General features: G+C 72.9%; 39 protein-coding genes, 1 other RNA gene and 1 pseudogene. 22 read left to right on the forward strand and 19 right to left on the reverse strand.

The window, feature by feature from the left end:
- Positions 1–61: 61 nt before the first annotated feature.
- Genes I8N68_RS29165 through I8N68_RS29175 form a run of 3 tightly spaced genes read right to left on the reverse strand, consistent with a single transcriptional unit; the run spans position 62 to position 1,552 of the window.
- Positions 62–214: a hypothetical protein gene (locus tag I8N68_RS29165; RefSeq protein ID WP_200215929.1), complete on the reverse strand. Its 153-nt coding sequence runs from the start codon at positions 212–214 to the stop codon at positions 62–64.
- Positions 215–236: 22 nt separating this feature from the next.
- On the reverse strand, positions 237–1,106 hold the full coding sequence (locus I8N68_RS29170; RefSeq protein ID WP_200215931.1) for a tetratricopeptide repeat protein: 870 nt from the start codon (positions 1,104–1,106) through the stop codon (positions 237–239).
- Positions 1,103–1,552, reverse strand: a complete 450-nt coding sequence (locus I8N68_RS29175) for a hypothetical protein (RefSeq protein WP_200215933.1) — start codon at positions 1,550–1,552, stop codon at positions 1,103–1,105. The genes I8N68_RS29170 and I8N68_RS29175 overlap by 4 nt, the downstream gene beginning before the upstream one ends.
- A 170-nt stretch (positions 1,553–1,722) precedes the next feature.
- Here I8N68_RS29175 and efeU point away from each other — a divergent pair, with 170 nt between their 5' ends.
- From efeU to efeB, 3 genes are read left to right on the forward strand one after another with little or no spacing between them, the layout of a single operon-like run.
- On the forward strand, positions 1,723–2,706 hold the full coding sequence (gene efeU / locus I8N68_RS29180; RefSeq protein WP_234040811.1) for an iron uptake transporter permease EfeU: 984 nt from the start codon (positions 1,723–1,725) through the stop codon (positions 2,704–2,706).
- 30 nt (positions 2,707–2,736) lie between these two features.
- Positions 2,737–3,870, forward strand: coding sequence for an iron uptake system protein EfeO (gene efeO / locus I8N68_RS29185; protein ID WP_200215935.1), 1,134 nt, complete (start codon positions 2,737–2,739; stop codon positions 3,868–3,870).
- Positions 3,871–3,893: 23 nt separating this feature from the next.
- Positions 3,894–5,216 (forward strand): iron uptake transporter deferrochelatase/peroxidase subunit, encoded by a 1,323-nt coding sequence (gene efeB / locus I8N68_RS29190; protein ID WP_200215937.1) that lies wholly within the window; start codon positions 3,894–3,896, stop codon positions 5,214–5,216.
- Between the two features lie 22 nt (positions 5,217–5,238).
- On the opposite strand, the gene I8N68_RS29195 is transcribed toward efeB, so the two are convergent.
- Positions 5,239–6,261 (reverse strand): RDD family protein, encoded by a 1,023-nt coding sequence (locus I8N68_RS29195; RefSeq protein ID WP_307813020.1) that lies wholly within the window; start codon positions 6,259–6,261, stop codon positions 5,239–5,241.
- Between the two features lie 299 nt (positions 6,262–6,560).
- On the opposite strand from I8N68_RS29195, the gene tnpB reads away from it, so the two are divergent.
- Complete coding sequence (gene tnpB / locus I8N68_RS29200; RefSeq protein ID WP_307813021.1) at positions 6,561–8,078, forward strand: IS607 family element RNA-guided endonuclease TnpB; 1,518 nt, start codon at positions 6,561–6,563, stop codon at positions 8,076–8,078.
- A 17-nt stretch (positions 8,079–8,095) separates the two neighbouring features.
- Positions 8,096–9,097: a stage II sporulation protein M gene (locus I8N68_RS29205; protein ID WP_200215939.1), complete on the forward strand. Its 1,002-nt coding sequence runs from the start codon at positions 8,096–8,098 to the stop codon at positions 9,095–9,097.
- On the opposite strand, the gene I8N68_RS29210 is transcribed toward I8N68_RS29205, so the two are convergent.
- Genes I8N68_RS29210 through I8N68_RS29230 form a run of 5 tightly spaced genes read right to left on the reverse strand, consistent with a single transcriptional unit; the run spans position 9,064 to position 14,246 of the window.
- Positions 9,064–10,374, reverse strand: coding sequence for a DUF58 domain-containing protein (locus tag I8N68_RS29210; RefSeq protein ID WP_200215941.1), 1,311 nt, complete (start codon positions 10,372–10,374; stop codon positions 9,064–9,066). The genes I8N68_RS29205 and I8N68_RS29210 overlap by 34 nt on opposite strands.
- A complete protein-coding gene (locus I8N68_RS29215; protein ID WP_200215943.1) occupies positions 10,371–11,360 on the reverse strand; it encodes an AAA family ATPase in 990 nt (329 codons plus the stop codon). Before I8N68_RS29215 ends, I8N68_RS29210 begins: the two co-directional genes overlap by 4 nt.
- Positions 11,357–12,742 carry a DUF4350 domain-containing protein gene (locus tag I8N68_RS29220; RefSeq protein ID WP_200215945.1) on the reverse strand — a complete coding sequence of 462 codons (1,386 nt, stop codon included), beginning with the start codon at positions 12,740–12,742 and terminating at the stop codon, positions 11,357–11,359. The genes I8N68_RS29215 and I8N68_RS29220 overlap by 4 nt, the downstream gene beginning before the upstream one ends.
- Complete coding sequence (locus I8N68_RS29225) at positions 12,739–13,398, reverse strand: DUF4129 domain-containing protein (protein WP_200215947.1); 660 nt, start codon at positions 13,396–13,398, stop codon at positions 12,739–12,741. The genes I8N68_RS29220 and I8N68_RS29225 overlap by 4 nt, the downstream gene beginning before the upstream one ends.
- Entirely contained in the window at positions 13,395–14,246 is an 852-nt protein-coding gene (locus tag I8N68_RS29230) for a hypothetical protein (protein ID WP_200215949.1), read from the reverse strand. The genes I8N68_RS29225 and I8N68_RS29230 overlap by 4 nt, the downstream gene beginning before the upstream one ends.
- A gap of 213 nt (positions 14,247–14,459) precedes the next feature.
- Here I8N68_RS29230 and mtrA point away from each other — a divergent pair, with 213 nt between their 5' ends.
- From mtrA to hpf, 5 genes are all read left to right on the forward strand, one after another.
- Complete coding sequence (gene mtrA, locus I8N68_RS29235) at positions 14,460–15,149, forward strand: MtrAB system response regulator MtrA (protein ID WP_200215951.1); 690 nt, start codon at positions 14,460–14,462, stop codon at positions 15,147–15,149.
- 15 nt (positions 15,150–15,164) lie between these two features.
- Entirely contained in the window at positions 15,165–16,910 is a 1,746-nt protein-coding gene (gene mtrB, locus I8N68_RS29240; protein WP_372433897.1) for an MtrAB system histidine kinase MtrB, read from the forward strand.
- Positions 16,907–18,697: an LpqB family beta-propeller domain-containing protein gene (locus tag I8N68_RS29245; RefSeq protein WP_200215953.1), complete on the forward strand. Its 1,791-nt coding sequence runs from the start codon at positions 16,907–16,909 to the stop codon at positions 18,695–18,697. The genes mtrB and I8N68_RS29245 overlap by 4 nt, the downstream gene beginning before the upstream one ends.
- 7 nt (positions 18,698–18,704) lie before the next feature.
- The gene (locus tag I8N68_RS29250; protein WP_200215955.1) at positions 18,705–19,415 is read left to right on the forward strand and encodes a ComF family protein; all 711 of its coding nucleotides are present in this window, start codon (positions 18,705–18,707) and stop codon (positions 19,413–19,415) included.
- A gap of 250 nt (positions 19,416–19,665) precedes the next feature.
- Positions 19,666–20,316 (forward strand): ribosome hibernation-promoting factor, HPF/YfiA family, encoded by a 651-nt coding sequence (gene hpf / locus I8N68_RS29255; protein WP_200215957.1) that lies wholly within the window; start codon positions 19,666–19,668, stop codon positions 20,314–20,316.
- Positions 20,317–20,390: 74 nt separating this feature from the next.
- Here the strand turns inward: hpf and I8N68_RS29260 are convergent, their stop codons facing one another.
- Both I8N68_RS29260 and I8N68_RS29265 read right to left on the reverse strand, forming a co-directional pair.
- Positions 20,391–21,506, reverse strand: a complete 1,116-nt coding sequence (locus tag I8N68_RS29260) for a GNAT family N-acetyltransferase (RefSeq protein WP_200215959.1) — start codon at positions 21,504–21,506, stop codon at positions 20,391–20,393.
- On the reverse strand, positions 21,503–22,681 hold the full coding sequence (locus I8N68_RS29265; RefSeq protein ID WP_234040812.1) for a GNAT family N-acetyltransferase: 1,179 nt from the start codon (positions 22,679–22,681) through the stop codon (positions 21,503–21,505). The genes I8N68_RS29260 and I8N68_RS29265 overlap by 4 nt, the downstream gene beginning before the upstream one ends.
- Positions 22,682–22,842: 161 nt before the next feature.
- Between I8N68_RS29265 and secA the strand changes: the two genes are divergently transcribed.
- Positions 22,843–25,761 (forward strand): preprotein translocase subunit SecA, encoded by a 2,919-nt coding sequence (gene secA / locus I8N68_RS29270; protein ID WP_200215963.1) that lies wholly within the window; start codon positions 22,843–22,845, stop codon positions 25,759–25,761.
- A gap of 150 nt (positions 25,762–25,911) precedes the next feature.
- On the opposite strand, the pseudogene I8N68_RS29275 reads toward secA, so the two are convergent.
- Both I8N68_RS29275 and I8N68_RS29280 read right to left on the reverse strand, forming a co-directional pair.
- Positions 25,912–26,507: pseudogene (locus I8N68_RS29275) on the reverse strand (Rv3235 family protein).
- Positions 26,508–26,594: 87 nt separating this feature from the next.
- Positions 26,595–26,822 (reverse strand): helix-turn-helix transcriptional regulator, encoded by a 228-nt coding sequence (locus I8N68_RS29280; RefSeq protein WP_200215965.1) that lies wholly within the window; start codon positions 26,820–26,822, stop codon positions 26,595–26,597.
- A 220-nt stretch (positions 26,823–27,042) separates the two neighbouring features.
- Between I8N68_RS29280 and I8N68_RS29285 the strand changes: the two genes are divergently transcribed.
- Positions 27,043–27,552 (forward strand): DUF6912 family protein, encoded by a 510-nt coding sequence (locus tag I8N68_RS29285; protein ID WP_200215968.1) that lies wholly within the window; start codon positions 27,043–27,045, stop codon positions 27,550–27,552.
- Between the two features lie 33 nt (positions 27,553–27,585).
- Here I8N68_RS29285 and I8N68_RS29290 read toward each other — a convergent pair whose 3' ends face one another.
- Positions 27,586–28,605, reverse strand: coding sequence for a hypothetical protein (locus I8N68_RS29290; protein WP_200215969.1), 1,020 nt, complete (start codon positions 28,603–28,605; stop codon positions 27,586–27,588).
- Between the two features lie 446 nt (positions 28,606–29,051).
- Here I8N68_RS29290 and pruA point away from each other — a divergent pair, with 446 nt between their 5' ends.
- The 7 genes from pruA to ssrA all read left to right on the forward strand — a co-directional run bounded on the left by pruA (position 29,052) and on the right by ssrA (position 35,417).
- Entirely contained in the window at positions 29,052–30,680 is a 1,629-nt protein-coding gene (pruA, locus tag I8N68_RS29295) for an L-glutamate gamma-semialdehyde dehydrogenase (protein WP_200215971.1), read from the forward strand.
- Positions 30,681–30,870: 190 nt separating this feature from the next.
- On the forward strand, positions 30,871–31,386 hold the full coding sequence (locus tag I8N68_RS29300; RefSeq protein WP_200215973.1) for a PadR family transcriptional regulator: 516 nt from the start codon (positions 30,871–30,873) through the stop codon (positions 31,384–31,386).
- A gap of 66 nt (positions 31,387–31,452) precedes the next feature.
- The gene (gene prfB, locus I8N68_RS29305) at positions 31,453–32,574 is read left to right on the forward strand and encodes a peptide chain release factor 2 (RefSeq protein WP_200215975.1); all 1,122 of its coding nucleotides are present in this window, start codon (positions 31,453–31,455) and stop codon (positions 32,572–32,574) included.
- Between the two features lie 119 nt (positions 32,575–32,693).
- Positions 32,694–33,374 carry a cell division ATP-binding protein FtsE gene (ftsE, locus tag I8N68_RS29310; protein ID WP_109802316.1) on the forward strand — a complete coding sequence of 227 codons (681 nt, stop codon included), beginning with the start codon at positions 32,694–32,696 and terminating at the stop codon, positions 33,372–33,374.
- A gap of 71 nt (positions 33,375–33,445) precedes the next feature.
- Positions 33,446–34,321, forward strand: coding sequence for a permease-like cell division protein FtsX (gene ftsX / locus I8N68_RS29315; protein ID WP_200215977.1), 876 nt, complete (start codon positions 33,446–33,448; stop codon positions 34,319–34,321).
- A gap of 135 nt (positions 34,322–34,456) precedes the next feature.
- A complete protein-coding gene (smpB, locus tag I8N68_RS29320) occupies positions 34,457–34,936 on the forward strand; it encodes an SsrA-binding protein SmpB (RefSeq protein WP_109802327.1) in 480 nt (159 codons plus the stop codon).
- Between the two features lie 105 nt (positions 34,937–35,041).
- Positions 35,042–35,417, forward strand: a transfer-messenger RNA (tmRNA) gene (gene ssrA / locus I8N68_RS29325).
- Positions 35,418–35,558: 141 nt separating this feature from the next.
- On the opposite strand, the gene I8N68_RS29330 is transcribed toward ssrA, so the two are convergent.
- Genes I8N68_RS29330 through I8N68_RS29340 form a run of 3 tightly spaced genes read right to left on the reverse strand, consistent with a single transcriptional unit; the run spans position 35,559 to position 41,516 of the window.
- A complete protein-coding gene (locus I8N68_RS29330; RefSeq protein WP_200215979.1) occupies positions 35,559–36,755 on the reverse strand; it encodes a hypothetical protein in 1,197 nt (398 codons plus the stop codon).
- A 24-nt stretch (positions 36,756–36,779) separates the two neighbouring features.
- Positions 36,780–39,653, reverse strand: coding sequence for an ATP-binding protein (locus I8N68_RS29335; RefSeq protein WP_200215982.1), 2,874 nt, complete (start codon positions 39,651–39,653; stop codon positions 36,780–36,782).
- Positions 39,654–39,662: 9 nt separating this feature from the next.
- Positions 39,663–41,516: a hypothetical protein gene (locus I8N68_RS29340; protein WP_200215985.1), complete on the reverse strand. Its 1,854-nt coding sequence runs from the start codon at positions 41,514–41,516 to the stop codon at positions 39,663–39,665.
- 434 nt (positions 41,517–41,950) lie between these two features.
- Between I8N68_RS29340 and I8N68_RS29345 the strand changes: the two genes are divergently transcribed.
- Both I8N68_RS29345 and I8N68_RS29350 read left to right on the forward strand, forming a co-directional pair.
- Positions 41,951–42,418, forward strand: coding sequence for a hypothetical protein (locus I8N68_RS29345; RefSeq protein WP_200215987.1), 468 nt, complete (start codon positions 41,951–41,953; stop codon positions 42,416–42,418).
- Positions 42,419–42,871: 453 nt separating this feature from the next.
- Positions 42,872–43,861, forward strand: a complete 990-nt coding sequence (locus I8N68_RS29350; protein WP_200215989.1) for a hypothetical protein — start codon at positions 42,872–42,874, stop codon at positions 43,859–43,861.
- A 43-nt stretch (positions 43,862–43,904) separates the two neighbouring features.
- Here the strand turns inward: I8N68_RS29350 and mdlC are convergent, their stop codons facing one another.
- The gene (mdlC, locus tag I8N68_RS29355) at positions 43,905–45,500 is read right to left on the reverse strand and encodes a benzoylformate decarboxylase (RefSeq protein WP_200215991.1); all 1,596 of its coding nucleotides are present in this window, start codon (positions 45,498–45,500) and stop codon (positions 43,905–43,907) included.
- Between the two features lie 122 nt (positions 45,501–45,622).
- The gene (locus tag I8N68_RS29360; protein WP_200215999.1) at positions 45,623–46,426 is read right to left on the reverse strand and encodes an S-methyl-5'-thioadenosine phosphorylase; all 804 of its coding nucleotides are present in this window, start codon (positions 46,424–46,426) and stop codon (positions 45,623–45,625) included.
- Positions 46,427–46,566: 140 nt separating this feature from the next.
- Here I8N68_RS29360 and I8N68_RS29365 point away from each other — a divergent pair, with 140 nt between their 5' ends.
- Positions 46,567–47,163, forward strand: a complete 597-nt coding sequence (locus I8N68_RS29365) for a YqgE/AlgH family protein (protein WP_372433898.1) — start codon at positions 46,567–46,569, stop codon at positions 47,161–47,163.
- Positions 47,164–47,264 lie beyond the last annotated feature (101 nt).

Consider the following 47,264-nt stretch of genomic DNA (forward strand, 5'->3'; position numbering starts at 1 on the left):
GGGAGCCGGGAGCCGGGAGCCGGGAGCCGGGAGCCGGGTCGGCCCCGGGGTGGGGGCCGGGTCAGCTCGGGCCGCGGCGGGTGGGACGGATCCAGGTCCAGACGCACCAGGCGAGCCAGGTCAGCGACACGGCGGTGGCCAGCGGACGCATCCGTAGGGCGCTGAGCAGCATCACCAGGGCCAGGACACCGAGCCAGGGCAGCAGGCCCTTCACGGCCGCCGCCCCGCGCGGCCGGTCACGGCCGCCACCGGCCGCGTACCAGGCGGCGGACCAGGGGCGGGGCGATCCAGGACCAGAGGCTGTAGAGCAGCCAGGCGAGCGCCACGACGAGCGCGGCGACGTAGAGCTTGGCCAGGTTGAGCACGGCGATGCTGCCCACCGCGATCAGCCACATGCGGATGCCCAGCCGGTAGAGCGGGCGCAGCGGGAGCAGCAGCGGATGGGTGTACACCCGGGTCTCCCAGGCCGCCTCGGCGTAGTCCGGGTCGTCCGGGTCGTGCGCGACCGCCCGGCCGAAGGAGCGGTGCGCGTCGCCGATCCGGCCGCGCTCCACGGCGATCCCGCCGTGCATGGCCAGCGCCGCCGGGTGCTCCGGGTAGCGGCCGAGGAACTCCCGGGTCACCCGCTCGGCCGCCCGGTCGTCGCCGCGGGCGTACGCGAGCTGGACTCGGCTGGCGTAGACGGCCGGGTCCTCGGGCGCCAGCTCGGCGGCACGGGCGAGCAGGCGGCTCGCCTTGTCGGTCTGGCCGACCGTGACGCAGAGGTCGGCGTACTGGCAGAGCAGCCAGGGGTCCTGCGGTTCGAGCGCCAGCGCGTCGAGCAGCGCCCGCTCGGCCGGGGCGAAGGCGCCCTGACTCCGGAGCGCCAGGCCCAGCCGGCCGAGCAGTTCGGCGTCCGGACCGACCTCGGCCAGCCCCTGCCGGGCCACCTCGGCCACCTCGTCCCAGCGGTCCAGCGTGCTGAGCGCCACCGCCCGCAGCCGGTACACGTGCGGGTCGGTGGCCACCGAGCCGGGTAGCCGGGCGAGCTCCTCCAGCGCCTGCTCGGGCCGGTTCATCTCGAGCAGGCCGACCACCCGGGCGAGCTGGTCCGCCGGCGCCGTCACGGGACCGCCGCCGCGAGCACGATGAGGACCGCCTCGACGATGCCGAGGCCCAGCGCCGCCGCGATCCCGGGCAGCACCAGCGAGGCCGCCTGGCCGCCGCGCATCTCGTACGTGCGGAACCGGCCCTTCTGGGTAAGGTTGGCGACCGCCCAGACCAGTACGCCGGACAGGGCCCCGACCAGCCGGGCCGGCCCGGAGGTGTGGCCGTCGAGCAGCACCACGGTGATGGCCAGCCGGGCGACCAGGGCGGCAAGTCCGGTGCCGACGATCGCCAGGACGGCCCCGACGGGCAGTCTGAGCCGGCGGGCGTTGACCAGGGCCAGCACGGTGGCCGCGAGTGCCCCGCCGAAGACGGCGGGATAGACCAGCGAGCCAGGCCGCCAGGGCGGGCGTCGCTCGGCGTACGCGGCGGGGGTGATGGTGGGGGTGAAGAGGTCGTCAGCCACGGTCGTCCTGTCTGAGGGGCTGGGCCGGATCCTGCCACAGCCGGTCATCCGTTGGATGCCCCGTGGACAGGGTGACGTTGCCATGAACGACTTGACGGCGGGTCGGATCAGTAGGAAGGTATGGCTGCCCTAAGTTAACTGAGGCGTGCCTAAGTGATCACGGAGTACCGATGTTCGCCACGTACCTGATCGGCCTGCGGGAAGGCCTGGAAGCGACCCTGGTGGTCAGCATCCTGGTCGCGTTCCTGGTCAAGTCGCAGCGCCGGGACCGGTTGCCGCAGGTCTGGGTCGGCGTCGGCCTGGCCGTGGTGCTGTCGGTCTTCTTCGGCTGGCTGATCGAGTACACCTCGACCTCGCTGCTGGCCCGCTCCGAGGACCGCGAGCTGTTCGAGGCGGTCACCTCGGTCGCCGCCGTGGTCTTCGTGACCTGGATGATCTTCTGGATGCGCCGGGCAGCCCGGACGATCGCCGGTGAGCTGCGGGGCAAGCTCACCGACGCGCTGGCGGTCGGCTCCCTCGCGGTGGCCGGCATGTCCTTCCTCGCCGTGATCCGGGAAGGGCTGGAAACGGCGTTGATCTTCTACTCCGCCGCCCAGAGCGCCGCCGGCGGCGCCGGGCGTGGACCGCTGCTCGCGCTGCTCGGCGGCATCGCCACCGCCGTGGTGATCGGCTTCCTGCTCTACCGCAGCGCGCTGCGGATCAACCTGAGCAAGTTCTTCACCTGGACCGGCGCGCTGCTCATCCTGGTCGCGGCCGGCATCCTCAAGTACGGCGTGCACGACTTCCAGGAGGCCGGCGTGCTGCCCGGCCTGAACAACCTGGCCTTCGACATCTCCTCGGTGCTCGACCCCAGCACCTGGTACGCGGCGCTGCTCGGCGGCATGTTCAACATCACCGCCACCCCGAGCGTGCTCGAGATGGTCGCCTGGGTCGCCTACGCGGTGCCGGTGCTGGTGCTCTTCCTGCGCAAGCCGGCCACTCCGGCCAAGCCCGCCGCCACCCCGGCCAAGCCCGCCGCCACCCCGGCCGAGCCCGCCCCGGCGGAGTCCGCCACCGCCCCCGCCGAGCCGGGCGCGCCCGCCACGCTGGCCGAGGCCCCGGCGGCAGCCGGTGAGCCCACCGACGTTCCGCCCTCCGCGCGCCAGCGCGCCTGATCCGTACCGCTCCGAGGAGAGACAGTCCTGATGCGTACCACCCGCTTCGTCATGCTCGCCGCCACCGGCGTCCTGGCCGTGACCGGCGTGACCGCCTGCGGCGCCGACACCGACACCAAGACCGCCAAGGCCGGCAACGCGGTGAAGGTCAAGGCCACCGACACCGTCTGCGAGGTGGACGTCACCGAGCTGAACGCCGGCCAGGCCACCTTCTCGGTGACCAACAACGGCAGCAAGGTCAACGAGTTCTACGTCTACGCCCCGGGTGACCGGGTGATGGGCGAGGTGGAGAACATCGCCCCCGGGCTCAGCCGCGAGCTGCGCGTCGAGCTGCCCCCCGGGACGTACGAGACGGCCTGCAAGCCCGGGATGAGCGGCCGGGGCATCCGCGGCGCGCTGAAGGTCAGTGGCAGCGCCGCGACCGTCGCCCCGGACGCCGCGCTCAGCCAGGCCACCGCCAGCTACCAGCGCTACGTGCAGAGCCAGACCGGCGCGCTGCTGACCAAGACCGAGGAGTTCGTGGCCGCGGTCAAGGCCGGCGACGTGGCCAAGGCCAAGGCGCTGTTCCCGGTGGCCCGCACCTACTGGGAGCGGATCGAGCCGGTCGCGGAGATCTTCGGCGACCTCGACCCGAAGATCGACGGCCGCGAGGAGGTCGTCGAGGAGGGCATGCCGTTCACCGGCTTCCACCGGATCGAGAAGGATCTCTGGGCCACCGGTGACATCAGCAAGGACGGCCCGATCGCCGACCAGCTGCTCACCGACGTCAAGGAGATCGTGGCCAAGGCGAACGCCGAGAAGCTCAACCCGCTCCAGCTGGCCAACGGCGCCAAGGAACTTCTCGACGAGGTGGCCAGCGGCAAGATCACCGGCGAGGAGGACCGCTACTCGCACACCGACCTGTGGGACTTCAGCGCGAACCTGGAGGGCTCGAAGGCGGCCATCGCCGCGCTGCGCCCCGCGCTGGAGCAGCGCTCGCCCGAGCTGGTCAAGCAGCTCGACACCGAGTTTGCCAACGTCGAGGCCACGCTCGGCAAGCACCGCGCGGACGACGGCTGGAAGCTGCACACCGCGCTCAGCAAGACCGAGCTGAAGGAACTGTCGGACAGCATCAACGCCCTGGCCGAGCCGATCAGCAAGGTCGCCGCGGTCGTCGCCCGGTGACGACCAACCCCGGAGGTGCAGCGATGAGCGAGCAGAACACCACCGACGAGACGCCGTCCGCCGACGCGCCGCGCGGGACGACCCTGTCCCGGCGCCGGGCCATCACCCTGGCCGGCGTCGGGGTCGCCGGAGTTGCCGGCGTCGCCGTCGGCGCGGGCGCGCTGGTCCGCGACTCGGACCGCGCGGGGGCAAACGAGGGCGTCGCCGCCGGTGCGGTGCCGTTCCACGGCGAGCACCAGGCCGGCATCACCACCCCGGCCCAGGACCGGCTGCACTTCGTCGCGTTCGACGTGATCACCAAGGATCGGGCGAAGCTCGTCGCGCTGCTCCAGGAATGGACGGCCGCCGCCGCCCGGATGACCGCCGGGAAGGACGCCGGGGTGATCGGCGCGGTGGGCGGCATGCCGGAGGCCCCGCCGGACGACACCGGCGAGGCGCTCGGGCTGCCCCCGTCGCAGCTCACCCTCACCATCGGCTTCGGCCCGACGCTCTTCCGCGACGCCCAGGGGCGGGACCGGTTCGGCATCGCCGACCGGCGGCCGGCCGCGCTGGCCGACCTGCCGCACTTCGCCGGCGACGCGCTGCGGCCGGAGATCTCCGGCGGGGACATCTGCGTCCAGGCCTGCGCCAACGACCCGCAGGTGGCGGTGCACGCCATCCGCAACCTGGCCCGGATCGGCATGGGCGTGGTCAGCGTCCGCTGGTCGCAGCTCGGCTTCGGGCGTACCTCGTCGACCTCCCGGGCCCAGGACACGCCGCGCAACCTGTTCGGCTTCAAGGACGGCACCGCCAACCTCAAGGCCGAGGACGCCGGCCTGCTCCGGGAGCAGCTCTGGGCGCAGCCGGGCGACGGGCAGGACTGGATGACCGGCGGGTCCTATCTGGTCACCCGCAAGATCCGCATGCTCATCGAGACCTGGGACCGCACCCCGCTGGCCGAGCAGCAACAGATCGTCGGCCGGACCAAGGGCCGCGGCGCGCCGCTGGGCAAGGGCGACGAGTTCGAGGAGCCGGACTTCGCCACGAAGGGCGACGACGGGGAGCCGGTGATCGCCGAGACCGCGCACGTGCGGCTCGCCCACCCGGCCCAGAACGACGGCGCCCGGCTGCTGCGCCGTGGCTACAACTTCGTGGACGGCTCGGACGGGCTGGGCCGGCTCGACGCCGGGCTCTTCTTCATCGCCTACCAGCGCGACCCGCGCAAGCAGTTCGTGCCGATCCAGACCCGGCTGTCCCGGCACGACGCGATGAACGAGTACCTGCGGCACGTCTCCAGCGCCGTGTTCGCCTGCCCGCCGGGTGTCCGCGACGCCGCCGACCACTGGGGACGGGCGCTCTTCGGCTGACCCGGCCGCCCGCGCCGGCGGATCAGCCGGCCGGGCGCTCGGCGTCGACCGGGGCGGGCTGCCCGCGTACCGGATCGGGCTGGGTGGGGACGGCCAGTGCCGGCGCGGCGGGCCGCAGCACGGACGGGCTCGCCGCCGGGCCGATCGAGGCCGGCGGCGGCGCCGCGACCGCGACCGGCGGCGCGGCCAGCTCGGGCCAGAGGGCGGCGGTGAGCCCCCGGGTACGACGCAGCCGGTCCACCGACCGGCGGTGCCGCTCGGCCAGCACGGCGGCCAGGTAGACGGATTCCGGCGCGGCCCACGGCGGCGGCGGGGAGATCACCGCCGCGATCTCCGCCCAGAGCGCCTGGCCCAGCCGCGCCCGCTCCGGCTCCACCAACTGGTGCACGCGGCCCAGGTACTGCCGGGCGGCCAGGGCCAGCCCGTCGTCCAGCCGGGTCAGGTCCAGGGTGTGCGCCCAGCCGACCAGCGCCGGAACGGCCAGCGGGACCGGCCGCCACACCCCGGCGCCCCGCGTGTGCACCACCATCGTGCCGGCCACCAGGTCACCCAGGCGCCGCCCGCGCGGGTCGGCCAGCATCACCGTCACGCTCGCCACCCAGCTCAGCAGCGGCAGCACCAACCCCGGCCACTCCACCGCGACGCCCACCAGGGCCCGGGTCAGCGACTGGCCGACCCCGACCGGTCCGCCGTCGGCCCGGACCACCCGCAGTCCCACGGCGAGCTTGCCGACCGTCCGGCCGCCGGCGAACCGTTCCATCAACACCGGGTAGCCGACGAGCACGACGACCAGCAGCACCGTCTGCAGCGCGCCGGCCAGGGCGGCGTCCACCACGTGGGTCGGCAGGACGAGCATCAGCACCGAGAGCCCGGCCAGCAGCGTCAGCGCCACGACCACCTGGGCCATCAGGTCGATCAGCAGGGCGAGCACCCGGGAGCCGAGCCGGGCCGCCCGGACGTCGAGCTCCACCGCCTCGCCGCTGACCAGGCCCGCGTCGGCCCAGCGGTCCGCGGCCCGCGCCGGTGCGGCAGGTTGCGCTCTCACCCGGACAGTGAACACTATGGGCGCCGGACCGGTTCAAGTGCGACTCGTTAAATACGAGATGGGATCCGTGTGGTGAGCTTGAAGCAGTGGACCGAGTGGGGGTGTGTTCATCACGTCACCGCGTACCGGTGGTTCCGGGAGGGGAAGCTGCCGGCGGCCGCGCGCCGGGTGCGCCGGCGGATCCTCATCGATCCCGTCCCCACGGACCAGGCCGGCGTTGGCCGGGCAGCTGTTGTGTATGGGCGGGTGCCGTCCGCCGGCCACCACGGTGACCAGGACCGGCGTCGGCGGGCCAGGACGTGGACTACCGGGCAGAACCTTGGCGTGACCTGGGTGGTTACCGAGGTCGGTTCGTCGCTCTACGGCCGCCTCGGTGCGGCGAACCGCGCAGGCCGCATGGTCAAAGCCGCCATCGCCGAGGCTGTTCGGGGGTGAAGACGGTCCAGGCGTACCGGTTTGCGCTCGATCTGACTCCGACGCAGGAGCGGGCGGTGCTGGCGCATGCGGGGGCGGCACGGGTGGCGCACAATTGGACGCTGGCCCGGGTGAAGGCGGTCATGGATCAGCGGGCCGCCGAACGTTCCTACGGAGTTGCCGACGCCGACCTGACTCCCGCGCTCGGCTGGTCCCTGCCGGCGCTGCGTAAGGCCTGGAACGAGGCGAAGTCGCAGGTGGCGCCGTGGTGGGGCGAGTGTTCGAAGGAGGCGTTCAACACCGGCCTGGATGCCCTGGCCAGGGCGTTGAAGAACTGGTCCGACTCGCGGTGCGGTAAACGCGCCGGGCGGCCGGTCGGGTTCCCCCGGTTCAAGTCACGCCGCCGGTCGACACCGTCGGTGCGGTTCACCACCGGAACAATCCGCGTCGAACCCGATCGCAAGCATGTCGTCCTTCCTCGGTTGGGTCGGCTCAAGTTGCACGAGTCCGCCCGCAAGCTGGCCCGCCGTTTGGACGCCGGCACCGCCCGGATCCTGTCCGCGACGGTGCGTCGTGACGGTGGCCGGTGGCACGTCGCGTTCTGCGTCAAGGTCGAACGCGCCGAGCGCAGCCCGGGCCGCCCGGCTGCCGAGGTGGGCGTGGATCTCGGCATCAAACACCTCGCGGTGCTCTCGACTGGTGAACCCGTACCCAACCCCCGTCACCTCGACACCTCCGCCAGGCGAATGCGCAGGCTGGCCCAGCGCATGTCGCGGCGGATCGGCCCGGACCGGCGGACCGGCCGCCGCCCATCCAAGCGGTGGGAGGCGGCTCGCGGCCAGGTGGCTCGCGCGCACGCCCGGGTGGCGAACCTGCGCCGCGACGGACTGCACAAGCTCACCACCCGACTGGCCGGCGAGTACGGCACGATCGTGGTGGAGGATCTGAACGTGGCGGGGATGCTGCGCAACCGGCGGCTGGCCCGGCGCATCGCCGATGCCGGCTTCGCCGAACTACGCCGGCAACTGGCCTACAAGACCGCATGGAACGGCGGCCGACTCGTGGTGGCCGACCGCTGGTACCCGTCCTCGAAGACCTGCTCGGGCTGTGGCGCGGTGAAAGCCAAGCTGGCCCTAGTCGAGCGCACCTACAACTGCCCCACCTGCGGCCTGACCTTGGACCGGGACCTCAACGCCGCACGCAACCTGGCCGCGCTCGCGCATAAGGCCACAGACGCCCGGAGTGGCCGGGAGTCTTCAAACGGACGTGGAGCCGACCGTAAGACCCGCCTCAGCGGGCCGGTGGCCGTGAAGCGTCAACCCGGCACCGCCTCGGCGGGTCAGGCCGGGACCGTCCCACCGCAAGGCGGGACTTCCAATCATCGACTCACCAAAGTCCACTGAGAGGAAACGGAGGACGAGTGGATCTTGACGCGTACGTGGCGGAGCACGGCGCCGAGTGGCGGCGGCTGGAAGTGCTCTCCGGCCGGCGCCGGCTGGACGCCGCCGAGATCGACGAGCTGGTGGCGCTATACCAGCGGGCGGCCACCCACCTCTCGGTGCTGCGCAGCCGCTCACCCGACCCGGCGCTGGTCAACCGCCTCTCCCACCTGGTGCTGGCGGCCCGCGCCCGGATCACCGGCCGGCCCCGACCGTCCTGGGCGGCGGTACGCCGGTTCCTCCTCGCCGACCTGCCGGCCGCCCTCTACCGGGCCTGGCCCTGGTGGTGCGGGGTGGCCACCGCGTTCAGCGCGCTCAGCGGCTTCCTCATCTGGTTCGTGGCCGGGCACCCCGACACGGCCGCCGCGTTCATCGGCGAGGACGCCGCCGCCGACCTGGTCGACTCCGGCTTCGCCGGCTACTACACCGAGTTCGCCGCGCCCACCTTCGCCTTCCACCTGTGGACGCACAACGCCTGGATCGCCGCCCAGTGCCTCGCCTCCGGGGTACTCGTGGTGCCGGTGTTCTACCTGCTCTGGCAGAACGCGCTCAACATCGGCGTGGTGGGCGGGGTGATGGTCTCCTACGGCCGGGCGGACGTCTTCTTCGGCCTGATCACCCCGCACGGATTGCTGGAGCTGACCGGGATCTTCGTCGCCGCCGGGGTCGGCCTGCGCACCGGCTGGGCCTGGATCGCGCCGCCGGCCCACCTGAGCCGCGGCCGGGCGGTCGCCGCGGCGGGCCGGTCCGCCATCGTGGTCGCCGTCGGCCTGGTCGGCCTCTTCGCCGTCTCCGCGCTGCTGGAGGCGTTCGTGACGCCGGCGCCCGTGCCGGTCGCCGTCCGCGTGGCGACCGGCGCCGCGGTCTGGCTGGCCTTCCTGGCGTACGCGCTGCTGCTCGGCCGGTACGCGGCCACCCGCCCCGCGCCGGCACCCGCCGAGGGGGCGGCTCAGAGTTGGCCGAGCGCCTTGAGCCGCAGGTAGGTGTCGGCGACCGTCGGGGCGAGGCGGTCGGCGGGCGCGTCGACCACGGCCACCCCGTGCCGGGCCAGCGCGGCGCGGACCCGGTCCCGTTCGGCCAGCGCCCGCCAGGCCGCCGCGGCGGCGTAGGCGTCGTCCGGGCCGGTCGGCGGGGTGACGGTGAGGCCGGTCAGCACCGGGTCGTGGGTCGCGGCGATCACCACCCGGTGCCGGGCGGCGAGCCGGGGCAGCACCGGCAGCAGTCCCTCGCCGAGCGCGCCCGCCTCCAGCGCGGTGAAGAGGACCACCAGGCTGCGCTGCCGTTCCCGGCGCAGCACCTCACCGGCGATCAGCTCGAAGTCCGTCTCCACCAGCGCCGGCTGGAGCGGGGCGACCGCGTCGACCAGCCGGGGGAGCAGGGCCGGCCGGCCGCTGCCCTTGACCGTCGCCCGGACCGCCGCGTCGACCGCCAGCAGGTCGACCCGGTCCCCGGCGCGGGCGGCCAGCGCGGTCAGCAACAGCGCCGCGTCGATCGCGGTGTCCAGCCGGGGCTCGTCGCCGACCCGGACGGCGGAGGTGCGGCCGGTGTCCAGGACGCAGACCAGCCGCCGGTCCCGCTCCGGCCGCCAGGTGCGGACCAGCACGTCGGAGCGGCGCGCGCTGGCCCGCCAGTCGATCGAGCGCACGTCGTCGCCGACCACGTACTCGCGCAGGGTGTCGAACTCGGTGCCCTGGCCGCGGCCCCGGGTAACCTGCATGCCGTCGATGATCCGCAGCCGGGCCAGCTTCTCGGGCAGGTGCCGCCGGGAGTCGAAGCGGGGCAGCACGCGCAGCGTCCACGGTGGCGTGCCGGGGTGGCCGGCCCGCTGCCGGAAGGCCAGCCGCAGCGGCCCGAGGGAGCGTACGGTCAGCGCCGCCGCGGGCCGGTCGCCGCGCCGGGCCGGGGTGAGCCGTACCGGCAGCGCGGCGCTGCCACCGGCCACGATCCGCAGCACCCGCCCCGGCGGTACGTCCGGCCGGGCGCCCGCCGACGGCACCCAGGCGTCGCGCACCTGGGCGCGCAGCGTACGGCCGGAGGTGTTCGTCAGGCACAGCGTGACGGTGGCGGTGCCACCCAGTCGGACCGTCCGGTCCCCGGAACGGGTCGCGGTGACCGCGCGCAGCGGCGCGGCCAGCGCCCAGTCCAGAGCGACCAGCAGCAGCACCAGGCCGGTCATCACCGCCACCCCCGCAAACGGCGCCGGCCAGGCGGGCAGGGTCAGCGCGCCCGCACCGAGCAGCAGCGCCGCCCGCCAGGTCATCGCGGCGTCGGCACGGTGGCCAGCACCGTGTCCAGCACCGCGTCGACGCTCATGCCCTCCAGCTCGACCTCCGGGCGCAGCCGGAGCCGGTGCCGCAGGGTGGGCCGGGCGACGGCCTTGACGTCGTCGGGGACGACGTGGTCGCGGCCGGCCAGCCAGGACCACGCCTTCGCCGTGTTGAGCAGCGCGGTGGCGCCGCGGGGCGAGGCACCCAGCTCCAGCGCGGGGGCGATCCGGGTGGCCCGGCAGAGGTCCACGAGGTAGCCGAAGAGCGGCTCGGCGACGTGCACCCGGCGGACCGCCTCCCGGGCGGCGGCCAGGTCGGCCGCGGTGGCCACCGGTCGTACGCCGGCGGCGTGCAGGTCGCGCGGGTCGAATCCGGCGTGGTGCGCGCGCAGCACGCCCAGCTCCTCGTCCCGGCTGGGCAGCGGCACGGTGAGCTTGAGCAGGAACCGGTCGAGCTGGGCCTCGGGCAGGGGATAGGTGCCCTCGTACTCGACCGGGTTCTGGGTGGCCGCGACGATGAACGGGTCGGGCAGCAACCGCCGCTCGCCCTCCACGGACACCTGCCGCTCCTCCATCACCTCCAGCAGCGCGGACTGGGTCTTCGGCGGCGTGCGGTTGATCTCGTCGGCGAGCAGCAGGTTGGTGAAGACCGGCCCCTCCCGGAAGGTGAACGCGGCGGTGTGCGGGTCGAAGATCAGCGACCCGGTCACGTCGCCGGGCATCAGGTCCGGGGTGAACTGGACCCGCTTGGACTCCAGGTCCAGGGCCGTGGCGAGGGTGCGGACGAGCAGCGTCTTGGCCACTCCCGGCACCCCCTCCAGCAGCACGTGCCCACGGCAGAGCAGGGCGATCACCAGGCCGGTGACCACCGCGTCCTGCCCGACGACCGCCTTGGCCACCTCGGCCCGCAGCCGGTGCAAGGCCGCGCGGGCGTCGGGCTGGGCGACGGCCGGCGCGACAGCGGTAACGGGTCCGGTCACCGGGAATCTCCTTCGGTCGGATGGTCGGGTGCCGTGCCGACCGTACGGGTCAGCCCGTCCAGCTCGCGGGCCAGCTCCAACAGCTCCTGGTCGGTGGCCGGCTCGTCGCCGTGGAGCAGCTCCGCCGCCCGGTCGGGGTCGAGCCCGGCGTGTACGGCGACCCGGGCGGCCACCTCGGCCGGTGGCGTGTCGGGCGGCAGGTTGAGCCGGGGCAGCAGCCGGTCCCGGGCGGCGGCGCGCAGCGTCTCGGCGGCCGGGCCGCGGGCGCCGGCGCGCCGGTAGAGCCGGGCCCGACCGAGCACGGTCTCGGCGGAGCGGACGGTCACCGGCAACGGCTCCGGCACGGGCGGGCCGAGCCGGCGGGCCCGCCACAGCACCACCAGCAGGCCGGCGACGGCGAGCTGGACGAGCAGCGCCCAGAACCAGGCCGGGAAGGCGGCCCAGAGCGGGTTCTCCGGTGACTGCCGGCCGGCGGCCCGGTCGTCGTCGCCCGGCTGGCCGCCCGCGGGCCGGCCCGCGGGCGGGTCGGGCCGGCCGCCGCTGCCCGGTCGGCCGTCACCCGCCGCTCGGGTGGCACCACCCGCCGCGGGGGATCCGCCCGTCCCGTCGCCCTGGAAGCCGTCGCTCCCGGTCGGGGCGGGCGCCGGGCCGTCCAGGTCGAGCCAGACCACCGGGCGCGGTCCGCCGAGCAGCCCGGTGGCGAGGGCCCGGTTGCCCAGCTCGTCGATCCGGTCGTTGCGGAACGGGTCGCTGGCCCCGATCACCACGACCTCGGTCCGCCACGTCACCCGGACCAGGCCACCCGCGTAGCAGCGCGGGGCGGCCCAGTTGACCGGGGCGGCGTAGCGCTGCCGGTCGACGGCGGCGGTGCCGGCGGCGGCCGCCTCGGGCAGCGGGCAGCGGTGGCCGTCGGCGTCCGGCCCGGTGGCCCGGGTGGCCCAGCGGCGTTCGGTCGGTGCCAGCGGCACCCCGAGCCCCTCCAGCACCCGGCGGGACGGGTCCACCAGCACCAGGCGGCTGCCGGCGGGCAGGTCGGCCAGGTCGGCGACGGTGTCCGGGTGGACCAGCTCCGGGGCCGGCACGAACAGGGTGGCCGGACCGGGTTTCGTGGCCAGCAGCGCGCTCCGGGTGTTGGTCTCCCGGTGGATGGCCACCCCCTGCCCGCGCAGCGCCGTGGCGAGCCGGCTGCCCCCGTCGTCGTCGGTGGCGACCGGCGACACGAACCCCGGGTCGCCCGGATCGGGCTGGTCGACGGCGTGGGCGACCAGGGTGGCGACGATCAGCAGCAGGGCCAGCCCGAGCGGGATCAGCACCCGGTGCCGGCGGCGGGTACGGCGTGGCGGGCGGTCGACGGCGGGCGTCGCCGCGGCGGTGCTGGTCATGGGCGGTCACCGCCTCCCGTGGTCAGCTCCCGGCGCAGGTCGTCGGCGAGTTCGCGCATCCGGTGGTCGTGCTCCGCAGTGGCCGGGCGCTGGGCGTACCAGAGGTCGGAGAAGATCGCGCCGGCGGCGTGCAGCACGGGGTGCACCCGGGGCCGGCCCCGGGCTGCCGCCGCGGTCAGCTCGGCGACCGTCATCCCGGGCCGTTGCTCGATCACCCGCCGGGCGATCAGCTCGCGGACCATGTCGCGCAGCCGCTCCCGGACCGACTCGGCGTACCGGCCCTCGGCGGCGAGGCGGTCGGCGAGCGAGGCGTACCCGCCTGCCGCCGGCTGCGGCTCGGCGGCCCGGGGCGCGGGCACGGCGGGCTCGGCGGCGGTCCGGGCCGGGCGACGCCGGCGGAGCAGTCGGGGCCGGCGCAGCCGGGGAAGCCGCCAACGCGGCCACCGGAGGCGCGGCCACCGGAGGCGGGGCAGTCGCAGCCGAGGCAGTCGCAACCGGGGCAGCCGCAGCCGGGGGAACCGGCGGGGCAGCCAGGCCGGGAAGAAGTACCAAACGAGCGCGGCCAACCCGGCGGCGAGCATCAGCAGCAGGGCGGCCAGCGGGAGCGGGACGAGGTCGCCGAGCGCGGCGACCGTCTCCGTCCACCACCGGCTCACCTGCGCACCGCCAGCAGGACGGGCTCCGGGGTTCCGGCCGGGGCGCGGGAGAGCCGGATGTCCAGGCCCTCGGTCCGCATCCGGGTCTCCAGGTGCAGCACCGCGTCGAGGCAGGCCAGCGCCGGGTAGGCGATCGCGTTCACGCCGACCCAGGCCGCCGTGGCCACCGGTAGGGCCCACGCCGGGTCGGTCAGGTCCACCAGCGCGAGCAGCTTGAGGCCGTAGAAGACGCCGAGCCCGATGCCGAGCCGGATGATCCACCAGCCCAGGTAGCCGAGCAGTCGGATGCCGGCCGCCCGCCCGCCGGAGCGGGTCGCCAGCCCGAGTGCCCGCAGCGGCGCCCGGTACGCCGGGACCCGGTCCACCACCAGCGCCGGCGCGACCGCGCCGAGCAGCCCGTACGCGAGGAACCAGACCGGCCCGAGCAACGCCGCGACCAGCACGATGAGCCCGACCGTCAGCGCGACCGGCACGGTGGCGCCCCACCGGGCGCCGGCGGGGCGCAGCAGCTCGCGCGGCGCGGCCCGGCGGCCAAGCAGCGCCGCCCCGGCGCCCCGGGCGGCGGGGTTGCCGAGCAGCACGATGATCGTCGCCTCGGTGGCCGCGCCCACCGCGAGCAGCAGCCAGTACGAGCCCAGCTGGCCCGCGTCGAGCCAGTACCCCGGCGGCGGGGCGTCGGCCAGCAGCCGCAGCGGGTGCAGCAGGAGCTGCTCGCCGAGCGCGAGCAGGACGGCGAGCGGGACCAGCAGCCGGGCCTGGCCGCGGAGCAGCAGGACGGCCGAGTCCAGCAGCTCGCCCACCGTCAGCGGGCGGCGCGGGAGCACCGCGGTCGGGCCGACGTCGGGCACGCGTACTCCTGGCGGGCGGGCGGTGGTGGCGGGCGGCGGCACACCGGGGGAACATGGTTGCACGACCCGTCCTTTTCGGGTGGACCCGTACGCCGGGCGGCGCGCCACGCGCGTTCTCCGCCCGGCAGCTGTGGTGCGCGGTGTCCCGCCGCAGTACGGTGCCGTGATGACGCCGAACCCTCCGAACCGAACGGGGATGGAACGATAAACCCCATGAGAGCCCGGGTACTGGTGGTCGACGACGACCCCGCGCTCGCCGAGATGCTCGGCATCGTCCTGCGCAGCGAGGGCTTCGTGCCCTCCTTCGTCGCGGACGGGGAACGGGCACTGGCCGCGTTCCGTGACAGCCGGCCCGACATCGTGCTGCTCGACCTGATGCTGCCCGGCATGAGCGGCATCGACGTGGCGCGGGCGATCCGCACCGAATCGGGCGTGCCGATCGTGATGCTGACCGCCAAGAGCGACACGGTGGACGTGGTGCTCGGGCTGGAGTCCGGGGCCGACGACTACGTGGTCAAGCCCTTCAAGCCCAAGGAGCTGGTGGCCCGGATGCGGGCCCGGCTGCGCCGCGGCGAGGACGTCGCGCCGGAGCTGCTGACCATTGGCCCGCCCGGCAACCAGATCTCCATCGACGTGCCGGCGCACACGGTCAGCCGGGACGACGAGGAGGTGAAGCTGACGCCGCTGGAGTTCGACCTGCTGGTCGCGCTCGCCCGCAAGCCGCGCCAGGTCTTCACCCGGGAGGTGCTGCTGGAGCAGGTCTGGGGCTATCGGCACGCCGCCGACACCCGCCTGGTCAACGTGCACGTGCAGCGGCTGCGCGCCAAGATCGAGCCGGATCCGGAGCGGCCGGAAATCATCCTGACCGTGCGGGGCGTGGGCTACAAGGCGGGTACCGGATAGCCTGGTCGCACTGTGGTGACCTCCCCGCCCCCCGCATCGCCGACCACCGCGTCCCGCCGGCTCCAGGCCGCGCGGGCGCTGTGGCATGCGTTGGCCGCCGGGTCGGCCCAGCTGGTCGCCGACCTGCACCAGACCTGGCGGCGGTCCCTGCAGGTCCGCGTGGTGACCATCACCCTGGTGGCGTCCAGCCTGCTGGTCGGCGGGTTCGCGTACCTGATCGCCGACAAGATCACCAGCATCCTGCTGGAGAACGCCGAGACCGACGTCCTGATGCGGCTGCGCAACGGCAGCGACTACGCGGGGAAGCAGTTCCGGACGTTCAGCCAGCCGCAGGAGGCGCAGCTCCAGGACACCATTGACGGCACGGTCAGCTACCTGGCCGGTGGTGATCCGGCGCAGACCAGCGGCGTGGTGGTGGCCATCACCGCGGACCGGCACGCGGGCGTCATCAACACCCGGACCTCCCCGGTGACCGACATCCAGCCCTTGGTCAGTCCGGCGCTGCGGGCCGCGGTCGCCGACGGCAAGGTTGCCCACCAGATCCGCACCGGCGAGCTCGCCGGCCAGCGCACCAAGTACCTCGTCTACGGCTCGCCGGTGCCGACCCGGTTCGGCCAGGTGGAGCTCTACTACCTCGTGCCGCTGGCCCGTCAGGACGCCACCGCCGCCGACGCCCGGGCCACCGTGGTCGCCACCGGCGTCGCCCTGGTGCTCCTGCTGGGCCTGCTCGCCGCCCTGGTCACCCGGTTGGTGGTGACCCCGGTCCGGGTGGCCGCCCGGACTGCCCAGCGGCTCTCCGCCGGCCTGCTCGACCAGCGGATGGTGGTCAACGGGGAGGACGACCTGGCCCTGCTGGCCGCCTCGTTCAACCAGATGGCGAGCAACCTGCAACGGCAGATCCTCCGGCTGGAGGAGATGTCCCGGTTGCAGCGCCGCTTCACCTCCGACGTCTCGCACGAGCTGCGTACCCCGCTGACCACGGTCCGGATGGCCGCCGACCTGATCTTTTCGGAGCGCGACGAGTTCGACCCGGCGGTGGCTCGCAGCGCCGAGCTGCTCCAGGCCGAACTGGACCGGTTCGAGGAGCTGCTCACCGACCTGCTGGAGATCAGCCGCTTCGACGCCGGCTTCGCCATGCTGGATTCCGAGCCGACCGACCTGGTGCCGGTGGTGCACCGGGTGGCCGACCGGCTCACCGGCCTGGCCGAGCGGGTCGGGGTGGCCATCGAACTGGACGTGCCGGCCACCGCGGTGATCGCCGAGGTGGACCCCCGCCGGGTGGAGCGGGTGCTGCGCAACCTGGTCGGCAACGCGGTGGAGCACGGCGAGGGCAGGCCCGTGCTGATCACCCTCGGCATGGATCAGAACGCGGTCGCGATCACCGTCCGGGATCACGGCGTCGGCCTCAAGCCGGGCGAGGAGAAGCTGGTCTTCAACCGGTTCTGGCGGGCCGACCCGTCCCGGGCCCGGCAGACCGGCGGCACCGGGCTCGGGCTGTCGATCAGCCTGGAGGACGCCCGGTTGCACGGCGGCTGGCTGGAGGCGTGGGGCGCACCGGGGCAGGGCGCCCAGTTCCGGCTCACCCTGCCGGCCCGGGCCGGTGACCGGCTGACCACCTCGCCGCTGCGGCTGGTGCCGGTGGATGTCACGCTCCCGTTCGGCGGCCCGCGGGACGGCGGTCCGCTGGCCATCGGTCCGGGCAGCGCCGGGGCGTTGGCGATCGGCCCGGCCGACGGGGACCGGGCGGAGGTGACGTCGTGAGGCGCCGGCTGCTGGCCGTTCTGCTGGGTGGCGCGCTCCTCCCGGTGGGGCTCACCGGCTGCGGCATCCCGGCGGAATCGGACGTGCTGGTGGACGGCCGGGGGCCGGCGGCGGAGGCGGGCGCTAGCAACGGCAGCGGCAGCCAACCGCCGACCCGGACGGCCAGCACCGACCCGAAGGAGTTCGTCCGCAACTATCTCGAGGCGGCGGCGGGCGAGCGGGATCAGGCGTACAACCGGGCCTGGGGGTTCATCGCGCCCGAGGCGAAGGGCCGGCTCCAGGAGAAGCAGAGCGAGATCGCGCTGACCGTGGTGCGGCTCCGGGAGAGCCCGGAGGTCAAGCGGAACAACGACGGCACCAGCGTGGTCACCCTCAACGTGCAGCAGGTCGGTGTGCTGAAGCCGGACGGCACGCTGACGGCCCCGGTGGCGGCCCCCGAGCCGAGGTACCAGTTCGCGCTGCGGCCGGCCAACACCGGCGATCCGGGGCTGCTCATCACCGACCTGCCGAACGTGCTGCTGCTCAGCGACGAAGCCCTGCAGCGCTACTACGTCGAGCGCACGATCTACTTCTGGAACTCCGACCAGAACCGGCTGGTGCCCGACCAGCGCTACCAGCCCTCCACGATGCCCGCCGAGCGTCGGGTCACCGAGGTCGTCAAGTGGCTCGCCGGCGAACCGTCCGACTGGCTGCGCCCGGGGGTGATCCGGCTGCCGAGCGGCACGGCGCCGATCAACAACGCCACCGGCTCCGACGGGCGCTGGGAGATCAACCTGACCATGCCGGGTGCCAACGCGGCCCGGCTGGCGCGGCTCGCGACCCAGCTCGCCTGGTCGCTGCCGGAGCTGACCGGGCAGCTCGACCTCAAGATCCAGAACCAGAGCCGGCGCACCATCGACCTCGAGCGCGAACGCCTGGACAATCCGCTGTACCCGTCCAGTGGGAGCCCGCAGCAGTACTGCGTCTACGACGGCGCGATCCACCCGCTCTCCTTCCCGGGCGAGCCGAGTGGACCGGTGCCGATCGTCGCCGCCGCGAACAAGGGCATCGTCTCGGCGGCGCTCAGCCGATCCCAGAACGACATCCTCGCCGCGCTGGTGGTCACCCGATCCGACCGCCGGCAGCGGTTGATGGCCGGCTCCGGGCGCGACCAGGTCCCGGTGCTCAACGGCAGCAGCCGGTGGTACGCCTCGGTCGGCCGTCCCACCTGGCTCCGCTCCGCCGATCAGCAGCACCAGTACGGACTGGTGGTGGCCGACGGCCAGCTCTACCGCTTCGACGACCTGGCCGGCATGGTCCCGGTCCCGCTCGCCGTGGAGGGCCCGGTGACCGCGGTGGCCGCCGCGCTCGACGGGCACCGGATCGCGCTGATCGTCGACGGCCTTCTCTACGTCGCGGCGGTCAGCCTCGACGGCGGCGTGGTCACCATCGGGTCGCCCCGCCGCGTGGTCACCCCGCTCACCGACCTCACCGCCGTCGACTGGTATGCCGAGAACCAGCTGGTCTTCGCCGGCTCGGAGGACCGCCGGCCGGTGATCTTCCAGATCAACGTCGACGGCGCGCGCGACATCCCGCTGGAGCGGGAGATCGGCTCCCCGGTCACCCACCTCTCCGCCTATCCGGCTGGCGCGGTCGGGGGGGTGCCCACCGGCTTGTACATGTACGAGGCCAACCGGGTGGCCTTCCGGAACAAGGACATCATCAAGCGGGACCAGGTTCTGGACGTGACGCCGCCCCCGGCGGGGACCAGGCCGTCCAACCCGACCGTCCCCTTCTTTCTCTACTGAGCCGTTCGTGCCGGATCTGGGCGGGCTCTGGTCGGACCTGACCGATCTGGTGTTGCCGGCCGGCTGCGCCGGATGCGGCGGGCGGGCCGCGGGCGCCCGGCGGGGCTTCTGCCCCGGCTGTGCCGGCGAGCTGGAATCGTTGTGCCCCGCGCCGACGCGTCCCAGCCCGGCCCCGCCGGACCTGCCGCCCTGCGTGGCCCTCGGCCCGTACGCGGGGGCGCTGCGGGAGGGGCTGCTCGCGTACAAGGAGCGGGGCCGGCATGGGCTGGCCCGGCCGCTGGGCGCGTTGCTCGCCGAGGTGGTGGCCGTGGCGGTAGGCCCGGCCCGGCCGGTGGCCCTGGTGCCGGTGCCGGACACCGCGCCGGCGGCCCGGGCCCGGTACGGCGACCACCTCGACCGGCTTGCCGGTCACGCCGCGGCCCGGCTGCGCGGGGCCGGTTGGCCGGTGCGGGTGCTCCGGCCGCTGCGGGCGCTGCCCCGGCCGGACTCGGTCGAGCTGGACAGCGCGGGCCGAGCCGCCGCGGCGGGATCGGCGTTCCGGCTGCGCCGGGTCGGGGCCCCGCCGCCGGTCGTCGGGGACACCGCGGTGGTGGTGCTCGACGACATCGTCACCACCGGCGTCACGTTGGCGGCGGTGAGCCGCATCTTGCACGCCGCGGGAATGACGCCAAACGCCGCCGCAGTGCTCGCCGCAACGCAAAAACGACGTCATAGGTGACGCTTCGTGTTTCCATTTCACCCCATGGTGTACGAGCTGTGAAAATTCCTGGGCGGTCTCGACAACCAGGGGTGACTGTCACAGGAACAGGCGTTAGCGTTTTCGTGTCGGGGGTAGGAGGTCCATCCACCCACCGCCGGCGGTGAGAGGAGGCGTAGCCGTACTGACCCGGTCGACGCCGAACGGGGATCTCCCAGGGCGTGCCGACCGGCGAACCGGACCGAACGACCGTCCGAACAAGGGAGGTCACGTGGACATCGTGGTCAAGGGCCGTAACGTCGAAGTGCCGGACCATTACCGGGTGCACGTAGCCGAGAAACTCGCAAAGATCGAACGCTACGATCACAAGCTCATTCGGGTCGACGTGGAGTTGTTCCACGAGCGCAATCCGCGCCAGGCCGATCACTGCCAGCGGGTGGAAATCACCTGCGTATCGCGCGGCCCGGTGATCCGGGCCGAGGCCTGCACGAATGATTTCTACAGCGCACTGGACGCCGCCATCGCCAAGCTGGACACCCGGCTCCGTCGGGCGGCCGACCGGCGTCGGGTCCACCGGGGGCGGCACGCGCCGCTCTCCGTCGCCGCGGCCACCGCGGGCCTGCCGGTCGCCGACCTCGGCGAATCCGTGCCGGCCGCCGCGTACGCCGACGGCGCCCGTTCGGCCACCGTGGTCGCCGAACGACCCGAGGACGGCTACGAAGAGTACGCCGACGACCAGCCGTGGCACCTCGCGCGGGAGAAGGTGCACCCCGCCGAACCGATGACCGTCGACGACGCGCTGTTCCAGATGGAACTGGTCGGGCACGACTTCTACCTGTTCCAGGACAAGGAGTCCGGCCGCCCGAGCGTGGTCTACCGCCGGCGCGCGTACGACTACGGGATCATCTCGCTCGACGCCTGACCCCTGACCACCCCGCGGACACCAGCCGGGGAGCCGTGGTGGGCGACCACCACGGCTCCCCGTTGTCCGTGTCCTCAGCCGGCTGGCCGCAGATCGGTCGCGAGCCGGCCGTACAGGACCGAGTCGACCCGGGTGCCGTCCGGGCCGGGGAGCCGGCCGCGCAGCAGACCTTCCCGCTGGAAGCCGGCCTTCTCCAGCACCCGCTGGGAGGCGACGTTCTCCGGCCGGGTGCCGGCCCAGAGCCGCGCCAGCCCGACGTCGAACGCCCAGCCGGCGAGCTGGCCCACCGCGCGGGTGGCCAGTCCCCGCCCCCGAGCCTCGGGGAGCAGGCTGTAGCCGAGCATCGCCTGGCCGGTGGACGGTTCGTCGTACACCAGCGCGCAGCCGCCGGCCACCGCGCCGGTCGCGGCGTCCAGCACCGCGAAGTCGGCCGAGGCGCCGGTCAGCCAGTTGCTCTCCGCCCGCCGGCAGCGCCGCTCGATCGCCGCCGGGGTCGGCGGCACCGGCGGCACCCGGTTCGCCACCACCTCGGGGCGGGTGTGCAGCCGGTACATCGCGGCCACGTCGTCCGGGGCCAGCCGGCGCAGGGTCACCACGCCGTCGGTGAGCCGGCCGTCGGGCAGGTCGGGCAGCAGCCGGGCGGCCGGTCCGGGCGGGTCGTCGGCGAGGCGTACCCAGGCGATCAGGTCCGCCCAGCCACCCCCGCGGACCGGGCTGGCGGACCGGCGTACCCCCTCGTGCCGGAACCCGGCGGCCAGTGCGACCCGCTGGCTGGGCGTGTTCTCCGGGTGGGTGAGCAGCTCCAGCCGGGCGGTCCCGGTGGCGAAGGCGTGGCGGGCCAGGGCCCGGGTGGCCGCGGTCGCGACCCCGCGACCCCGCGCCCACGGCGCCACCCAGTAGCCGATCTCCGCCTGCGCGCGGAAGGGCACCACCTGGCTCAGGCCCACGCCGCCGAGCAGCCGGTCGCTGGCCGGGTCCGCGATCGCGTACGCGGCGCCGCCGGCGGTCCAGGCCGCGGGGGCGCCCTCGGTGACCCACCAACGGGCGGTCTCCTCGGTGTACGGGTCGGGCAGGCCGGAGATGAACCGCTGGGTCAGTGGATCGGCGCAGGCCGCGGCGGTGTCCGCCACGTCGTCGAGGCGGAACGGTCGCAGCCGTACCCCGTCGGCCTCGAGCACCTGCGGGGTCACGTCAGCCCTCCCGTGAGGTCCTCGGCGAGCAGGGCGGCGATCCAGGCGTCGCCCCGGCCGTCCCGGCTGGGCAGCACGCCCCGGGCGGTGCCCTCGAAGGCGAAGCCGGCCTTCTCGGCGACCCGGCGGGAGGCGGTGTTGCCGGCCAGCGCCCGCCACTCGATTCGCGCCAGGCGCAGTGTGGTGAAACCCCACGCGGTCAGGGCGCCCACCGCGGCGGGCATGTAGCCGCGGCCCCGGGCGTGCGGGGCGGTCATGAAGCCGACGTCGCCGTTGAGCGGGTCGGCGGGTGAGATCCGCAGGTCCACCGATCCGACGTATCGGTCGTCGCTGTCGGCGATGGCGTAGTAGGCGCCGGTGCCCCGGGCCCAGGCGGCCGCGGCGAAGTCCCGCATGAAGCCCTCGGCGTGCGCGCGCTGGTAGGGGTGGGGGACCGTGGTCCAGCGGATGGTGTCCTCGTCCCGGCAGGTGGTGACGACGGCGTCGAGGTCCCGTTCCTCCATCGGGCGCAGCCGCAGCTCGGTGGCCCCGGCGGCGGCGAAGAGGACGGGCTGCGGCCGGCCGAAGGCGGCGGCCCGGCGGGCCTGGAGGGTGTCCGGGCCGGCCGGCGTGGGCTCGCCCGGCGCGGCCAGTTCGGCCGGGAGGAGCGAGCCGATCCAGCCCTCCGGGCGACCGCCGGCAGCCGGGTGGGCCAGTCGCAGCTCGCCCTCGACCCGGAAGCCGGCCCGGAGCGCCACCAGCCGGGAGGCGTGGTTGCCGACCTCGGCCTGCCAGATGATCCGGCGCAGCTTCAGCGCGTCGAACGCCCAGCGGGCCACCGCCCGGGTGGCCCGCACCGCGACGCCCCGGCCGCGGGCCCAGGGCGCGGTCCAGTAGCCCACCTCGGCGGAGTCGAGGCCCCGGTCGACGGAGACGAGGCCGGCGGAGGCGAGCAGCTCGCCGGTCGCCGCGTCGCAGACCGCGAACGGCGCCCCGGTGCCGTCCGCCCAGGCCTTGCCGCTGATCTCGGTGACGAACCCGAGGGCGTGTTCGGGCAGGTACGGGCGGGGTACGGTGGTCCAGCGCTGGATGTCCGGATCCTGGCAGGCGCGGTGCACCGCGTCGGCGTCCTCCGCTCGCCAGGGTCGTAGCAGCAGGCCGTCCTCGGTGATCTCCACAGGCTCCACCCGAGCCATCGTGCCGGATCGTTCGCGCTGGGCGTAACCCGATAAACCGCCGGTCAGGGCGTGGGCCGCACGTTATGTCGGTTTCGCTGCCCCGGACCGCCGCCACCAGTGACCATCGCCGCGGCGGAGCGCCTACGATGGTTCGAGACTGTCTAGGGGAGCGTTGATCCGTGTCGATTCTGGAAAAGGTCCTTAGCGCGGGCGAGGGCCGTATGGTGCGCCGGCTCAAGGCCGTCGCCGCCGCCGTCAACTCGATCGAGGACGACTACGTCAACCTCACCGACGACGAGCTGCGCGGCCTGACCGAGCAGTACAAGGAACGGCTCGCCGACGGTGAGACCCTCGACGACCTGCTGCCCGAGGCCTTCGCCACGGTCCGCGAGGCGGCCGCGCGGGTGCTCGGCCAGCGGCCGTACGACGTCCAGGTGATGGGCGGCGCGGCGCTGCATTTCGGCAACATCGCCGAGATGAAGACCGGTGAGGGCAAGACCCTGACCTCGGTCATGGCGGTCTACCTGAACGCGCTGTCCGGCAAGGGCGTGCACGTGGTCACGGTGAACGACTACCTGGCCCAGCGCGACGCCGCCTGGATGGGTCGGGTGCACGAGTTCCTCGGGCTGACCGTCGGCGTGGTGCTGCCCAACCGGCCGAGCAGCGAGCACCGCGCCGCGTACGAGTGCGACATCACCTACGGCACCAACAACGAGTTCGGCTTCGACTACCTGCGCGACAACATGGCCTGGTCGAAGGACGAGCTGGTGCAGCGCGGCCACAACTTCGCCGTGGTCGACGAGGTGGACTCGATCCTCATCGACGAGGCCCGGACCCCGCTGATCATCTCCGGCCCGGCCGAGCACTCGGCCCGCTGGTACTCCGAGTTCGCCGGCGTGGTGGCCCGCCTCCAGCCCGGCACGGACGGCGAGGGCGACTACGAGGTCGACTACGCCAAGCGGACCATCGCGATCACCGAGCGCGGCGTGGCCAAGGTCGAGGACCGGCTCGGCATCGACAACCTCTACGAGTCGGTGAACACGCCTCTGGTCGGGTACCTGAACAACGCGATCAAGGCCAAGGAGCTCTACAAGCGCGACAAGGACTACATCATCAGCGACGGTGAGGTCCTGATCGTCGACGAGTTCACCGGCCGCATCCTGCACGGGCGCCGCTACAACGAGGGCATGCACCAGGCGATCGAGGCCAAGGAGGGGGTGGAGATCAAGCAGGAGAACCAGACCCTGGCCACCATCACCCTCCAGAACTACTTCCGCCTCTACGAGAAGCTCTCCGGCATGACCGGTACCGCCCAGACCGAGGCGAGCGAGTTCAACAAGGTCTACAAGGTCGGCGTCGTGACCATCCCGACGCACCGGCCGATGGTCCGGCTCGACCGGGCCGACGTCATCTACAAGACCGAGAAGGCCAAGTTCAACGCGGTCATCGAGGACATCGCCGAGCGGCACCAGGCCGGTCAGCCGGTGCTCGTCGGCACCGTCTCGGTGGAGAACTCCGAGATCCTCTCCACGCTGCTGCGCCGCCGCGGCATCCCGCACTCCGTGCTGAACGCGAAGTTCCACGCCAAGGAGGCGGAGATCGTCGCCCAGGCCGGGCGCAAGGGCGCGGTCACCGTCGCCACGAACATGGCCGGTCGCGGTACCGACATCCTGCTCGGTGGCAACCCCGAGTTCCTCGCCGCCAACGAGCTGCGCCAGCGCGGCCTCGATCCGGTCGAGCAGCCGGAGGAGTACGCCAAGGCGATGGAGGAGGTCCTGCCCGAGTGGAAGCAGGCCTGCGACGTCGAGGCGGAGGAGGTCGCCGCCGCCGGTGGCCTGTACGTGCTGGGCACCGAGCGGCACGAGTCCCGGCGCATCGACAACCAGCTGCGCGGCCGGGCCGGCCGCCAGGGTGACCCGGGCGAGTCCCGCTTCTACCTCTCGCTGCAGGACGAGCTGATGAAGCGCTTCCGGGCCGGCGCGGTCGAGGCGGTGATGGAGCGCTTCAACATCCCGGAGGACGTGCCGATCGAGTCGAAGATGGTCACCCGCCAGATCAAGAGCGCGCAGGCCCAGATCGAGGGCCAGAACGCCGAGATCCGGAAGAACGTCCTCAAGTACGACGAGGTGCTCAACAGGCAGCGCCAGGTGATCTACGCCGAGCGCCTCCGGGTGCTCAACGGCGAGGACCTCTCCGACCAGGTTCGCAACATGATCGACGACGTGGTCACCGCGTACGTCGTGGGCGCCACCAGCGACGGCTACGCCGAGGACTGGGACCTCGACCAGCTCTGGTCCAGCCTCAAGCAGCTCTACCCGGTGGGTGTCTCCGTCGAGGAACTGGAGGAGGAGGTCGGCTCCCGCGCCGGCCTCGACCAGGACTTCCTGCTCGCCCGCCTCAAGGAGGACGCGCACGCCGCGTACGACCGGCGCGAGGAGACCCTCGGCGAGGAGGCCGTCCGCCAGCTCGAGCGGATGGTGCTGCTCCAGGTCATCGACCGCAAGTGGCGCGAGCACCTCTACGAGATGGACTACCTGCAGGAGGGCATCAGCCTGCGGGCGTACGCCCAGCGCGACCCGGTCATCGAGTACCAGCGCGAGGGCTTCGACATGTTCGCCACCATGATGGACGGCATCAAGGAGGAGACGGTCGGCTTCCTCTACAACCTGGAGGTCCAGGTCCAGGAGCCCGAGCCGGAGGCCGAGGAGGTGCAGCTGCTGGAGAAGCCGGTGGAGATCCGCGCCAAGGGCCTCAGCCGCGCCCCGCAGCAGCAGGGCCTCCAGTACTCGGCGCCCGCCGTCGACGGCGAGGCCGGGCGCGGCTCGGTCGTGGTGGAACGGCCCGAGCAGAATGCCCCGGCCCTCGGCCTAGGCCGGACGGAGGCGCCGGAGCGGCCCGCCGCCCCGGCCAAGTCTTCCTCGCCGCGCAAGCCGGCGGCGGCGGGCGTGAGCGGCCAGGCCACCGCGGCGAGCACCGCGCGTCGGGCGGCTCCGGGGAAGGTCGACGCCGCCGGCGAGGGCCCGTCCCGCAACGCGCCCTGCCCGTGCGGCTCCGGCCGCAAGTACAAGCGCTGCCACGGCGCGCCGAACAACGCCTGACCGACACCCGCACCGCGACGACGGGCCCCGGCCGACATCGGCCGGGGCCCGTGCGCGTCCCTACCCGCCGACCGGGCCCGCGTGGCGCAGTCCCCATCGCCCTGGCCGGCGGGAGAGCCCGTCAGGGGGCGACGGGCGGGACGGTGGGCGTCAGAGGACCTGGAGCGTGGTGCAGAGCCAGCTGCCGCGGCGGTGTTCCAGGCGCAGGGCGATCGCCCAGCTCACGCCGCCGGCTCCGGCGAGCACCGCCGCCGCCTCCACCGCCCCTGCCCGTGGCTCGCAGGCGCGCAGCCGGCGGAGCCCGAGCACCGGCCGGCTGGACCGGCGGCGTGCCGGACCGAGCCGGCGGGCGGCGCGGGCCAGTTCCGCCGCGATCTCCGTCGCGGCGGGCGGATCGCTGAGCGGGCGGAGCTGGGCGGGTGGCCGGTAGCCGTTGAGAATTTCGAGGAAGGTGCGGACGAACCGCTGGGCGGCGCGGGTGGCCTCGGGCGTGGCGGTGGCGAGAGCGGCGGGCGGTGACCCGGTGACCCGCCGTCCCGGCCCGCCGGGGGTGGGCCGGACGTCGCCGGGTCGCCCCGCCGGCCGACCGGGGTCCCGTGGACGGGCGTCGAACAGGTCCAGGGCCAGCTGGTCGACGCCGGGACGGACCAGGGCTCGTCCTCGTCGACGCACGGCGGGTCGATCGGCGGTGCCGGACGCAGTCGGACGGGTGGCCGTGGTGCCAGTGGGCGGCGGGTGTCGACCATCCTCAACCCCTGATCCTTACGTTTGCCTTCGTTTGCCTCCGACAGGCTCCAGTTTCCGGCATGCGAGCGCCGACCGTCAATGCCCCATCACTCGCCGTCGCGGTCGGTGAGCGGGTTTCCGCGTACCCACTCGGCGGTCTCGGCGTACTTCTGCTGGATGTACTCCTCCAAGCGGGAGCGCTCGACCCGCCACTGCCCTCGGCCACCGATCTTGATGGCGGGCAGCTCTCCGCTGCGCACCATGTGGTAGACCTGCGAGTCCGACACGTTGAGCTCGGCGGCCACGTCGGACAGCAGCAGGAACCTCGGCTCCACGCGAACTCCCGGGGTTGACGTCGTTTGCCTCAGTTTGCCATCAGGAGCGCCGTGGACCCAGCGGCGCCCAACCGGCGCGCCCGACACGAGGCGCGCGGGACACACCGACGGGAGACTTCTCCCGGACGGGTACGAGGTGTATGACGGTCACGGCGTACGGCATGATCGGCGCCCGGGGCCCGGCGTCCGCTGGTCCCGGCCTTGAGCAGGGGAGACACCGGTGACCGACGAGCTTGTCCGGGTGTACGTGCCGGCGACCGTCCCGATGCTGTCGCGGCTGCGGGAGCAGGGGCTCACCGACGGCGAGGCGCACGCGGTCACTCCGATGCTGCGCGAGTGGTACGCCGAGGGCGACGAGGAGGAGTTGGAGTACGTCGCCTTCACCCGGGCCGCCCAGGACGCGCTGCTTCTGCTCCGGGCTGATTCGAGCGCGCCCCGGCGCCGGGTCGTCGTCTCCGTGGACGTGCCCGCCGCGTCGGTCGGTCGGGGCGACGGCGAGCTCGGGTCCAGCCTGGTACGGCTGATCGGGCCGATCCCGGTGGCCGCGGTCGCCGCGCTCCATGTCGACGGCGCGGAGGCGGTCGACGACGTGGCGGCCGCCGCCGAGGTGATCGCCGAGGCGCAGGCCGGCGACCCGGACGCGCAGTTCACCGTCGACGGCGCCGAGGACCACGAGCTGGAGTGGTACGACGTGACCGAGCTGGACCTGCTGCTCCGCACCGTCTCCTGACGATCGCCCGCCGCGCCGGCCGGCGGTGGTAGCTCAGCCGGCCGGCTCGTCCTCGTCCGCGTCGACGGCCGGGCCGAGGGTGCGACCGAAGGCGACCAGCGCCGTCAGCGCCCCGACGAAGAGCACCCAGATGCCATTGTCGATCCGCGAGGTGCCGAGCGCCGTCTGCGCGACCTGGTCGGCGTCGCTGAGCGCGGCGGCCAGGTCCAGCAACGCCCGGCCGCCGACCCGGATGATCACCTCGGTGAGCAGCAGGAGCAGACCAGGCCCCGCCCCGGCGAGCAGGTAGGCCGGCCAGCGCGGCTGCGGCGCGGCGGTGTCCCGGCGGGCCGTGCGGCGCGACCAGGTCAGGTAGCCGAAGGCCACCAGCCCGGCCAGCAGCCCGGCCAGCAGCGATTCGGTACGGGACACCCACTTCGCGGCGGTGAGCACCGACTCCTGGCTGTCGCCCGAGCCGAAAAGGTCGGAGAGCGGGTCCCGGGCACGGCTGAAGGCCACCACGAAGATCAGCGTGGCCAGCGCCGCGCTCGCGGCCGCACCCACCACCCGGGCGGTGCGGGCGCCGGCGACCGCGCCGCCGATGATGGCCGCCGCCGCGGTGGTGCCGGCGATCGTGTTGGTGGTGGCGTTGTCGGCGTACGTCAGGTTGATCGCCACGGCGGCGGCGAGCCCGACCAGCAGGCCGGCACCGGTGGCGGCCAGGAAGCGCAGGGTGGCCCGTTCGGTGCGGCGGGCCAGTGGGTTGGTGGCCGCGAGGGCGCCCGCGGCACCGGCGACCAACGCGGCCGAGATGACCCCGGGCAGCGCGTACGCGGAGAGGCTGATCGCGGTGACGCCGGCCTCGGCCGAGTGGATCGCCGCCCGCGTCGACCAGAGCATCGCCGCCAGCCACCCGACGGCGACCAGCGCGAGCACCACCGCACCGGGTGCGACCGTCGCCCGGCCGGTGCCCGCCGCCGTACCCGCCACGTCGGCCGGGGCGGTCTGCTCGACCGGGGCGGCCGTGGGCTGGTCCGGTTCCGCGGCCGTGGAGCTGCCGGGCTGGTTGCTCATCGTCTCCCCTTCGACGGACGCCGGATCGGCCGCGACGGCCGGGCAGGTCACCGGTCATCCAGGGTACGCGTCGCCGCGCGCCCGACCCCGTGCCCGCCTCCGCCCGCCGCACCCACGCATCCCCGTGGTGCCGGCGGTGGAGCATCGTCCGTCGGTTGCCGAAGAATCGCAGGGCTGCCGTCCACGCTGCAGACGGTTCGCCGCCTCTGCCGCCGGTTGGCCTACGGTCTGGTGTGCGGTGGTCCGTCCCGGTGTTCGGCCGGCCAGCCGGCGGGCCCGGGCCGGGAGAGGCGGGGCGGGGTGGGGCGAGGGGGCTCGCATGGAAGAATCGGCGCAGGTCCCGCCGCCGCGACCGGTCCACCGCGCGGTGCCCGGCGACCGGCCGTCCGGTCGGTGCCCGCGGGTCCGGTTTCGCCACCGCCGTCGAGATCGCACAGGAGCCTGTGATGGACGCCGTGTTCTCCGTACCCGAGCCGCGCAACGAGCCGGTACGCACCTACGAGCCGGGCAGCGCCGACCGGGAGCGGCTCCAGCGGCGGCTCACCGAGCTGGCCGCCGAGCGCATCGAGCTGCCGATGACCATCGCCGGTGAGCAGCGGATGGCCGGCGGCGCGTCGATCGACGTGGTCCAGCCGCACAAGCACGCGCACGTGCTCGGTGTCACCGGTCACGCCAACCACGAGGACGCCCGCGCCGCCGTCAAGGCCGCCAAGGACGCCGCTCCGATGTGGCGGGCGCTGCCCTTCGAGGAGCGGGCCGCGATCTTCCTGCGCGCCGCCGAGCTGCTGGCCGGCCCCTGGCGGGACACCCTGAACGCGGCCACCATGCTCGGTCAGTCCAAGACCGCCGTGCAGGCCGAGATCGACTCCGCCTGCGAGTTCATCGACTTCCTCCGGTTCAACGTGCACTTCGCCCGGAAGCTGCTGGCGGAGCAGCCGATGTCGTCGGCGGGGGTGTGGAACCGCTTCGACCACCGCCCGCTGGAGGGCTTCGTCTACGCGGTCACCCCGTTCAACTTCACCGCCATCGCCGGCAACCTGCCCTCGGCACCGGCGCTGCTGGGCAACACCGTGGTCTGGAAGCCGGGTCCGACCCAGCAGTTCGCCGCGCACTTCACCATGCGGCTCTTCGAGGCGGCCGGCCTGCCCCCGGGCGTGATCAACATGGTCACCGGGCGGGGTGAGGAGGTCTCCGACGTCGTGCTCGCCGACCCGGACCTGGCCGGCATCCACTTCACCGGCTCCACCAAGGTCTTCCAGCACCTGTGGCGGACCGTCGGCGAGAACATCGCCGGCTACCGGGGCTACCCGCGCCTGGTCGGCGAGACCGGCGGCAAGGACTTCGTGGTCGCGCACACCAGCGCCGACGTGGACGCGCTGCACACCGCGCTGATCCGGGGCGCGTACGAGTACCAGGGCCAGAAGTGCTCGGCGGCCTCCCGGGCGTACGTCCCGCGGTCGCTGTGGGAGGGCGGGCTGCGTGACCGGCTGGCCGCCACCGCCGACTCGCTCACCTACGGCGACGTCACCGACTTCAGCAACTTCGGCGGCGCGGTGATCGACGACAAGGCGTTCTTCCGGCACACCGCCGCGCTGGAGCTGATCAACAACGACGACACCTGCCGCGTCCTGGCCGGCGGCACGGCCGACGAGTCGGTCGGGTACTTCGTCCGGCCCACCCTGTTCGAGTGCAGCGACGCCGCGCACGAGACCTTCACCACCGAGTACTTCGGCCCGATCCTCGGCGTGCACGTCTTCGACGACGCCCGCTTCGACGACGTGGTCGCGCAGGCCGAGGCGATCGCCCCGTACGCCCTGACCGGGTCGATCTTCGCGAACGACCGCCGGGTCGTCGACGCGGTGGCGGAGAAGATGCGGTACGCGGCCGGCAACTTCTACATCAACGACAAGCCGACCGGCGCGGTGGTCGGGCAGCAGCCCTTCGGGGGCGCCCGGGCCAGCGGCACCAACGACAAGGCCGGCTCCTGGCACAACCTGGTGCGCTGGATGTCGCCGCGGACGATCAAGGAGACCTTCGTCCCGCCGACCGACCACACGTACCCGCACATGGGCTGAACCGGCGACGGTCGCCGGTGGCGCGCGCAGCGTCACCGGCGGCCGGGTCGGCCCCGCCGGACGTCCGGCCGAGGGCACCGGTCATCCTCGGGGGACTGTCGTCCGCCGACAGTGCACATTGGAAGCCCCGTCGGGTGGCGAAAACGGCAAATCCTGGACGCCGCGTCGGCAAAGTGGCAGCTTAGAGGGCATGGCGGAATCCGGAGTCAACCCCACTGCGGCGGCCCTGCTGGGCCTGCTGCACGAGGGCCCGATGACAGGCGGCCAGCTGATGGCCGCCGCTGAACGGCGGTTGGCGCCGTACTGGTCGATGACCCGCAGTCAGGTCTACCGCGAGTTGCCGGTGCTGGCCGAGCGGGGGTTCGTGCGGCTCGGCAAGCCCGGGCCGCGGATGAGTCAGCCCTACGCGATCACCGCGGCCGGGAAACGGACATTCTCCAAGTGGCTGGCGGAAAACCCCGGCCGGGACACCATCCGCAACCCGATCGCGCTGCGGATCGCCTTCGGCAACCTGCACTCGGCGAGCCAGCTGAAGAACTTGTACGCCTCGGCGAACGAGTACCACACGGAGGCCCTGGCGGCGGTCCGGGAACAGGTGAAGAACGCCAAGAAGGAAGGCGACACCTACGACGCCAGCGCGCTGGAGTTCGCCGTCGCCTACCACAAGGCCGCCCTGTCCTGGCTCAAGACCGCCCCGGTCGGCTGAACAGCTGCGGCGGGTCGGGCCATCTGAGGTGAACGGACCGCAGGCGGCCAAGTACGCTTGTCTGTCGTGACCGCTGCCGATTACGCCGAACAGCTCAAGGAACTCGACGCCACCCTCCGCAACATCGAGGCCGTCCTCAACCTGGACCGGCTGCACGAGCAGAAGGCCCGGCTCGAGGAGCAGGCGTCCGCGCCGGACCTCTGGGACGACCAGGCCAAGGCCCAGGCGGTGACCTCGCAGCTGTCGTACGTCAACGGCGAGATCGGCCGGCTCGGCAGCCTCCGGGCCCGGCTCGACGACGCCGGCGTCCTGCTGGAGCTGGCCGAGGCGGAGTCCGACCCCGGGGTGCTCTCCGAGGTCGAGGGCGAGATCACCGGGCTGACCAAGGCCATCCAGGAGATGGAGGTCCGCACCCTGCTCTCCGGCGAGTACGACTCGCGGGAGGCGCTGGTCGCCATCCGGGCCGGCGCCGGCGGCGTGGACGCGGCGGACTTCGCCGAGATGCTGCTGCGGATGTACCTGCGCTGGGCCGAGCGGCACGGCTACCCGACGGAGGTCTACGAGACCTCGTACGCCGAGGAGGCGGGCCTCAAGTCCGCGACCTTCACCGTCAAGGTCCCGTACGCCTACGGCACGCTCAGCGTCGAGTCGGGCACCCACCGGCTGGTGCGGATCAGCCCGTTCGACAACCAGGGCCGCCGGCAGACCAGTTTCGCCGGCGTCGAGGTGCTGCCGGTGGTGGAGCAGACCGACCACATCGACATCCCCGAGAACGAGATGCGGATCGACGTGTACCGCTCCTCGGGCCCCGGTGGGCAGAGCGTCAACACCACCGACTCCGCGGTGCGGATCACCCACATCCCGACCGGCATCGTGGTCACCTGCCAGAACGAGAAGTCCCAGCTGCAGAACAAGGCCTCCGCGCTGCGCGTGCTCCAGGCCCGGCTGCTGGAGCGCAAGCGCCAGGAGGAGCAGGCCAAGATGGCGGGCCTGAAGACCGACGCCGCCGGGTCGTGGGGCGACCAGATGCGGTCGTACGTCCTGCACCCGTATCAGATGGTGAAGGATCTGCGTACCGAGCAGGAGACGGGCAATCCGTCCGCGGTCTTCGACGGTGAGCTGGACAGCTTCATCGAGGCGGGCATCCGCTGGCGCAAGCAGCAGCAAATGGCCGGCGACGCTGCGTGATCACTTGCGGGCGGAGTGCGTCGTCGATCTCCACGTCAGACACCAAATAGACGACTCGCCTCGTTCTCTGGGGGGCGGGGGGCTTGGCTCTCCGGTTACACCGCGTAGACTCTCGACCCGTGATTCAGCTTGAGCAAGTGACGAAGACGTACCCGAAGGCGTCCCGGCCTTCGCTCGACAACGTGTCCGTCTCGATCGAGAAGGGCGAGTTCGTCTTCTTCATCGGTCCATCCGGCTCCGGCAAGTCCACCATCATCAAGATGCTGCTGCACGAGGTCAGCCCCAACAAGGGCCGCGTCGTCGTGAACGGCAAGGACGTCACGTCGATGCGTTCCTGGAAGCGACCCCACTTCCGGCGCTCCATCGGCTGTGTCTTCCAGGACTTCCGGCTGCTGCCCAACCGCACCGCGTACGAGAACGTGGCGTTCGCCCTCGAGGTGATCGGCAAGACCAAGGCGGTCGCCCGCCGGGTCGTGCCGGAGGTGCTGGAGCTGGTGGGTCTCGGTGGCAAGGAGCACCGCTACCCGCACGAGCTCTCCGGTGGTGAGCAGCAGCGGGTCGCCGTGGCCCGGGCGTTCGTGAACCGTCCGCTGATCCTGCTGGCGGACGAGCCGACCGGAAACCTGGACCCGGACACCTCGATCGAGATCATGCGCCTGCTGGACCGGATCAACCGCACCGGCACGACCGTCGTGATGGTCACGCACGACTCCAACATCGTGAACCAGATGCGCCGCCGCGTCGTCGAGATCGAAAGCGGCCGCATCGTGCGCGACCAGGCCCGCGGCGTCTACGGCTGAGCCGGCGCTCGGCTGCGAGCCGTAGACCCTGACGACGAACACCTCATGCCGGAGAGCCGGAGGAACCCCCGATGCGCGTGAAATACGTCCTGTCCGAGGTACTGGTCGGGCTGTGGCGCAACGTCACCATGACCATCGCCATGATCATCACGTTGGCGGTGTCACTGTTCATGCTGGGCGGCAGCGGTCTGCTGTACCAGAAGGTCGGCGACATGAAGGATCTCTACTACGAGAACATCCAGGTCTCGATCTTCCTGAAGACCGACGTCAACGAGCAGCAGCGCACCGATCTGGACGCCAAGCTGAAGAGCGACCCCCTGGTGAAGGAGGTCGTGTACGTCAACAAGGACGAGGCGTACAAGCGCTTCCAGGAGATGTACCAGGACGCTCCGGACCTGGTGAGCGCGGTCAAGCCGGACCAGCTGCCCGAGTCGTTCCGACTCAAGCTGGTCAACCCCGAGCAGTACAAGAGCATCTACGACCAGTACAAGGACACCGAGGGCGTCGACGAGATCGTCGACCAGAGCAAGCTGCTGGACAAGGTCTTCGGCGTGCTCACCGGGATCCAGACCTTCGCGCTGGCCATCGCGATCGTGATGGCGGTCGCCGCCCTGCTCCTGGTGGCCAACACGATCCAGGTGGCCGCCTACAGCAAGCGGCGTGAGGTCGCGGTCATGAAGCTCGTCGGCGCCTCCAACTGGTTCATCCAGGCGCCGTTCGTGCTGGAGGCGGTGGTCGCCGGTCTGATCGGCTCGATCCTGGGCCTGATCGCGCTGATCACCCTGAAGACCTTCGCCGCCGGCGGGTCGATGGCGACGCTGGAGGGCCTGATCACGCCGATCTCCTGGTCCGAGATCCTCCTGATGTTCCCGCTCATGGCGGGCGTCGGCGGTCTGGTCAGCGCCGTCACCGCCTGGGTCACGCTCCGGTTCTACCTGCGGGTCTAGTTTCCGCACCGGCTCTGCCGAGGCCCTCCCGCGCCAGGAATAAACGGCGCGGGAGGGTCCTTGTCATTCGGGTAACATGATCTCGCCCCGCGGCCGGTCAGCCGGTCGTGGGTCAGCTGGAAGGAGGTGGCGCCGATGCCACGGGAAAAGGGTCGCAAGGTGGTCGCCTCCAACAAGAAGGCGCGGCACGACTACGCCATCCTCGACACGTACGAGGCGGGCATGGCGCTGACCGGCACCGAGGTCAAGTCGCTGCGGGCGGGGCGGGCGTCGCTGGTCGACGCGTTCGCCCAGGAACGCAACGGCGAGCTCTACCTGCACGGCATGCACATCCCGGAGTACACCCAGGGCACCTGGACCAACCACGAGCCCCGGCGTACCCGCAAGCTGCTGCTCAACCGGTTGGAGATCGACCGGCTGATCGGCAAGACCCGCGAGGGCGGCCTGACCATGGTGCCGTTGCAGGTCTACTTCTCCGACGGCTGGGCGAAGGTGGAGATCGCCCTCGCCAAGGGTAAGAAGTCGTACGACAAGCGCCAGGACCTCGCCAAGCGGGACGCCGACCGGGAGATCGCCCGGGTGGCGGGCCGGCGTGGCAAGGGCATGGACGAGTAACTTGTCCGCTTCGTCCCGGTCGGCTCGCCGAGCCGGGGCTCGGGATGAAACCTGTTGCGGCAGGCGTTAGTCTTGTCAGTGCCGCCGCAAAGGGCGGCCCTTCGAGGGGGTGACTGGTTTCGACTTCGTACGTTGCGGCAGGGGAAGCGAGCCGAGGAAGCCGACGTCGTCTCGAGAATCGTTCGTCGGAAACCAATAAGCGCCAAGAACAATCGCGCTGACTTCGCTCTCGCCGCCTGAGGCGAGTAGTGAGTCTGTCGGCCTGGGAGCGCCTTCGACCCAGTTAGCCGGCATCAGCTAGAAGGCTGGCCAACCGGACCCGGTCGCGGGGTCCGTGCGGCGAGATTAATCAGCGACTGGGCCCGTCACACCAACTCGCTCGCGTGATCGGTGGGGCCGAGTAGAGGCATAGCGAGCTGCGCTCGGAGAAGCCCTGACAAACCGGCGAAGGACCCGGGTTCGATTCCCGGCACCTCCACCGAAAGGCCCTGAGAGTGTCACTGACACTCTCAGGGCCTTTTCCTATGCGGGGACCCGACCCGCTGGCGCTCCCGAGCGACCCGCCCGCGCCCGGCTGCGCGACGCAGGGGTTGTGCGCTGGAACACGGGCCCGAGCGATGAATCACTGGTCCTTCTGGTCCTTCATGCTCTTCCAGACGTCCTTGGCGTACGCCAAGGCAACCCACGGCGAGGTCAGAATGAGATTGCGGTTCTTGTAGGCCTCGGAGAACGCCTCCACGGCGGTCCCCTCGATGCCAATCGTCTCCAGAGTCTGCTGGACGATCTTCACCCGCACCTCATCCCGGGCCTCCTCCTCGACCTCGCTGATCCGTCCGTCCTGCTCGTCGCTGCTCTGGCCCTCGGTCGGTTCCGATTCGCCAGACTGTTGCTCCTGCTCCCCGGCCTGCTCCTGGCCGATCCGTTCCTGCTCGGACCGCTGCGAAACAGGCTCCTCAGCCTGTTCCTCAGCCTGCTGCCGTTCGGGCCCCTCGGCCGGTTCCTCGGCCCGTTGCCGTTCGGGCCCCGCCGCGTGTTCCTCGGCCTGCTGCGGTCCGGGCCGCTCCGCACCATTTGGATCTCTGTGCGTGCCGTCCAGGTCGGCAGCCCCCTCCTGCTCGCGATCCGTTCGCTCCGCGGACCCAGGTGACATTTCCGGCCGATCGGCGTCCGAGCGCTCGGTGTCCGGAAGGTCCGGACTCGTCGGCCCCACGTCTTCCCCAGCGCCGAGGGCGTCCTGGTCCTGCGAACCGGCCCTGTCGTGCGGGGCTGGATTCTCCGAGTCGGGCGCGGGGCCCGCGTCGGCACCGTGCGCGTAAGCGTCCCCCGGCTCCGGTTCCGGCCGGCTGGCCTCCGGGCTGCCGACGCCACCATCGGAGATCTCCGAGGTGGTCCCCTGCTCCCAGGGCCCGCCGTCGTATCGCGGGTCGTCCGGCTTCAGCTCCAGTTCCCGCCCGAAATCCTCGGGATCAGCGGCAGGGTCACCAGCTTCGGCGTCGGTGGCGTCCTCGTCCGGAGCCTCCTGCGGGCCGTCGACAGGTGAGTTTCGGCTCTCGGGACCGTCCGCCGCTGGATCCTCCGGACTTTTCGGCCGGTCGGCGCCCTCCCGGTCTTCGTCCGGGGCCTCCTGTGGCCCGTCCCCGCTGAGGGCTGCGCGGTCGCTGCTCCCGGTCGAGGCGTCCGCGTGCTCGCCGGACGTGGCGGTCCCGTCATCGCCCTCGTCCGGGGCCTCCTGTGGGCCGCTCGGCCGGTCAGCCCCCTCCTCGCCTCCGCTGTCAGCGGGCCGCGGTGCCTCCGCGGATTCGTTGCCGGTCTCGTTCATGTGCCGTCTCCCCTCGCCCGTCCGTCACGCCCGGCGGTTCTCGCCGATCCGCAGCACGTACGGCGCCCAAGAGCCGAGGTTCAGGAACCTCGTCGCCGCCTTGAACCGCTCGACCGGATCGCCCTCGTTGCTGAGCCGACGTGCGGCGACCTCGAACAGCGGTGGCGTGATCGTGCCGAGCACGGTGGCGTCGTCGTTGCGCCAGTAGTCCGGGCGACTCTTGAGCGCGGCGAACTGCGCTGCCCTCGTCCGGCCGGGCAGGTCAAGACCCCGTGCGGCCCAGGACGCGGAGTCCGGATGGCACTGCTCGTCCGGTACGGTCACCTGTCTCAGCGCGACCTGGACGTCACGCCACCGGTACGTGCCGGCCTGCCACCGGCGATCCCGGATGTCGCATTCCGGCCTACGGCCGGCGAGGGTGGCCCGGGCACTCGCCGCGAGGTGCCCGATGAAATCGGCGGCCGGGTTGTATTCGGTGATGCCCCGGAACCGGGCGTCAACAGCGACCTGGATCCGGTGGGCGACCGCGCATTCCAGCTCTCGGGGGGTGAATTGCTGGTGCAGCCCGGCGATCCACGTCGCATCCGGACTCGGGATCGGACGGCCCGCGATGTGCGCGACCGTGAGCAGCTCAATCCACAGCACCAGGCGGGCGTCCTCGTCGGCGGCGTACACCGCGTCCGTGAGCTGCTGCAGGGTGCAGGGCTCGATCTGACACAGCGAACCGCAGACCGGGCTGCGCCGGGCCGTGATCGCCGGGGATGTCGAGACACCCGACGGGTCCTCGGCGGCCTCGCCCAGCGGGATGCCGATGCGGACCGGGCGGTCCATTCCGTCGGTGAACACCGCGGCCCGGCCCGGCGGCAGGGTGACGACGTGCCGGGATTGTGCCTCGCTCAGGTTCATTGTGGCGCCGACGACTTCCCGGTCGTCCTGGGCGGGGAGCCGGTGCAGGATCTTGCAGGCGGTGTTCTTCACGACGTCCGGCACGATCTTGCCGGGGATCTGCTCGGCGACGATGATGCCCTCGCCGTACGCGCGGATCTCCGCGAGCAGTGAGGTGAACAGTTCCACGGCGTGTTCGGTCGCGCTGCCGGGCTCGGCGCGCTTGAGCAGGCGGTGGGCCTCTTCGAGCACGATCACGTGCCGCAGGCCGGACGCCCCCGCGCGGTGACGCACCCGGAGATGCTCGAACAACCTGATCAGTACGGCTCCGATGAAGAACGCCTTGTCGGCGTCGGATCCAATGTCCTCGATCTCCAGCACCGCGTTGCGGGCCAGCAGGTCGGCGATGTCCAGCGGGTGCCCGCCCTCGAAGAACCGGCCCGGGGTGCCCAGCCGGAGCGAGCCGATCCGGACGTCGACGAACCCGCGGATGTTGTCCGACACCTCCTTGCCGTACCCGATGCCCTTGACGACCTCGACAGCGGCGGCCTGGAGATCCCCGAGGCTCGGATACCTCGACGCGACCGCAGGCTTACGGACCTTGCCGGTCACCGTGTCCCAGCCGAGTTCGGTGTAGCACCGGCTCAGCGCCTGGGCCAGCACCTGCGGAAAGGGCTCCTCGGCGTCGAAGGCGGCCATGAAGAGCGCCCGGGTGAGGTCGAGGTGCGTCTGCAGGGGGAACCCCGGTTCGGGCTCCAGGGGGTTCAGCCCCGCCGGAAACACGTCGGGGTCACCCGGGCGGATGACGGTGACCTGCCCGGCGGGACCGAGCCTGCCCGCCATGGCGGCGTACTCGGCCTTGGCGGGTTCGATCACGAGCCACGGCACGCCGGCCCGGTGCAGGCCGGTCAGCAGGTGCCGCACGGTCTGTGACTTGCCCGACCCGGTCGCCCCGGCGACGAAGGTGTGCCGGTTGAGGGTGCCCAGCGCGAGGCTGAACTCGCCGACCGGCTGATCGGCGTCATCCAGCACGACACCGAGCGGTACCTGCCCCTCGGTTTCCGGGGTCACGTCGAACAGCGGCGGCTCCACCAAACGGATCCCGGGCAGCTCGCGACGGGGCGGGCGGGCCACCGCCGCCACGAACTCGCCCGTCGCCGAGAACGGTGACTGGGGCGACCCCAACGTCCCGTCCAGCGGCTTGTTCCACACCTCGGCGAACCCCGCGCAGACCGACCCGGGCGTCAGCACGTAGGGCAACGTGTCGAGCTCGCTTGCGCTGCAGAGCAGCGCTGCCGCTGCCCGCGTACTCGCCTCGTCCGGGCCGCCGACCAGCACGTGCACCGTCCACAGCCCGGCCGGCTGGGCACGGGACAACTCCCGGTACCGGCCCTCCGCACGCAGCAGCGCGATCCGGTCCGGCTCCGAGTTCTCCCGCTGCCGTAGCCTCGGGATGCTGGTTTCGAGGTTGAGCAGTTCCCGCTCGACGCTGCCGGTGTCCTGCGGTTCCGCGACGACGAGCCAGGCGAAGTCACCGAGCAGGTGAGCCACGTAGTCGTCGAACCCGCCGCGTGCCGGGCGCCCCCCGCCCTGATCGGACCCGGCCGACCACAACGGATCCGGGCGACCTGCGCACCTGGTCCACGACGGCAAGGAATCCCACTGCCGGGCGAGGTCTGCCACGTCCACCCCCACCCCGACGCTGCCGGGCGGGTAGAGGACCGGAATCCGCCCGGTGGGCGCCGCCGCCGCTGCCCTTGCCGGCGGAAAATGCGGACGTCCCCCGAGCAGTACCCGGATCCGACGCTGCCCGCCGACCCGGTCCCAAGCCACGGCGAACGCCGCATCCGAGCCCCCATGGCGCAGGTCGGCGTGGGCGGCGGTCAGGGCGGCGAACAGCTGGGCCGGCACCCGACCGCCGTCCTCGCTGGGTCGGTCGGCGCCGGACGCGAGGTCGTCCCCGCGGGGCGTGGTGACAACCTGGTAGAAGCTGAACCCGTCGAGTACCGACACCGCGACGCCTCAGCTCGGCGTCGACTCGACGGCGACCCGGTCGAGCAGGACGATGCCCGGGTTGCAGTCACCCACGACCACCCGCCGTCCGGCCATGCCCGTTTCCACCAGCACGAAAGCCGTCGGTGCGAGACTCTGCAGCGTGGTCGGCTCGACCGTGTACTCGTACACGCGCGCCTGGGTGCTGCCGGTGGTGGTCGAGTCGGCCGCGGACTGGTTCACCGTCTCCGACCAGTTCTGCGACCTCTCCCGGGTCGTGCTCCGGGTGTAGCCGGACGTGGAGGAGGACGACGACCGGCCGTCGCCTCCGGAGGAGAAGCCGCTGCCCGTGCTGTAGCCACGGCTCGTCGATGTGCCGGACGACTCCCCGACCGACGACGCGCTCCCCGAGGTGAAGGTCCTGCCGACCTGCTCGGTCAGCTGGGAGAGCACGAACCGGTGGCCCCGCCCGATGAACTCCGCCGCGGTGGCGGCCTCGGCGCCGTTGCCCAGCCGCATCAGGATCGTGACGCTGTCCGAGCCGCCGAGCAGCTTCTGCAGGTCGTCCCGCAGGTGTTCGAGCAACAGGATCAGCCGCACCCCGACCCGACGGGCCTGCCGGGTCATCGTCTCGAGCGCATCCAGCCCGATCCGGTCGGCACCGGCAACGACCAGGATCTCCCGACCGCCCGCGTGCCGGTAATGCAGCTCCCGGAGGGTCCGATAGAACACGATGTAGTCGAGGAATTGCTTGCGGCGCCGGACCTTGGACGTGGTGGCGACGACCGAGAGCCCGCGCTCCGGCCACACCGAGTCGAAGCCCCGTACGTCGACGCCTTCGCCCGCCGCTTCCTCTTCCTGCGCGATCAGGTTCAACGCGCCGTCGAGCGCCTGCAACTCGTTACGCGCCTGCTCGGTGCTCCCGGCGACGTCCACGTACGAGTTCAGCGCTCGAATCTCGTCCGGGGTGAGCACGGATGCCGACGTGACCTCATGCACCCGGCGCAGGACCTGCACACCGGCATGTAGCCGGGTGAACGTCACCGGCCCGGTCAGGCGCATGGCGACCGCGGTGAGCAGGTCGGCGTGCAGCCCGCGCAGATCACCGCCGAGCGCGGGCCGCTGCAAGCTGTGGACCGCCTCGGCGGTCAGTTCGGCCAGCTCGGCGGCCTGGAGATCGCCGAGCAGACTCAGCACCGGCAGGTCCGGCGGAAGCTCGTGCACCGCGACCGGCTGTCCCTGCTCGGCAGCCAGCACGACGAGGTTGTCCGCCACGGCTTGTTCACTGAAGTCCAGGATGAGCATCGACGACCCGGCCGCCAGGGCGGCGGCACCGGTGGTCGCGAGCAGGCTCGCCCAGCCGTCCTCGGTGCCGCCGAAGACGTCGACCCGGCTCGCGTTCGGGTTCGCCCGCAGCGGGTGCCACAACATGGCCGAGTGGTACCGGCTGTACTCACTCCGGTTGTGCTCGGAAACCCGCTGCTCCCAGTCGGCACGCGCCTGTTCGTACCCCTCGGCCGCGGCGCGGCGCTGGGTGTCGTAGGTCCGCTTCATCACCCTGAACCGGCGCCGGACAAGGATGAACCGCGCCACCGACAGGACGACCCCGACGGCCAGGATCAGCGACGTGACCCACTTCGCCGTCAGCGGCAGCGGCCGCAGCGCTCCGCCGGCACACACCACCGCCCAGAAGGTGAGGAAGAGGAAGCCGAGCAGGCCCAGCCACGCGCGCTTGCTCTGCTTCTGCCGGAACGCGTAGTCGGGCGCCACGTAGATCTGCTGGTGGATCGGGGGCCGGCCGGCCTCCGGGTGGACGGCCACCGGCGCGGGCGCGAAGTACGCCCAGCCCCACCGTTCGGCCGGCCGGAACAGACGTTGGCGCAACTCGTCCGCCCTGGCCGTCTCAGAACTCAGCCCCCGCATGTCGCCCCTCCGGTCTGCCGCCCGTGCCCGGTCGCCGCCGATTGTGTCCGATGACGGCGGACGGCGGGGGGCGTCGGGTGAGCCGCTCTCACGATGAGTGGCCACCGGTTCCGCCGGCTGCACAGGACCGGCGGTTACCGGATACGGACGTCGGCACCGTACACCGCTCGATACAGTGGATGGTCGCGGGTGGCGCCCGGAAGATTCGTGGGTCGGTCCTGCCGCCTCGCACCGGCTTGAGCGCAAGACGATGCCGCACTGCCGCCGGGCGGCCGGCGAGCAGTGCCCGGGTCTCGGGGCGGTGGTGCAGATGAGGTGATTCCCGGGCCTGGACAGGGCCGTCGAGCAGGTTCACCATCGCTGTACGGGATAGCGCAGCAGCGCGGGAGGTGCCCATGGTCACCCATCCGATCCAGCAGCCGTCCACCGTCGTCGCGGCGGCCCGTCCGCCCGCCCCGCGCCAGCATCGGCCCACCCTGCACGGCGACGTCCACGCCCTCGCCCGGGCCCTCGCCGGGTCCCGTGAGCCCCACTGGCGGGAGCGACTGGTCGTTCGCCTCGGCCCGCTCGGGCGGGCCTTCGCCGACCACGTCCGGGTCACCGAGGGACCCGCCGGCCTCTACGCGGAGCTGCTGCACCAGGCGCCGCGGCTCGACCGCGGGGTGCGCCTGCTGGCCCGCGAGCACGCCGACATCGCCGCCGCGATCGTCGCCCTGCAGCACGTCGCCGAGGCACCCGGCGTACCGGTCGAGGAATTGTGCGGGCGGGCCGCGCAGCTGCTGCGGGCGCTGCACCGGCACCGGCAGCGCGGCGCCGACCTGCTCTGGGAGGCGTACCAGGCCGACCTGGGCGGGGAGACCTAGCGCCGCTTTCTCCGGTCCGCCTGGCCGGTTCGCGGGGTCCGCCCGCAGGGGGTCCCTCGGTCCGCCCGCTCGACCTGGCCCGGACCCAGGCATGCCCGTGAGCGATATACCTGTGAGGCATAAATATGCCTGACAGGTATATCTGACCCGGGAGGTGCCGGTCCAGGTCGCGTCGCCCCCGCAGTAGATGAATCCTCCAGATGCCATCGGATCACCCGGCCGTCCACCCGCAACGGGGTGAGCCGGTCGGTCACCAGCAGTGACGGTGGGCCGGATCGGTTGCAGGCGACCGGCCGGACCCGAACGGGCGAGGCGGACCGGCTGGGTCGACGCGAGTGGGGCGCGTGTCTGGGATGGCTCCGGTCGGCCGTGGCGCGAGCGGCTGTCCCAGCTCGAACCCCGGCGTGGGGGCCGGTTCGGGAACCGGTGGCGCGGGCGGGGCGTCCAACGGGCATGCGTCGCACGATCGCCCTGCTCGGGCTCCCGCTTCTGGTCGCCGCCGGCTGCGCCCCGGCCGGCTCCGGGCCGTCCGCCGGCGCGCCGTCCGGCGAGAGCCCCGACCACCGGTGGGAGGCGTTCTACCAGCGAGCCGCCGAGGTGGCGGAGACCTGGCGCCCCGGGCCGGGGTGGCGCACCGGGTACGTCCCGCTGCAGGAGGCCACGCTGCTCGTCGGCGATCCCGGCTTCGGCCCCGGCACCGAGGCGGCGTTCCGGATGGGCTGGTACCGCGACCAGATCGCCATGCCGACCGCGAAGCCGGGCGACGGCACCATCCGGTTCCCCGACGGAACGCTTCGCGTGCCCCTGGTCAGCGCCGCCCAGGCGTACGCCCAGCTGGACCAGGGCGACCCGCCGGCCTGCGCCGGTCGGCCGAAGGAGCCCGGACGGACCGGCGGAACCGGGCGGCCCAAGGACGGCGGGCCGACCATCGAACCCGGGCCGGACGGTGCGGTCAGCAGTCCCGCCGACCCGGGCGCCTGCATCCCGCTGACCGTGACCGCCGTGCGGCTGGGCACCGCCCCGGTGCGGACCAGCCGGGGCGTGGCGGACGTGCCGGCCTGGCTGTTCACCGTGAGGGAGCTGCGCGCCCCGGTGGCCCGGCTCGCCGTCGCGCCGGGCGCGGTCACCGCCGTACCCGAGGGGGTCGCCCCGACCCGGCCGGCACCCGACGGGGTGGTGGGTACCCAGGGACTGACGGCACCCGCCGACGGTGCGCGGCTGAATTACCGCCTCGGCGTCGGCGCCTGCGACACCGGCATCACCCCGCTGGTGCTGGAGCGCGACGACGTGGTGGTGGTCGGCGGCGGCGTGACCCGGTCGCCAGGCGTCTGCACCAACGAGCTGAAGCTGGAGCCGGTCACGGTGACGCTGAAGGTCCCGCTCGGCGCGCGGCCGGTGCTCGACGTGCTCACCGGCGCGCCGCTGCTCGTCGACGGCCCCTGACGGGCGCCCCGGCCGCGACCGGCCGCGACCCCGGGACAGGCGCTCACAGAATGCGGGGCACCTCGGTGTTGATCGGCACCGGCAGCACCGTGGGCCGGTCCGCGGCCAGCGCCGCGCTCAGGGCGTCGCCGAGTTGGTCCAGCGGGTCGACCACCGCCGCGGCGCAGCCGTAGCCGTGGGCCACTGCGGCGATGTCCAGCCCGGGCAGGTCGAGCGCGGGCACCCCCGGCGTGTGCTTGAAGTCCGCGAACGCCTTGAGGATTGCGTACTGGTGATTGACCGGGACCAGGACGGGCAGCGGCAGCCGCAGCCGCGCGGCGGTCCAGAGCGCCTGCACCGAGTAGTGGAAGGAACCGTCGCCGACCACCGCCACCACCGGCCGGCCGCGTCCGGTGTCCCGCTCCGCCAGCGCGATCCCCACCGCCGCCGGCAGCCCGAACCCCAGCCCGCCGCTCGCCATGGTGAAGTACGAGCCCGGCCGGGTGATCCGCAGCCGGCGGCGCAGCGCCGACAGGTTCGACGGCGACTCCTGCACCAGCACCCCGTCGGCGGGCCAGTGCGCGGCCAGCGCGGCGAAGAGCCCGTCCGCGGTGGGCGGGCTCGACGGTGGTGACGGCTCCGGCTCCGGCCGGGCGGTCGGGGCGGGGCGGTCCGTCGCCGGCAGCAGCGCCAGCAGGTCGGCCAGGGCCAGCCCGGCGTCACCGAGCAGGCTCTCCCCGACCGGGGCCCGGGCCGACTCCTCCGGATCGTCGGTGACGTGCAGCAGGCGCGCCTCCGTCGGCAGGTAGTCGCCGGGCACGTAGGGGTAGTACCGGAACACCGGCGCGCCCACCACCAGCACCGTGTCGTGGTCGCGCAGCGCCTCGGCCAGGGGCCCGATCGCGAACGGCAGCACGCCCCGGAAGTGCGGGTGGTCCTCGGGGAAGACGGCCCGCTCCGGCGCCGGGGCGGTCCAGACCGGCGCGGCCAGCCGCTCCGCCAGGGCGACCGCCGCCGGCCAGGCCCCGGCCCGGTCCACCGCCGCACCGAGCACCAGCACCGGGGATCGGCTGGCCGCCAGCACGGCGGCGAAGTCGCGCAGCCGGGCCGGGTCCGGCGCGTAGCGGGTGGCCACCGCGCGTACCTGCGGCGGGGGTTCCGCCGGCCGGTCCCAGTCGTCCATCGGCAGGGAGAGGAAGACCGGCCCGGTCGGGGGCTGCACCGCCGTCGCGTACGCCCGCATCAGCGCCGCCGGGATGTCCTGCGCCCGGACCGGCTCGTGGCTCCACTTGACGTACGGCTGGGGCAGCTCCGCCGCCCGGCGGCTGGCCAGCCGCGGTTCGATCAGCAGCATCTCCCGGTTCTGCTGGCCGGCGGTCACGATCAGCGGGGTCTTGTTGTGCCAGGCGGTGACCAGATTGCCCATGCCGTTGCCGGTGCCCGGGGCGGTGTGCAGGTTCACGTGCGCGGGCTTGCCGGTCGCCTGGGCGTACCCGTCGGCCATGCCCACGGCGGTCGCCTCCTGCAGCGCGTGCACGTATTCGAAGTCGGCCGGGAAGTCCTGGAGGAACGGCTCCTCGGTGGAACCGGGGTTCCCGAACACGGTGGTCAGGCCCAGGTCGCGGAGCAGGGCGTACGTCGTGTCGCGGACCGTTGCCATCGCCGACTGCCTCCGTCTGCCGCACCGTGTCGGAGACGGCTCGGTGATCAGTCCTCCGACCAGCCGAATCTATCGGGAGGCCGGGGCCTTGGCGGGCGCTTCCCAGGTCTCGTGGCGTCGGGTCAGGGCAGCGTGAAGGGCAGCTTGATCCCGTCCAGCGCGTGGCCGCAGGGGCAGTCCCGCTCGGCCGGCAGCCCGGCCAGCGCGTCCAGCAGTACCCCGCGCAACCGGTCGGTGTTCTCCGCGAACACCCGGAACACCTCCTCCTGGGTGACCGACCCGCCGCTCTCCACGCCCGCGTCCAGGTCGGTGACGAGCGCGATCGACGTGTAGCAGAGGGCCAGCTCGCGGGCCAGCACCGCCTCCGGGTGGCCGGTCATGTTGACCACCGTCCCGCCGATCGAGGTGAACCAGCGGGACTCGGCCCGGGTGGAGAAGCGCGGCCCCTCGACCACCACCACCGTCCCGCCGTCGACCGCCGGCACCTCCCGCCCCGCCGCCGCGTCGAGCAGCGTACGGCGGCCGACCGGACAGTACGGGTCACCGAACGAGACGTGCACCGCGCCCCGGTCGTAGTAGGTCTGGGCGCGCCCGCTGGTCCGGTCGATGAGCTGGTCCGGCACCACGAAGGTGCCCGGGCCCAGCTCCGGGCGCAGGCCGCCCACCGCGCACGGCGCGAGGACCTGGCGCACCCCGAGCGAGCGCAGCGCCCAGAGGTTGGCCCGGTACGGGATCAGGTGCGGCGGGTAGCGGTGGTCGCGCCCGTGCCGGGGCAGGAAGGCCACCCGCCGACCGCCGATCTCCGCGATCGTGACGGCGTCCGAGGGCGCGCCGTACGGCGTCTCCAGGACGTGCTCGGTGGCCCCGTCGAGCAGGGCGTAAAGCCCCGATCCACCGATCACCGCCAGTTCGGCCGTCGGCCCCATCGGTTCCCCCATTCCTGTCCGATCACCTGCCCGTCAGACCTTAGCCAGCGTGCGGAGCGCAAGCTATGGTGCCAGGCATGGCGTTGACAGCGCGGATGGTCCACGGCGTCGGGATCCCTGTCCCGGAGCGCGGGTGACGAATGTCCGACATGCAGGAGGGACAGGCGATCGGTGGTCGGGCCATGGAGTCGATGACCGGACGGCTGCTGGTCGCGACTCCGGCGTTGAAGGACCCGAACTTCGACCGTACGGTCGTGCTGCTGGTCGCCCACGAGCCCGGCGGCGCCCTCGGCGTGGTGCTCAACCGGGCCACCGAGGTGCCGGTTGCGGACGTGCTGGGGGACTGGAGCGACCTGGCCCGGTACCCGGCGGTGCTCTTCGAGGGCGGCCCGGTGCAGCCCGACTCGGCGATCTGCCTAGCCCGGATGCGGCACCCGATCAAGCCGGTGAGGGGCTTCCACCGGGTCTCCGGCGCCGTCGGCACGGTCGACCTCTCCGTGGATCCGGAGCGGCTGCGGGACGCCGTCGGCGGCATCCGGGTCTTCGCCGGCTACGCGGGGTGGGGCGCGGGCCAACTGGAGCGGGAGATCGAGGACGGGTCGTGGTTCGTCCTCGACGCGCTCCCCGGTGACGCCTTCGTCGACCGGCCGGACGACCTCTGGCCGATGGTGCTCCGCCGGCAGGGCGGCATGATGGCCGCGGTGGCCCACTTCCCGCCGGACGTGGCCCTGAACTGAGCCCCGGGAAGGGGTAGTCAGCAGTTCACCCATCTGAGGGCAGGCGTACGAATTTGTGAGTATTAGTGTCGGTCTGATGAAGCTTGCCGGGTGGGCGCGTG

It is taken from the genome of Micromonospora coerulea (assembly GCF_016598485.1).
GTDB classification, from domain to species: domain Bacteria; phylum Actinomycetota; class Actinomycetes; order Mycobacteriales; family Micromonosporaceae; genus Micromonospora; species Micromonospora coerulea.

Excerpts from the sequence above, each read along its gene's own strand:
- efeU (WP_234040811.1), top strand. The coding sequence starts at position 1,723 with ATGTTCGCCACGTACCTGATCGGCCTGCGGGAAGGCCTGGAAGCGACC.
- I8N68_RS29360 (WP_200215999.1), bottom strand. The coding sequence starts at position 46,426 with ATGGGGCCGACGGCCGAACTGGCGGTGATCGGTGGATCGGGGCTTTAC.
- smpB (WP_109802327.1), top strand. The coding sequence starts at position 34,457 with ATGCCACGGGAAAAGGGTCGCAAGGTGGTCGCCTCCAACAAGAAGGCG.
- pruA (WP_200215971.1), top strand. The coding sequence starts at position 29,052 with ATGGACGCCGTGTTCTCCGTACCCGAGCCGCGCAACGAGCCGGTACGC.
- I8N68_RS29350 (WP_200215989.1), top strand. The coding sequence starts at position 42,872 with ATGCGTCGCACGATCGCCCTGCTCGGGCTCCCGCTTCTGGTCGCCGCC.
- I8N68_RS29330 (WP_200215979.1), bottom strand. The coding sequence starts at position 36,755 with ATGAACGAGACCGGCAACGAATCCGCGGAGGCACCGCGGCCCGCTGAC.
- ftsX (WP_200215977.1), top strand. The coding sequence starts at position 33,446 with ATGCGCGTGAAATACGTCCTGTCCGAGGTACTGGTCGGGCTGTGGCGC.
- I8N68_RS29210 (WP_200215941.1), bottom strand. The coding sequence starts at position 10,374 with ATGACCTGGCGGGCGGCGCTGCTGCTCGGTGCGGGCGCGCTGACCCTG.
- I8N68_RS29300 (WP_200215973.1), top strand. The coding sequence starts at position 30,871 with ATGGCGGAATCCGGAGTCAACCCCACTGCGGCGGCCCTGCTGGGCCTG.
- I8N68_RS29345 (WP_200215987.1), top strand. The coding sequence starts at position 41,951 with ATGGTCACCCATCCGATCCAGCAGCCGTCCACCGTCGTCGCGGCGGCC.
- I8N68_RS29220 (WP_200215945.1), bottom strand. The coding sequence starts at position 12,742 with ATGACCAGCACCGCCGCGGCGACGCCCGCCGTCGACCGCCCGCCACGC.
- efeO (WP_200215935.1), top strand. The coding sequence starts at position 2,737 with ATGCGTACCACCCGCTTCGTCATGCTCGCCGCCACCGGCGTCCTGGCC.
- I8N68_RS29365 (WP_372433898.1), top strand. The coding sequence starts at position 46,567 with ATGTCCGACATGCAGGAGGGACAGGCGATCGGTGGTCGGGCCATGGAG.
- mtrA (WP_200215951.1), top strand. The coding sequence starts at position 14,460 with ATGAGAGCCCGGGTACTGGTGGTCGACGACGACCCCGCGCTCGCCGAG.
- I8N68_RS29290 (WP_200215969.1), bottom strand. The coding sequence starts at position 28,605 with ATGAGCAACCAGCCCGGCAGCTCCACGGCCGCGGAACCGGACCAGCCC.
- I8N68_RS29265 (WP_234040812.1), bottom strand. The coding sequence starts at position 22,681 with ATGGCTCGGGTGGAGCCTGTGGAGATCACCGAGGACGGCCTGCTGCTA.
- mdlC (WP_200215991.1), bottom strand. The coding sequence starts at position 45,500 with ATGGCAACGGTCCGCGACACGACGTACGCCCTGCTCCGCGACCTGGGC.
- efeB (WP_200215937.1), top strand. The coding sequence starts at position 3,894 with ATGAGCGAGCAGAACACCACCGACGAGACGCCGTCCGCCGACGCGCCG.